Genomic DNA, 57,671 nt, shown 5'->3' with positions numbered 1-57,671 from the left:
GGGACGGCCGGTCTGGCGCCGACGATGGCGGCGCTCGCTGCGGGCACCGACGTCGCGCTGGCCAACAAGGAATCGCTCGTTTCCGCCGGCGAACTCATGACCGCCGCGGCGCGCACGTCGGGCGCCACCATCCTGCCGGTCGACAGCGAGCATAATGCGATCTTCCAATGCCTCGCGGGCGGGCGGATCGACCAGGTGCGGCGCATCATCCTGACCGCGAGCGGCGGGCCGTTCCGCACGATGAGCGTCGCCGACATGGCGGGCGTCACCCCCGCGCAGGCGGTCGCCCACCCCAATTGGTCGATGGGCGCCAAGATCAGCGTCGATTCGGCGACGATGATGAACAAGGGACTCGAACTGATTGAGGCGCACCACCTGTTCCCCGTCGGTCTCGACCGCATCGAAATTCTCGTTCACCCGCAATCGGTGATCCATAGTCTGGTCGAATATATCGACTGCTCGACGCTGGCACAGCTGGGTTCGCCCGACATGCGCATCCCGATCGCGTCGGCGCTCGCCTGGCCGCAGCGGATGGCAACACCGTGCGCGCCGCTCGACCTTGCTGCGATTTCAAGGCTCGATTTCGAGGCACCCGACGAGGCGCGTTTCCCCGCCACCGCGCTCTGCCGCGCCGCGATCGCTGCGGGCGGCGCGCGTCCGGCACAGCTCAACGCCGCGAACGAGGTGGCGGTCGCCGCTTTCCTCGCGGGCCGCCTATCCTTTCCCGCGATCGTCGACACGGTGCGCCGGGTGATCGATGCCGAGGCGCCCGCGGCGCCCGCATCGCTTCAGGACATATTCAGCGTCGATGCCGCATCCCGCGCGGCTGCGCTGCGCTTTGTGGAACAATATGAACATGCTTGAAAGCCCGGGTCTTGCCTTCACGCTGCTGGCCTTCTTGCTGGTTCTCGGCCCGCTCGTGTTCGTCCACGAATATGGCCATTACATCGTCGGGCGCTGGTGCGGGGTGAAGTCGGAAACCTTTTCGATCGGCTTCGGCCGCAAGATCGTCAGCTGGACCGACAAGCGCGGCACCGAGTGGAAGATCGGCTGGCTGCCGCTCGGCGGTTATGTCCAGTTCGCGGGTGATCGCGACGCGGTCAGCCAGCCCGACGCTGAATGGCAGCATTTGCCCGACGAGCAGAAATCGCACACTTTTCCCGCCCAGCCGGTCTGGAAACGTGCGCTGATCGTTGCGGCCGGTCCGGTGACCAACTTCCTGTTTGCGATCCTGATCCTCGCCGGTTTCGCCTGGATCGGCGGAACGCCGGTCACCCCGCCGGTCGCGGGCGGAATCGAGGCGGGGTCGGCAGCGGACGCGGCGGGACTGCGGCCCGGCGACCGCATCGTCGCGATCGATGGCCGCGAAATCAGGGTGTTCAGCGACATTCCGATGGCGGTCGCGCATCGTCCCGGGGAAACGATGCAGGTCCGCATCGCCAGCGGCGGCAGCGAACGTACCGTGGCGCTGACCCCGCGGCTGGTCAAAGAGAAGGACCCGTTCGGCAAGGAATATGAGCGCGCGATCATCGGCCTCGCGCCGCCCGCGGTACAGATGCAATCGGTCTCCTTGCTCGAGGCACCCGCGGTCGGCCTGCGCCAGACGTGGCAGATCGTGCGCCAGACGGGCGAGGTGCTCGGCCAGTTCCTGACCGGACGCCGGTCGATCAAGGACATGAACGGGCCGGTCAAGATTGCCGAGGTTTCGGGGCAGGCGGCGACGCTGGGACTGGCGTCGCTCATATTCTTCATTGCCCTCATTTCCATCAATCTGGGGTTCATCAATCTCTTGCCATTGCCCATGCTCGATGGTGGTCATTTGCTTTTCTACGCTTATGAAGCGATCCGGCGCCGCCCCGCGCCGCCGCAAGTGCAGGAATGGGCGTTCCGTTTCGGTTTCGGGGCGATCGTGACGCTGATGCTGGTCGTGACTTTCAACGATTTGGGCTCATTGGGGCTGTGGGACGGGATCGCGCGCTTGATTGGCTAGCGAGTCTGGGGCAGGGAGTGCGCGCGAGCCCGCCGTCCGGCGGGTCTGTCGCTTTCAGGTTATTTTTTCGGGATGAACAGCGTGGCGTCACACAAATTTCCGGGCCGGACCCATCTGTCGGTATTTCTGCTGGCCGGCACCATGCTCGCCGCGCCGGCGATCGCACAGGTCGCGCCGCCCGTCGTTCCCGCTCCGGCGACCGAAGCCCGGCCGGGCGCCGGCACGGTCCAGACGATCACCGTCGTCGGCAACCAGCGCCTCGAAGCGCAGACCATTTTGTCGTACCTGCGCCTGCGCGTCGGCCAACCTTATGATCGGGCGGTGCTCGACCAGGCGCTGAAGGATCTCGCTGCGACCGAATTGTTCCGCGACTACCAGATCACCGACAACAATGGTGCGCTGACGATCGAGGTCACCGAAAATCCGGTGATCAACCGCGTTATTCTGGAAGGCAACAAGCGTCTGAAGGAAGACAAGATCCGTCCCGAGATCAAACTCGCGCCGCGCCAGATCTTCACCCGCTCGAAAGTCCGCGCCGACGTCGCGCGCATCATCGAACTCTATAAACGGCAGGGCCGCTTTGCTGCCACCGTCGAGCCCAAGATGGTGTCGCTCGACCAGAACCGCGTCGATGTCGTGTTCGAAATCAACGAAGGGCCGAAGTCGAAGGTTCGCCAGATCAACATCATCGGCAACGAAAAGTTCAGCGACGGCGACCTGAAAAGCGAAATGGCGACCAAGGAGTCGAAGCTGACGACCATTCTGTCGTCGAACACCAGTTACGACCCCGATCGCCTCGCCTATGACCAGCAGAAGCTGCGCCTGTTCTACCTGCAGAACGGCTATGCCGATTTCCGCGTCATTTCGGCGGTTGCCGAACTGACCAGCAACAAGCAGGATTTCATCATCACCTATGTCGTCGAGGAAGGCGAGCGATACAAGTTCGGCGACGTCGAGGTGAAGAGCGAGTTGCGCGATTTCCAGCCCGAGTTGCTCAAGACCTTGCTGCCGATGAAGGCGGGCGACTGGTATGATGCCAAGCTTGTCGAGGACACGGTCGAAAGCCTCAGCGAAACTGCGGGCCTGTTCGGCTATGCCTTTGCCGACATCAACCCCGAATTCCGCCGCGATCCCGAAGCACGGACGATGCAGATCACTTTCAACGTCGCGGAAAGCCCGCGCACTTATGTGGAGCGCATCGACGTCAACGGCAACACGCTGACCCACGACAAGGTCGTGCGCCGTGAGTTTCGCCTGAACGAAGGCGACGCCTTCAACAGCTTTGGCGTCAAGCGCACCGAAAACCGTATCAACAGCCTGGGATTCTTCCAGGAAAACCTCCAGATCGAGCGCAAGGAGGGCAGCGCCCCCGATCGCATCATTCTGGAAACCAATGTTCAGGAGAAACCAACGGGCGAATTGTCGCTGTCGGCCGGTTTCTCGTCGATCGAAAATTTCCTGCTCCAGGCATCGATCCGCCAGCGCAACTTCCGCGGGCTCGGCCAGCAATTGCAGGCGTCGGTCAACTATTCGAGCTATTCGAAATCGGTCGAGCTCGGCTTTACCGAGCCCTATCTTTTCGACCGCAATATCTCGGTCGGCGGCAGCGTCTATCGCCGCGACCTCAACTCGTTCAACTTCATCAACAACAACCGCCAGACCACGTTCCAGCAGGTGACGACCGGGTTCCAGCTGAATGCGGGCGTTCCGCTGACCGAGTTCATGTCGTTCTTCGGGCGCTACAGCCTGAATTTCGATGACGTCACGCTCGATCGCAACATCTATTTCTTTGGCGACCAGTGCGACCCGCTCGTCGCCGGCCGCTATCTGTGCGACGCGCTCGGCAAGCGGACGACGTCGCTGATCGGCTATACGCTGGCCTATGACGACCGCGACAACCGTCTGCGCCCGACGCGCGGCCAGTCGGCTTCGCTCAGCCAGGATTTCGCGGGGCTTGGCGGCAGTGTCAAATATGTCCGCACGCGCGCCAATGCGTCGAAGCACTTCAACCTGGGCAGCCGGTTCATCCTGAATGTTTCTGCCGAGGGCGGCTATATCCACCCGCTCGGCAATGCGCCGACGCCGACCAGCGACAAGGTTCGCCTGACCGATCGCTTCTTCCTCGGCGAGCCGCAGATGCGCGGTTTCGACATTCGCGGTGTCGGTCCGCGCGTCATCCGCTACCAGGTCGACAGCACCGACCCCGCCAACCCCATCGTGGTTACCGAAACCGATGGCAACCGCGGCCAGATCGACGACGCGCTGGGCGGGCGCGCCTATTATCAGGGGCGGATCGAGGTTGATATACCGCTGGGAACCGGTGCGAAGGAACTGGGGCTGCGGCCGTCGGTATTCCTCGACGTCGGTTCGGTGTTTCGCGTGAAGCGCCCGACCTTGACGACGCTCGCGAACTTCCGCGATCCGTCCGACGGGCTGACCAAGTTCCTGTGCCGCAATTCGGCCACCGGTTCGACCCAGTTTGCGACCAATACACCCGACGCTTCGGGTGCGCCGACCGGTCAGTTCACGACCTGTCCGGAGAATTTTTCGGCGCTGCCACCCTTCGAGGAACGCTTCTTCGGCGACACCTGGAAACCGCGTGTGTCGATCGGCGCCGGGGTCAACTGGAACTCCCCCTTCGGTCCCTTCCGGATCGACTTCGCTTACGCCCTTCGCAAAGAAGAGGGCGATGATACCAAACGCTTCTCATTCAACGTAGGAACCCAATTCTGATGAAGAAAATTCTTATCGCTTCGGCACTGACCGTTGCCACGCTGTCGGCTTCGCCGATCATGGCCGTCCCCGCGGCTGCGCAGGCAAAGGCAGTCGCCGTCGCGGACGTGCGTGTTGCCGCCGCCCGCTCCAACGCGTTCACCGTCGCCTCGCAGCAGATCGAGACGACCTATAAGGAGCAGATCGACCAGCAGCAGTCGCGTGGCCAGACGCTGCAGGCCGAAATGAACGTCCTGATCGCCAAATATAACGAAGAAGCGCGCAAGACGCCGCAGAACCAGGCCGCGGTCCAGGCGGCTGCCAAGGCGGTGCAGGACAAGCAGCAGGCGGCGCAGGCCGAACTGGGCCGCATCGGCGCCCCGGTCGAACTGGCGATCGCTTATGTCGAGGACCAGATCAGCGTCCGGATGAACGAGGCGATCCGCGCCGCGATGACCGCGCGCAAGATCGATTTGCTGCTCAACCCCGATGCGGTGCTGGCGCGCGAGAACAATGTCGACATCACCGACGCGGTGGTCGCCGAACTCAATCGTATCCTGCCCAACGTGTCGATCGCCGTCCCCGCCGGCTACCAGCCGGGCCAGCTGGTCCAGCAGCGCAACCAGCAGCTGATCGACGCCGCCCGTGCCGGACAGCCGGGCGCGACGCCTGCTGCCCCGGCGCCCGCCGGTACGCCGCCGACGACGCGCTAAGCCGATGGCGGACGGGGAAAAGGCGGCCGGGGCGATGGGCGCGGTGGATATCCGCCGTATCCTGACGCTGCTGCCGCACCGTTATCCGATGCTGCTCGTCGACCGGGTGGAATCGATGGTGAAGGACACCTCGATCCACGCGGTCAAGGCAGTGACGATGAACGAGCCTTTTTTTCAGGGGCATTTCCCCGGCCGACCGATCATGCCCGGCGTCCTCATTGTCGAGGCGCTGGCGCAGGCGGGCGGCATCCTGGCCATCGAATCGCTGGGCCTCGGCGGCTCGGGCAAGCTCGTCTATTTCATGGGCATCGACGGGGTGAAGTTCCGCAAGCCCGTCGAACCCGGCTGCCTGCTCGACCTGCATGTCACCATTCTTCAGGCCAAGCGGAACATCTGCAAGTTCGAGGGCAAGGCAATGCTGGACGGCCAGCTGGCAACCGAATGCCAGTTCACCGCGATGATCGCCGACCCGCCGGCGGATTGAACCGAAGCCTCCCTTGCCGTCACCCCGGACTGGATCCGGTCGACGAGCGCGGGTGTTGCATTTTACCTCGTTCGCCGTTACGGGCCACCGCTTCGCGTCTTCGGACGCACCGACTCAGTCGCTGGTCGGAAACCAGCGGCACAGGAGCCAAGAGATGAAAAAAGACATTCACCCCGCGTACCACATGATCACGGTCAAGATGACCGATGGCACCGAATATCAGACGCGCTCGACCTGGGGCAAAGAGGGCGACGTGATGACGCTCGAAATCGACCCCACCGCGCACCCGGCATGGACCGGCGGCACCGGGCGTCTGCTCGACGCGGGTGGTCAGGTCGCAAAGTTCAACAAGCGTTTCGGCGGCCTGTCGCTCAAGCGTTAAGCCAATTATCCTCCCCGTGGCGAAGCCATGGGGCGGGGGAATGCAGGGTTGGATTGCCCCCGGCAATCCAAGTCCGGTCCGGGGGACTGGACGATCCAGCACTCTCGCGCAGCGAGTGGCGGCGGCGCCGGCAACGCTTGCGCCAAAGCCCTTCCGTCAGCGCTTCGCGCTGCCACCTCCCCATCGCTTCGCGACAGGGAGGATCGGGAACTATCCCAGAACCTTCGCAAGCGCGCTTTGCCAGCCGGCAAGGCGCGTTTTGCGTTTGTCGGCGCCCAGCCCGGGGGTGAAGCGCGTCGTGGTGCCGCGCATCGCTTTCGCCGCGCTTGCCAGATCGGGGTAGAGCCCCGCCCCGGTCGCGGCCAGCATCGCGGCGCCCAAAGCCGTGCTCTCCACGAAATCGGGCCGCTCGACGGTGATGTCCAGCATGTCGGCCAGGTCCTGCGCCATCCAGTCGTTCGCCGCCATGCCGCCGTCGATGCGCAGGTCGGCCCAATCGACGCCGTCGGCGGCGAATGCCGATTTCAGGTCGTGCGCCTGATACGCCTGCGCCTCGAGCGCGGCGCGCGCGACATGCGCCTTGGTGCTGGCAAAGCTGAGCCCCGATATCGCCGCCAGTGCATCGGGCCTCCAATGCGGCGCGCCGAGCCCGGTGAGGGCAGGGACCAGATAGACGCCGCCATTGTCGGCGACCGATCGCGCGAGCCCCTCGCTCTCTCCCGCATTGGCGAGCAGCCCCAGCCCGTCGCGCAGCCACTTGATCAGGCTGCCCGCGACGAACACCGATCCCTCCAATGCGTAGGAGCGCACGTTGCCCTCTTGCACCAGCACCGTCGCGAGCAGGCGATTGGCCGATTGCGGGCGCACCGTACCGCTCGCCGACAGGATGAAGGCGCCGGTGCCAAAGGTCGCCTTGGTTTGCCCGGGCGACAGGCACGCCTGCCCGATCGTCGCTGCCTGCTGATCGCCCGCCATGCCACAAATCGGGATCGCGCCGCCGAACAGCTCGGGATCGGTCGTGCCGACGCTGGTCGTGCAGCCGGTGATTTCGGGGAGAAGTGCCATGGGGACGCCCAGCAGGTCGCACAGCCCCGAGTCCCAACCGCCCGCGCCATTAATGTCCATCAGCAAGGTGCGCGACGCGTTGGTTGCATCGCTCACGTGCACCCCACCGGTCAGCCGATAGACCAGATAGGATTCGATCGTCCCGACCGCCAGCCGATCACCCGCCTCGCGCAGCTGCGGCCAGTGCTTGAGCGCCCAGCCGATCTTGCTGCCCGAAAAATAAGGGTCGAGCAGCAAACCGGTCGTCGCCTGCACCGCCGCTTCATGCCCCGCCTCTTTCAGCGCCGCGCAGTCGGCAGCGGTGCGCCGGTCCTGCCACACGATCGCGGGCGCCAGCGGTTCGCTGGTCGTGCGATCCCAAAACACAACGGTTTCGCGCTGGTTCGTAATCCCGATTGCCGCGACCCTGTCCGCTCCCCCGGCTTTCTTGATCATCGCGCGGGTGCAGGCGAGGGTGGCCTCCCAGATTTCTGCCGCATCATGCTCGACGAGCCCGGGCCCCGGATAATGCTGCTGAAATTCGCGCTGCGCGCTGCCCAGCGGCGTCCCGTCGGCGGCAAAGAGCATCGTGCGGGTCGAGGTCGTCCCTTCGTCGATGACGATGATCTTTTCCGACATTTATCCCTACCTTTTGTTGTTCTTATGCGTCGCCCCGGCCTGCGCGGGGGACGCGCATCGCGTGATGGCCTTGATGAAGAAAGAACGGGCCTTCGACAAGCGCCGCGCGAACGGACCAAGCAAGCGCGCAATTATCTTGCAATTTCGCGCAACCCATGCCATATGTTGTGCAGCGCAGCATGGCGGACCCATCCGCCGCAACCACCGGCAGCGTGATTTTCCCGCCCAATCTCAGGCGCGGGACGAGCCGGACCAGCGCTATTGTCCCCAGAGGCACCCTTTCACGCGGGTCGTTTCGAACCCGCGGCCGTGCGCCGTCCGTTCGACACGAATGGACGCTGTGCGCGTCGCTCTGAGTGAGTATTTTATGACGACTTTCAACGACTTTGGCCTGCACGCCGACATCAATCGCGCGCTCGCCGCCAAGGATTATACCGTCCCGACCCCGATCCAGATGCAGGCGATCCCGCCGCTGATGAAGGGCCGCGACCTGTGCGGCATCGCGCAGACCGGCACCGGCAAGACCGCCGGTTTCTCGCTGCCCTCGATCCATCACCTGCTGACCTATCCGCATCGCCCGACCCCGCGCGGTTGCCGGATGCTCGTCCTCGCGCCGACGCGCGAGCTCGCCGCGCAGATCGCGCAGAGCTGCCGCGATTATGGCCGTTTCACCAAGCTGTCGGTTTCGACCGTGTTCGGCGGTGTGCCGATCAACAAGCAGATCCGCGACCTTTCGGGCGGCGTCGACATCCTCGTCGCGACCCCGGGCCGTCTGCTCGACCTGATCGACCAGCGCGCGCTGCGCCTCGACGATGTCGAAATCTTCGTTTTGGACGAAGCCGACCAGATGATGGACATGGGCTTCATCCATTCGCTGCGCCGCGTTGCCAAGCTGCTCCCGTCGCGCCGCCAGAACCTGTTCTTCTCGGCGACGATGCCGAAGGAAATCGCGCATCTTGCCGAACAGTTCCTCAACGATCCCGTCACCGTGTCGGTCACCCCGCAGGCGACCACCGTGGAGAAAATCCGTCAGTTCGCGACCTTCGTCGAGCAGAAGGAAAAGCAGGCGCTGCTGCACTCGGTCGTTGCGACGCAGGATATCGATCGCGCGCTGATCTTCACCCGCACCAAGCATGGCGCTGACCGCGTCGTGCGCCATCTCGCGGGCGCGGGGATCAAGGCGATGGCGATCCATGGTAACAAGAGCCAGTCGCAGCGCACCCACGCGTTGCAGGCGTTTCGCTCGGGCGACATCAAGCTGCTCGTCGCGACCGACATTGCCGCGCGCGGTATCGACGTGTCGGGGGTTTCGCACGTCATCAACTTCGAGATCCCGAACGTCCCCGAACAATATGTCCACCGCATCGGCCGCACCGCGCGCGCCGGCGCCGAGGGCATGGCGATCAGCTTCATCGCCCCCGATGAGCGGCCGTATATGAAGGACATCGAGCGCGTCACGCGCAGCAAATCCGAACCGATGCCGCTGCCCGAGAATTTCAACGAGCTGGTGCGCAACCTGCCCAAGCCCGTTGCAGGCCCGCGCGACACCGGCAGCCAGGGCCGCGACCCGAACCGCCAGCGTCAGGATGCGCGCCGCCAGGCCAGCGGTGGCCAGCCGCGCGGCGATCGTGGTCCGCGCCGCGACGCTCCCGCCGGTGATGGCGCTGAAGGCCAGCGCAAGCGCCGCTTTCGCCCGCGGAGCAAGAGCGTTGGCGCCCACAAGGGTGCTGTGACGCGCGTCGGTTGATGCTAAATATCTCGTCATTGCGAGGCGCGTAGCGACGAAGCAATCCAGAGTGTGCGTAGGCCGCTCTGGATTGCTTCGCTCCGCTCGCAATGACGATTGGAACCCATTGACGCTGCATCGACACCGGCTACCGTCGCTCAACAAGAGCGAAGGGACGACGATGACGGACGCAGGGGCAACGACACCCATCGACACCCGCCAAAGCGAACGCAAGGTCATCCTCGCCTCCTCGCTCGGCACCGTGTTCGAATGGTATGATTTCTACCTTTATGGCCTGCTCGCGACGGTCATTTCGGCGCAGTTCTTCTCCGGCGTCAACGAAACCACCGGCTTCATCTTCGCGCTTGCGGCCTTTGCCGCGGGCTTTGCGGTGCGGCCGTTCGGCGCGATCGTCTTCGGGCGCATCGGCGATCTGGTCGGGCGCAAGAACACGTTCCTCGTCACGATGGGGCTGATGGGCGCGTCGACCTTTCTCGTCGGCGTCCTGCCCAACTACGCCTCGATCGGCGTCGCCGCGCCGGTCCTGCTTGTCATCCTGCGCTTGCTCCAAGGACTGGCGCTCGGCGGCGAATATGGCGGCGCCGCGACCTATGTGGCCGAACATGCGCCCGAGGGGAAACGCGGGCTGTTCACCAGCTTCATCCAGACGACCGCGACGCTCGGGCTGTTCGCGGCGCTCGGCGTCGTCATCATCATCCGCACCCTGATCGGGGAGACCGCCTTTGCCGACTGGGGCTGGCGCATCCCGTTCCTGATCTCGATCATCCTGCTCGGTGTCTCGTTGTGGATCCGCATGCAGCTCAACGAAAGCCCGGTCTTTCAAAAGATGAAGGACGAGGGCACGACCTCGAAGGCGCCGCTGACCGAAGCCTTCGGGCGCTGGGGAAACCTCAAATGGGTGATCGTCGCGCTGTTCGGCGCCGTCGCGGGGCAGGCGGTAGTTTGGTACACGGGCCAATTCTATGCGCTGTTTTTCCTTGAAAAGACGCTGAAGGTCGACGGCGCAACCGCGAACATATTGATCGCGATCGCGCTGATTCTCGGCACGCCCTTTTTCATTTTCTTCGGCTGGCTGAGCGACAAGATCGGCCGCAAGCCCATCATCCTTGCGGGGTGCGCGCTCGCCGCGCTCACCTATTTTCCCACCTTCCAGATGCTGACCAGCGCGGCGAATCCCGCAATGGCGAAGGCGCAGCAAAATGCCGCTGTGATCATGGCCGCAGACCCCGGCACCTGCGCTTTCCAGTTCGACCCGATCGGGCGCAACAAGTTCGAAAGCACCGGATGCGACATCGTCAAATCGGCGCTGGCAAAGGCGGGTGTCAGCTACACGGCCTTCACGCGCGAGCAGATAACCGGCGATCCGGCGCGGGTCCGGATCGGCTCGCGCGTGCTGGCCGCACCCGATCCGGCGCAACCTTCGGGAGACGAGCGCGCGGATGCCATCGCGGCGTTCCGTGAACAGCTTGCACAGGCGCTGTCCAATGCGGGCTACCCGGCCAAGGCCGATCCCGCGGCGATCAACAAGCCGCTGGTCGTCGCCATCCTCTTCTACCTCGTGCTGCTGGTGACGATGGTCTACGGCCCGATCGCCGCGCTGCTCGTCGAACTGTTCCCCAGCCGCATCCGTTATACCGCCATGTCGCTGCCCTATCATATCGGCAACGGCTGGTTCGGCGGCTTCCTGCCGACGACGGCGTTCGCGATGGTCGCGGCGACCGGCAACATCTATTACGGCCTGTGGTACCCCGTGGTCGTTGCCGTCGTCACGCTGGTGATCGGTCTGTTCTTCCTGCCCGAAACTTTTCGCCGGTCGATCCATCAATAGCGTGCATTGACGGATGGTGCGGGCGCGCTAGGGTCGCCGCGGCCTTGAGGGGGGCGTGATGACAAACCGGATCGACGACGAGGATTTCGAGCCGCTGCCGCCGCGGCGTCCGCTGCTCCGCCGCAAACGGGTGCTGATCCCGCTCGCCGCGCTGGTCGCCATCCTCGCCGCTTTCCTGCTGCTCCGCACCCCCGATACCGACCGCGACGCGATGATCGCCAAATATGGCGACGCGGACGCCGCTTTTGCAGCCGGACCGGGCGGCCAACGCGTCCATTACCGCGATCAGGGCAAGCCCGGTGCGCCGGCGATCATCCTGCTCCACGGTTCGAACAGCAGCCTGCATACCTGGGAACCGCTGGTGCGCCGATTGGGCGCCGATTACCGCATCGTCACGCTCGACCTGCCGGGGCATGGGCTTACCGGGGGGACGCCCGACAAAAATTACGGCGCCGGCGGCATGGCCGCGGCGGTCGATATCGTCGCGGCGAAACTCGGCATCGAACGCTTTGTCCTGGGTGGAAATTCGATGGGCGGCTGGGTTGCGTGGCGGTACGCGCTCGCGCACCCGGATCGCGTCGACGCGCTACTGTTGCTCGACGCGGCGGGGATGCCGCTGCGCCGCGGCGAAAAGGCGCCCGAATCGAATGTCGGCTTCCGCATCCTGAAATATCCATTTGGTCGCTGGCTGGCGACACAGATCACCCCGCGCGTGCTGGTCGAACAATCGCTGCGCGGTTCGGTCGAAAACCAGGCGATCGTCGAAGCGGCGATGGTCGACCGCTATTGGGAATTGCTGCGCTTTCCCGGCAATCGCGAAGCGACGGTGCTGCGCGCGCGCCAAGACCGCGAGCCGGCGATGGCGGACCGGGTGGGGGAAATCACCGCCCCGACACTGATCCTGTTCGGGACCGAGGACCGGCTGATTAACGCGAGCGCCGCGCAGACCTTTCATGAACGGATTGCGGAGTCGGAGGTCGTGTTGCTCGACGGCATCGGTCATTTGCCGATGGAGGAAGCGCCCGATGCGACCGCCGAGGCAATCGCAGGCTTTCTTACGCGGCGGCTTGCTGCGCCGGAGCTTCGTCCAGAAACACGCTGATCCGTTGCGCGATCGCGGCGGCGTGGGTGAAGGGGAACAGGTGCGACCCCGCGACCTCCTCCAGCACCGCGCCGTCGATCAGGCTGGCGAGCATCTGACCGTAACAGGGCGGCATGACACCATCTTCGCGCGCGACAAGCACCAGCGTCGGGAGGTTCTTCAAGGCCGGTAGCAGCGCGGCGCTCGACCAGCCGGCCATCGCCATGCTCTGATAGGCGATGCCCAGCGGTGTCGCGGTCTGAATCTTCAATCCGCTCGCCTGCATATCGTCGTCGAACATCGCGCCCCAGCCGATCCCCGGCGCATTCATGACCGGAGTCGTGGCCATCAAAACGACACGACGGACACGCTCCGGAAACTGGATCGCGATCTGCTGCGCCAGCGCGCCGCCCCAGCTGAATCCCGCGATGTCGATCATGTCGTGACCCAGCCGGTCGGCGATTTCCATCACCACCGCCGCCATGGTCGGTGCGCCATAGGGCAGGATTGCGTCGGGTGATCCGCCGACGCCCGGCATGTCGAGCGTCCAGACCTCGCGGCCGTGGATCTGCGCGAGCAGCGGTGCCGCCGCGGCCAGGTCGGCGCCGATCCCGTTGAGAAACAGCAGCGGTGTGCCGTTCGTATCGGCACGCCAGCGGCCGACGCGCAGCCGCAGTCCGTAAACATGTTCGCTGCTGATGACGGGGCGGCCGCTGATCCTGCTCATGCTGCGCGCTGTCGCATATCTTCGTGACGTGCGAAAGGCCGACGGTCGATCAGTCCGCTTGCGCCGCCGCGGCCTGCTCGTATCGCAGGCAATCGAAAATCTTGGCCCCGGCCAGGAACACGGCGCCGCTGCACGCCAGCATCAGCAGCTTGCCGCCGATCCCCGGATATTGATCCAGATAGGCGGCGCCGCGTGCCATCGCGCCGACCGCAAGTGCGTAAATGATCAGGCACGCTTCAAAGCGTGTCTTGATGACGAACAGGCGCCCGACTTTTTTCAACATCGCAGTTTATCCAGCAAGAGCCGTGCCACTGGCGCAAAAGCGGGATTCGCTTCGCAGCGCATATGGTAAACTGTAAGTTAATCCGACAGCCGAGGGAAGGGGCGGCGAAATTCCGGCTTGCGGGTCAGCGTGCCTCGGTCGCCAGCCGTTCGCGTAACCGTTGCAGTTCGCGCCCGGTCAGCGGCGGCAGTGAGGTTGCGGGCTTTCCCTTGCGCAGCCGTTCGCGGTCGCGCTCCGACGGCTCGACGCGGCGAACGCGCACGGGCGCATGTCCCTGCGTTTTCATGCCGAGCTGCTCGGCGGCGCCGCGCGACAGGTCGATCAGGCGGCCGCGCGCAAAGGGGCCGCGGTCGTTGACGCGCACGATGATCCGCCGCCCGCTGTCGAGCGCGGTCACCTCGACATAGGTCGGCAGCGGCAGGGTAGTGTGCGCGGCGGTGATCCAGCCGGGACGGAATTGTTCGCCATTGGCGGTGCGGTTGCCCGATTCGCTGCCGTACCAGCTGGCATAACCCACCGCGTCATAAGTGGGCGCGGCGGCGGGCACATAGGTCATCCCCCGGATCGTATAGGCGGGACCGATGCGCACCGGCGTATCGGAGACGGGGCGATAATTGCCCCCGGCGCAGGCGCCGAGGGCCAGGGCCAGCGCCGCGGGCCACAAGAGTCGCAGCGCATTGGTCCGCCGCATCGCGCCGCTATTCCAGCTCGCCCAGATCCATCGCGGCCAACAGCGCGCCGCGCGCGCGCCGCACGTCGCGCGCCAGACTGGCGGAGGTCAGGTCGGCAGGCGCGATCGCTTCGGGCCAGTGCGCCTCGACGACCGTAGCGATCCGATCGAGCTTCGCGGCGTCAGCCATGAAGCGGGGGTCGACTGTCGCAGGATCGGCAACGACGCGTAGCCGCAAACAGGCGGGGCCGCCACCGTTCGCCATCGACTGGCGGACGTTGACCGGCAGCAGGCGGCGGATCGGGCCGTTTCCCGCGACATGCGCCTCCAGCCAGTTCCACACGGCGGGCGTCGCCTGCGCCTCGGTCGGCAACACCAGCCCCATGCCGCCCTCGGGCAGGCTGACGAGCTGGGCATTGAACAGATAGGATTTGATTGCGTCGGGCAGGCTTACCGCGCTCGCCGGCACCTCGACGATCTCGACCGCGGGAAAGGCGGCACGGATTTCGGCGTGTGCCGCCTCGCGGTCCTCGAACGCGGTTTCATGGGTGAACAGCACATGCTCGTTCGCCACCGCGACGACATCATTGTGAAAGGCGCCGCCTTGAATCGCGGTGTCCGATTGGCGAACGAACAGCGTGCGGGCCGGATCGAGCCGATGGTGGCGGGCGATCGCCTTTGACGCATCGAGATGCTGGCGGGCGGGGAAACGGCCGCCGCCGACGCCATAGACGAAGATTTCGACACCGGCGCTGTCGTGCCCGCTGCACAGGCGCATGTGGTTTGCCGCGCCCTCGTCGCCAAACGGAGCAGGGATCGGCGCGTGGACCGCAAAGGCGGGGTTTGCGAAGGCCAGCCGCAACTGCGCCAGTGTGCCCGGCCATTCGTGGCTGCGATGCGGCATGGTGACCAGATTGGCGACGGTCAGGTGGCATTTGCCGTCGGCGCTGTCGGGGGCGGGCGAGACGGTTGCGGCATTGGCTGCCCACATCGACGAGGCGGACCAAGCCTGCGCGCGAAGGTGCCCCTCGGCGCTTTCTTCGGTGGTCCCGAGCGTGGCCAACCACGGCGCGTCGGGCCGGTCCAGCGGCATGAAAAAGCCCTGCGGCAGGCCGAGCGCCAGATTGTGGCGCATCTTGTCGATGCCCTGCAGCGCCGCGGCGCGCGGCTGCGACACGTCGCCTGCGTGCGACGCCGACGCGATATTGCCGCGGCTGAGTCCCGCATAATTGTGGCTGGGGCCGATGATCCCGTCAAAATTGATTTCGGTGAGCATGGTGTGGCTTTTCTGTCCTTTTCCTACGCCCTCCCCTTCAGGGGAGGGCAGCGAGACTTGTCAGCTCGCTGACTGGTCGCAGCGGGTGGGGTCCATCGGCCTTGCGCAACCTCGACAGCCCCTACCCCAACCCCTCCCCTGAGGGGGAGGGGCTGCATTACCGCCCGATCCAGCTGATCTGATCGCCCCTGCCGACGCCCAGAATGCGCGCCGCGTCGGCATCGATCGTGCCATCCGCGCCGACCCTGCCGAAACAACAACGGAATTCGGCGAGACGGCCCGTCGCAATCAGCGCGTCGTCGCCGCCCTCGCTGATGCTGGTAACCTCGAAATGCTTCGCGTCGCGGATGCTCGCCACCTGGTCGGTGCGCGCAGTCATCGTCGGGCCGCCGTCGAAGATGTCTACATAATTTTCGAAGGCGAAGCCCTCATTCTCCAGCATCCGCATCGCGGCGCGGCCGGTAGGGTGGGGGACGCCGATGACGCTGCGCGCATGTTCGCTGAGCATCGCGATATAGACCGGGTGCTTCGGCATCAGGTCGGCGATGAACTGGTTTCCGTGGACCGCGTTGAACTGGTCGGCCTCCTGAAAATTCATCCCGAAAAATTTGCCCGCGACACCGTCCCAGAAGGGCGAGCCGCCGGCTTCGTCGATCACCCCGCGCAGTTCCGCCAGGATGCGGTCGGCAAAGCGCGCTCGGTGGCGGGCGATGAACAGATAGCGCGAGCGCGCGAGCAACAGCCCCAGCCCGCCGGCGCGCGCCGCCGGGTGCAGGAACAGCCCGCCGACCTCGCTCGATCCATTAAGGTCGTTGCTCAGCATCAGCACCTGCGCGTGAAACGTCCGCCCCAGCTGTTCGCTGTGCTTGCTGTCGGTGCCGATGCGATAGGAATAAAATGGCCAGCGCTGGCCGACCTGTCCGAAAATCTGGCACGTTCCGCGCACCTCGCCACTGTCGAGGTCTTCGAGCACCATCAGATACAGGTCGTCGCCGGGATATTCGCGCTCCGAAGCGAACCCCGCCTCGGCGCGCTCCAGCTTGGCACGCAGCGCCTTTTTGTCGGGGGGCAGGTTGGTGAAACCGCCGCCGGTGAGCTTCGCCATTTCGTAAATGCTCTGCAAATCGCCCGGCTTGGCCGCCCGGATCACATAATTCACACTGTCCCCCGTTCCGCTATTCTCAACATGGTCAGCACCGACAGCTGCGCCCGTTCGGCGAGACTATCGACGATCAGAAATTCGTCCGCCGAATGGATCGCTCCGCCGCGCGGCCCCATCGTGTCGACGACCGGAATCCCGCACGCCGCGATGTTGTTGCCGTCGCAAACGCCGCCGGTCGCGTTCCAGCGGATCGGCGGCAGCCCGAGCGCCGCCCCGCAATCGCGGACCAGTTCGAACAATCGCGTCGCGGCGGGGTCGAGCGGCTTCGGCGGGCGGTTGAAACCGCCGTGAAGGTGGCAATGCACGTCATGTTCGCGCGACACTGAGGCAATCGCGGCGCGCAATGCCGCTTCGGCCGCGACCATCGCTTCAGGGGTTGCAGGCCGCATATTGACGCGCAGGATCGCCTGGTCGGGGACGACATTGTTCGGGCTGCCGCCGTCGATTTTTGCCGGATTGACCTTGAGCTCGGGCGACTTCAGTGCCGCCAGGCGCAGCGCGAGATCGGCTGCGGCGAGCAGCGCGTTGCGTCCATCGTCGGGATTGCGCCCCGCGTGCGCCGACAGGCCGTGGATCGTGATCGAGAAATTGCCGCTGCCCGGCCTCGCCCCCGCCAACGTCCCGTCGGGCAGCGCGGGTTCATAGGTCAGTGCGGCGGTCTTGCCCTTCGCCAGCTCGGCGATCAACGCCGCGGAGGCGTGGCTGCCGGTTTCCTCGTCGCTGTTGATCATCACGTCATAGCCGACGCGGCTGGCGAGCGGCGAGGCTTCGAGCGCGGTGAGCGCCGCCAGGATCACCGAAATGCCCGCCTTCATGTCAGCGGTGCCGGGGCCGTTGAGGACGCCGGGTTCGAGCCATTGCAGCGTCTGGAACGGGTGATCGGCGGCAAAAACTGTGTCCATATGCCCGGTGAGCAGCAATTGTACCGGCGCCTCCGGTCGCACGCGCAGGTGCAGATGATCGCCGCGCTGCGTCGTCCGGATGTTGCCCGTGGCATCGACGCTCTCGACCGGATCGGGCGCAACGAGGCGGATGTCGCCCGGCAGCGCGGCAAAGCCGTCGGCGAGCATCCCTGCGACGGTCTTGAGCCCCGCGAGGTTCCCGGTACCGCTGTTCACCGCTGCCCAGCGCTCGACCTGCGCCAGCATCGGCGCATCGGCAGCGCGTTCGAGCGTCGCGGTTTCGGTGGCCGAGATGGAAGTCATCGCACGGCTATAGCGAGCGGTGCGGCGCTTGCCACCCCTGCCGTAGCGGAATCATCGGTCCGTCATGACCCGCGGTTATGGCGCGGCAATCAGACCGCGAGAAGCAAGGTGTCGTCGCTTTGCGGCGGGGCGGCCTCGAACGAGGGGAGGGGGTCGAACTCCGCATCGATGATCGCCGGAGCCACCAGGCCGTCGAGCTTGAAATGCCCGAGCCGCCGCTCGTCGTCGGACCGCCAGTTCTTGTCGAGGTTGAGAGCGCTGACGAACAGGTCGCCGCGGCGTTCGAACATCTGGTGCGGCGCGAGCTTCATTTGCTGGCCGTTATACTGCGCGGTCACAACGCGCTTGCGCGCGATCGCTTCCATCAGGGTCAGCCGGGTTTCGCTCATGATCTGGCCTTGGAGAGGGGAGGAGAATTTTTGTTGTGCGTTGCAACATAATGCACATGCGAGGGGACACGGCAAGTCCCGAAAGGCAACTTAATCGCTGGAATCCTATGCGCTATATCGGCGGCATTGCCATATCGGGCCAATCGCGGCATAGGGCGGCGGCCCTTTCCTCCCCGGGTCCACTGGCGCAGCTGCGCCGACCAAAGGGTGCATAAATGACCGAATTTCTCGACCGTGCAGGCCTGTCCGTTGATTCGCGACTGGCGGAATTTATCGAGGAGCGCGCGCTGCCCGGTGCCGGGATCGATGCCACCAAATTCTGGGCCGACTTTGCCGCCTTGCTGGGCAAATTTGCTCCTGAAAATGCCACCCTGCTTGCAAAGCGCGAGGATTTACAGGCGCAGATCGATGGCTGGCACGAAGCGCGGGCGGGGCAGGCGCATGATCCGGAGGCCTATCAGGCGTTCCTCCGCGACATCGGCTATCTGGTTCCCGAACCCGCGCCGTTCCAAATTGGCACCCGGAATGTCGATCCCGAAATCGCGACGATGGCGGGACCGCAGCTGGTTGTCCCCGCGCTCAACGCGCGTTTTGCGCTCAATGCCGCGAATGCGCGCAGGGGCAGCCTTTATGACGCGCTCTACGGCACCGACGCGCTCGACGCGCCGCCCGCAAAGCCCGGCGGCTATGATGCGACGCGTGGCGCAGCGGTGATCGCGCGCGCCAAGGCGTTTCTGGACGAAGCCGTGCCGCTGGCGTCGGGCAGCTGGGCCGACTGGCAGGGCGGGCAGCTGGTGCTGGCCGATCCCGCGCAATGGGTCGGCAGCAAGCCCGGCGGCATCCTGCTCCGCCACCATGGCCTGCACATCGAACTGGTGATCGATTCGGCGAGCGCAATCGGCAAGAGCGACCCGGCTGGGATCGCCGATGTCGTGCTCGAAGCCGCGCTGACCACGATCATCGATCTGGAAGATAGCGTCGCCGCGGTCGACGGCGAGGACAAGGTGCTCGGTTACGCCAACTGGCTGGGCCTGATGCGCGGCGACCTCACCGAAAGCTTCGACAAGGGCGGCAAGACCGTCACACGCGCGATGGCGGCCGACCGTGAATGGACGTCGCCGTCCGGCGATCCGTTCTTGCTCCACGGGCGCAGCGTGATGTTCGTGCGCAACGTCGGGCATCTGATGACGACGCCGATGATCCGGCTGCCGAACGGTGCCGAGGCGCCCGAGGGGCTGTGCGATGCGGTGATCACCGCGCTATGCGCGCTCCACGACCTCAAAGGCCTTGGCACGCTGACCAACAGCCGCGCGGGCAGCATCTATATCGTCAAGCCGAAGCAGCACGGCCCCGAGGAGTGCGGCTTTACCGATCGATTGTTCGACGCGGTCGAGGATATGCTGGGCCTTGCGCGCCACACGATGAAGGTCGGGGTGATGGACGAGGAGCGCCGCACCAGCGCGAATCTCGCCGCGTGCATCCATGCGGTGAAGGACCGCATCGTATTCATCAACACCGGCTTCCTCGATCGCACCGGCGACGAGATCCACACGTCGATGCGCGCGGGGCCGATGATCCCGAAGGGCGAGATGAAGGCGAGCGACTGGATCGCGTCCTATGAAGACCGCAACGTCCGCATCGGGCTGGCCTGCGGGCTGTCGGGCAAGGCGCAGATCGGCAAGGGCATGTGGGCGATGCCCGACCTGATGCGCGCGATGCTGGAGGCCAAGATTGGCCATCCGAAATCGGGTGCGAACACCGCGTGGGTGCCGTCGCCAACTGCGGCGACGTTGCACGCGCTGCACTATCATCAGGTTGATGTTTTCGCGCGGCAAAAGGAAATCGCGGGGGAGGCGGTGCCGTCGCTCGACCGGCTGCTGAACATTCCCATCGCCACCGGGCGCAACTGGAGCGACGCCGAAATCACCCGCGAGCTCGACAATAATTGCCAGGGCATTTTGGGCTATGTCGTGCGCTGGATCGATCAGGGCGTCGGCTGTTCGAAGGTGCCCGACATCGACGACGTCGGCCTGATGGAAGACCGCGCGACGTTGCGGATCGCTAGCCAAGCGCTCGCAAACTGGTTGCTACACGGTGTGTGCTCGGCCGAACAGGTCGACGCGGCGCTGGCGCGGATGGCGGCGAAGGTGGACGCGCAGAATGCGGGCGATCCGCTGTACCAGAAACTGACCCCCGACGGCATCGCCTATCAGGCGGCGCGGGCGCTGATCTTTGACGGAGTGACCCAGCCGTCGGGTTATACCGAGCCGTTGCTGCACAAGTTCCGGCAGGCGAAGAAGGCAGAGTGAGGGGAAAGGCGGGAGCCGACCGGAAGTAGGCATAGCCGAACCTCCCCATCGACTTGCGATGGGGAGGGGGACCGCCGCGAAGCGGTCGTGGAGGGGCCGCGAGCGTCAGCGAGCGCTGCGCGCTCGACCCCTCCGTCAGCCCTGCGGGCTGCCACCTCCCCATCGCAAGTCGATGGGGAGGATTTTATGACAGCTTCCCACCCCGAAATGGACAAGCTCTTTTAAGCATTGCGAGATGTGCGTAGTCCTTCAAAGTCAATTCGATCCTTTAGGTGAGCGGCTATCGTGGCGAACCGAGCCTTTCGAAAGCGCCAGCAGAACGCGGGTAGTCCACAAATGAAGGCGTGTTCGCGCGCGTACCTCGCCGCAGGGGCGATGCTGCTGGTCAGTGCCAGTTTTGGCATATCACCCGTTGCCTCTGCTCACGACAAAGTCAGCACGGTCATGGAGGTTGGCGGCACCAAGCTGGCCGTGTCGCCGCAGGAACTGCGCGCGCTTTCGGCGCTTGGCAATCTGGCGCGCGGTACACAGTCGGCGCGGCAGGATCGCGCGCTGGCCGATGCTCGGCGGGTTGCGAACAGCCGTGATGCGCGTTTCGCGCTGGCGCTCTACGAACTGGAGATCGGCAATCGGCGCGGCGATGATGCGATGCGCGCCGCGGCGCTGGATATGCTGATCGCCAGCCCGTTGACGCGGCCCGAACGGCTGGCGGGGCATTTGGCGGTGCGCGGGCAGATTGCCTATCGCGCGGGCGATTTTGATACCGCGGCAGCGTTGTGGGGGCGGCTGGCCGAACTGACGCCAAACGATCCCGACGCGCTGGCGAATCTGGCGCAGGTCCGGCTGGCGCAAAAAGATACGGCGGGCGGGATGGACCTGCTCGCGCGCGCGATTGCGGCGCGGACGGCACTGGGGCAATCGGTGCCGGAGGACTGGTATCGGCAGCGACTGAGCATTGCGCAGCAGGGGCACCTGGTTGAGCCCGGGGTCGACGCCGCGCGGGCATTGGTCGCTGCTTGTCCGACGCCTGAAAACTGGCGCATCGCGCTGGTGGTGTATCGGCAGCTGGTCGCTGCAGAAGGGGCGCTGGAAGTCGACCTGTTCCGGCTGACACGCCACGTCGGAGTGCTGAGGCAGGCGGCGGAATATCAACGGATGGCACAGCTGCTCAAAGAAGCGGGCGAGCCGCGTGAAGCGAAGGCGGTGCTGGCGGAGGGGAAGCAGCGCGAGCTGCTCGACTCTACCACTTCGCCAACGCGCGAGATCATTGCCGAGGTCGAGCGAGCGATCGGGCGGCCCGGAATCGTGCGGCCGGAGCCGCCAAGCGCGGCGGGGGCAGCGGTCCGGTTGGGCTTCACGCGTCTGAATGCCGGACAGCGCAGCGAAGCGGAAGCGGCGTTTCGCGTCGCGGCGGACGATCAGGCGGGTGGGCCTTATGCCGATCTGGGCTTTTTCTGGCTGACGTGGTTGGGTCGGTAGAGAAGGGGCCGTCGCTTCGGCGCAGGCGGGGGCGACGATCGTCTCGCGCCGCCGTTTCCATACAATACGCCTTGCTCCGACCCGCTATAACGCGCCATCTTTGACGCGGGGAATGCAGGGGGTAGGGCGATGACGGCACCGTTTAATTTCGGGCAGCTCAAATTTCTGAAAGCATTGACCGAGGCGCTGTTCCACGGTGCCGAAATGGTTATCACCGCTGACCAGGTCGTCGCCAATGTCTGCGACCTGTTCGCCAAGGTTGGCGGGACCAAGCTCAAGGAAATCCGCCTGTCGCTCGATGCGACCGAACTGGTGCTGGCGCCGGTGTTCGTCGAACTCGACGTCGCGAGCCGCGCCGCGCGGCTGCGCAACCGGCTGCAGAACAGCCAGATCGATCTGTTCCAGGACATGGCGCGGCTGCGCGGGATTATCTACGCCTGCTATTATGGGCACTGGCTTCCGGGCGATCAGGACACGAACATCGGCAATCCGGTGCACCGGCAGATCGGGTTTACGTTGCCCAAGCAACGGGTCCGCGGCCATGGCGAGGTCGAGATCAAGCCCGTCATTGGCCGCGAGATCGACGCGGCGCATATTCTGAACGCGGCGACGCTGGGCGACGAATATGATGTCGTGGTGATCGGGTCGGGCGCGGGCGGGGCGGTGGCGGCGCATAATATCGCGGCGCAGGGTTATAAGGTGCTGATCGTCGAGGCGGGACCGTTTTTTCCGTCGCACAAGATCCATCATCACGAGCTCGACATGATCGCGAGCCTGTACAAGCATGGCGCATTGCAGACGTCGACCAACCGCGATTTTGTGGTGTTTCAGGGGCGCTGTGTCGGCGGATCGTCGACGATCAACAATGGCATCTGCCTGCGCGTCAACGAAGCGGGGAGGACGCATCCCGATGCGCAGGATGTGCTGGCGAAATGGGCGAGCGTTGGCGCGCCGATCGACGCCGCGGCCTTTCATGCGAGTTACGATGCGGTGCAGGCAAAGCTGGGCATCGCGCAGATCGAGCCGCGCAGCGGGCGCCACAACGGACCGCATCTGATCGAGGGTTGGAAGGCGTATGCCGCGGCGTCGGGCAAGCCGCGCGACGCGCGCGCGGTCACCGACTGGTTTGCCAAGAATTTTGGGCCGCCGAACACCCCCAACGCCTGCGCCTATTGCGGATATTGCAATTCGGGCTGCCCCTATGGGCGGCGGATGGGGGTGGCGCAGACCTATCTGCCCGACGCGTGCCGCGATTTTGGTGCGCGCATCCTGCCTGATACGAAGGCCGAGCGGATTGTGTGGCAGACCTCCTATGACGGGCGGCGCGAGGCCGAGGCGGTGGTATTGATCCTGCCCGGCGACGTGCGAAAATTGGTGCGCGCGCGGGTGGGCGTGGTCGTCGCGGGCGGTACGATCGCCTCGTCGAAACTGCTCGACCGCAGCGACATCGACGGCACCGGCTATCAGGTGTCGCTCAACGTCGCCTCGCCGGTTGTCGCGCTGATGCCCGAGGGAGCCGGCGGCAACGCGTGGGACGAGGACCAGATGACGAGCTATGTCGACGTCGGCGATTATCTGCTCGAAAGCCATTTCCAGCCGCCGATGTCGATGGCGTCGCTGATGCCCGGCTGGTTCGCCGACCATGCGAGCCGGATGAAGAATTTCGGGCGCGTCCATTCGGCGGGCATCCTGTCCCCCGCCGACCGGCGCGGACGGGTGACGGGCGACAAATTGCAATTCAGCCTGGATCCCGTCGACGATCTGCCGGTGCTGCGCGATGCGATGGCGACGCTGACCAAGGTTCATTTCGCCGCCGGGGCGATCGAATGTTATCCGGCGCTGGCCAAGGGGCAAAAGGTCACCCCCGATATGGATGTCGACGTCTTTTTCCGCGATGCGATCCGGGAACAGGACGACGTGACGCTGTCAAGCAGCCACCCGCATGGCGGTAACGCGATCAACGAAGACCCCGCGCACGGCATCGTCGACCTCGACTGCCGGGTGCATGGGACGACCAATGTGCTGGTCACCGACGCGAGCGTGTTTCCGAGCTGTATCCGGGTCAACGCGCAATGGACCACGATGGCGATGGCGCATTATGCGACGGGGCGGGGGAATCCGTTTGGTTAAGAGCGCCGTCATTGCGAGGAGCCGAAGGCGACGCGGCAATCCAGAGTAGGCTTAAACCGCTCTGGATTGCTTCGCTTTGCTCGCAATGACGATGGCATTTGTCTATGGGCGCCGCCATGACCTTCACCGTTGCCGCCCTCTACCGCTTTGCCCCGTTGGACGATCCCGCCGCCTTGCGTCAGCCCCTGCTCGAACTTTGCTCAGCCGAGGACGTGAAGGGCACACTGCTCCTAGCGTCGGAAGGTGTAAACGGCACGGTTGCGGGCAGCGCCGAGGGTATCGCCTCGGTGATCGGTCATATCCGCGCACTGCCGGGCTGCGCCGACCTCGACGTTAAATATTCGACGGCCGCCGAAATGCCGTTCCGGCGGTTGAAGGTGCGGCTGAAGAAGGAAATCGTGACGCTCAAGGTCGCGGGGCTCGACCCGGCGCGCGACGCGGCGCCCTATGTCGATCCCGCCGACTGGAATGCGCTGGTCGACGATCCCGATACGGTGCTGATCGACACGCGCAACGGGTTCGAGGTCGGTTATGGCAGCTTCGACGGCGCCGTTGATCCCGCAACCAAAAGTTTTGGCGAATTTCCCGACTGGTGGCGCGTCAATGCAGACCGTTTTGCAGGCAAGCGCATTGCGATGTTCTGTACCGGCGGCATCCGCTGCGAAAAATCCACCGCGTTTCTGCGCCATGAGGGGGTCGAGAACGTCGTGCATCTGAAGGGCGGCATTCTTGCCTATCTGGAGCAGATTCCCGCGGAAGAGAGCCGCTGGCACGGCAGCTGCTTCGTCTTCGACGAGCGGGTGAGCGTGGGGCACGGGCTCGTCGAGGTAGGGGAGAAGGGTGGTGTGTCAGGTGTTTAGCCGCGCTGCCCCATATTCGTACCAGCCGAACGGCCGCGGGGTTTTGGGGATATAGGCGGCGGCCTGCCGGTCGACGGCAAAGCCTGCCTGCTCATAAGCGCCCGAAATCGGGCGGGTCAGGTGGCAATTGCCGCCGATGCGTTTCCACACCGGCTCGATCCGCCGCTGCCATTTCGCCACCCCGGCATCGGGCGCGGCGCCATGTTCGAGGAACAGCGCGGTGCCGCCGGGTTTCAGCACGCGGCGGATTTCGGCGAGCACCGCGGCCTGATCGGCGACCGAGCAGAGGGTGAAGGTGGTGACGACCGTGTCGAAACGACCGCTGGCGAACGGCATCGCTTCGCCCACGCCGCCCTGAATGTCCGCATCCATCCCGCGCGCCTGCGCCGCGGCGCGGCTCATCGCCAGCAATTCGGGCGACGGGTCGAGGCCGGTGAAGCTGGTCACGCGCGCCGGATCGTAAAATTCCATGTTGATGCCACCGCCGCAGCCCAATTCGAGCACGTCGCCGCGGGCATTCGGCACAACCTTGCTGCGCACCTTCATGATCTGCCCCTGCGAACAGGCGCATTTGATCAGCCGCGGTACCCCATGACGTTCCCACCAGCTTGCCATTTGCCCTACTCCCCCTTGGCGCGGAAGGTGTCCCTTGCTAGCGCGGTTGGCAACACCCATCTGTGCGGGTCCGCACAGGATCAGAAAGACCGTCATGCCGACCACTCACCACACCAAGATGCTCATCCTCGGCTCCGGCCCCGCCGGCCTGTCCGCCGCCATCTATGCCGCGCGCGCCGGGATGCAGCCGATCGTCGTGCAGGGGCTGCAACCAGGCGGTCAGCTGACGATCACCACCGATGTCGAGAACTACCCCGGCTTTGCCGAGGTGGTGCAGGGGCCGTGGTTGATGGAACAGATGACGGCGCAGGCGACGCATGTCGGCACCAGCATGATCTGGGACACCATCGTCGACGTCGACCTGTCGCAGCGCCCGTTCAAGATCACCGGCGATGGCGGCGATGTCTATATGGCCGAAACCCTCGTGATCGCGACCGGCGCGCAGGCGAAATGGCTGGGCGTGCCGGGCGAGCAGGAGCTGGGCGGCAAGGGCGTGTCGGCGTGCGCGACGTGCGACGGGTTCTTCTATCGCGGCAAGAAGGTCGTGGTGATCGGCGGCGGCAACACCGCGGTCGAGGAGGCACTGTACCTGACCAACCACAGCGATGACGTGACCCTGATCCACCGCCGCGACCATCTGCGCGCCGAAAAAATCCTGCAGGACCGGTTGTTTGCCAATCCGAAGATCAAGGTCTTGTGGAACAAGCGGGTCGACCGTTTTGTCGCGGGTGAAGGCGTGTCGGGGCTGGTCGGCGTCGACCTGATCGACACCGTCACTGGCGAGGCAAGCCACGAACCGACGGATGGCGGTTTCGTCGCGATCGGCCACAGCCCCTCGACCGAGCTGTTCAAGGGCAAGCTGCCGTTGGACGCCGACGGCTATCTGGCGGTGACGCCGGGGACATCGCTCACGTCGATCCCGGGGGTATTCGCCGCGGGCGATGTGACCGACAAGGTGTATCGCCAGGCGGTGACTGCGGCGGGCATGGGCTGCATGGCAGCGCTGGATGCCGAACGGTTTTTGGCCGAGGCGGAATATAAGGCGTTGGTCGAGGCGTAGGTCGTCGCGCGGCAGTGACCGCTAACGACCGATTGCGGGCAATCAATATGCAGCTATGCTTTGAACCATGACTTATTCCGACGAACAATCGACAAGGTGGGACCGAATAACCGGGTTCCTCCTTTGCTTTGGATCTTGGCCTGCTCTTACGGCAGTCAGTATGCCCTTCATGGTTGAGAAATGCTTCTGGGAGCAGGGTTGCGACACTTCCCAAGCCCCGCGTTTTTTAGCTGCCATCGCGCTAGCGTTGGTGGTTGCCTCTGCGATAGGATGGGCTGGCTACTGGATCATGACTCGCGTTTTCTACCGGGCTGAGCGCTAGTCGGCTTTCCACCCCAAAGCCGACATCAACCCGCAAAGTATCAGTGTAGGTGCGTCAGCAATCCCAGCACGCGCGCAGCCAACCACTCTCCATCATCGCCCGCAAAGCTGTGCGATGCGCTGTCCAGCCGTTCGACCGGCACCGCGGCCGGATGGCAATTCTCCACAAACGCCTGCGCCGTCCGGTCGCCGGTGGCGAGCAGGATCGTCGCCGGGCAGAGCAGCTTGGCGAGCGCGGCGTCGAGGCGGGCGGACAGGCTATCGGGTGCGGTGGCAGTTTTGCGGCGGAGCGCGGATAGCCCGCGCACCAGCTTTTTGACGTCGATCTCGCCCTTAAGCAGCCGGAGCAGGCTTTTCGGATCGGTCAGTCGCGACAGGTAGCGTGCGCGGATCGCCGCCGCGGGGGGCAGGGCGGGTTCGTCGGTTTCGTCGTTTTCATAGGTCCACGGATTGGCGAGGATCAGGCCGTCCAGCGCGAGCGGCTGGTGGAGCAGCAGCGCGCTGGCGGCGTCGCAATTGCCGAAGGCGATGATGTGAGTGAGGTGCGTCGCAGCGCCGCGAAAGGCGGCGATTGCGGCGGCAATGTCGGGGGCGCTGCTGGTGTAGCCACCGTTTTCGCCTTCGCTGTCGCCGATGCCGCGGCGGTCGAAGCGGAACACGGGATGGCCCGCGGCGGCGATGCGCTGCGCGAGCATCGCCATGCCGCGATGCGCGCCGCTGCGGATTTCATTGCCGCCCGAAACGATGAGCAGGCCGGCGGTTCCGGGCGCGTCGTCGAGCGTTGCGGCGAGCGCGGCGCCCTCGCAGGGAAAGGTCAGCTGATGCCGCATGTCGTGCTCCATGCGGCGATGTCGGCGGCGATTGCCTTGGCCATGGCGGCGTCCTCGCCGGGTTCGGCGCGCAGCCAGAGCGGGGTTCCGGCGATGGCGTCGGCGCCGCTGCCGAGGGTGACGGTACGGAGCGGGGCGACGGTCTGGACTTCGGCGCCACCGAGCTGAGCGATCATGGCGGGGGAGAGCTTGTTGCCCGCGAGGAGCAGCGGTGCGGTGGCGGCTTCGGCTTGGAGGCTGTCGAGCGACGAGGTCAGTCCCGCCTCGCGATCGGCAGCGACGCGGGCGCGCATCAGGGTGCGGAGCAGTGAGGCGCCGCCGACGGGGGCGAGGCGCCACCAGGCGGCGGCGTTGGCCTGGTGGTCGATCAGCGCGCCGCCCCGCAGTGCGGCGATGATCAGCGGGCCGTCGATGGGCGCTGCGACGTCCGCGAGCGCGCTCTGCCAGCTGGCGAGATCGACCTGTTCGAGCGGAATGAGGCTTTCGTTCTGGCCGGGGAGGTCGGGAAGCAATGTGGTGAAGCCGTCCGCCGCCAGCGCGCGCATGGCGAGGACGAGGGTGCGGCGGCTACGGTTGGCTTCGTCGAACAGCGGCGGCACGAACAGGATCGTGGCGCGCGGGGTGCCGGTGGGGGCGATGCGCAGATGATGTTCGCTCATGCGCGCATACAGGGTCAGTCGGTCACTTTGCGCAGCGAAAAGGCCAGCAAATTGCCATAGGTTTCAAAGATTTCACCATCGATCTCGTCATCGTCGATGAGGATGCCGAGGCGGTCCTCCATCTCGGTCAGCACCGTCGCGACCGCCATCGAATCAAATTCGGGCAGCGCGCCGAACAGGCCGCTGTCTTCGGTCAGCGCCGCGGCGCGGTCTTCGCCGAGGCCGAGGACATCGGCGAGCAGCGCGCGCAGGGTGGCATCGACGGTATCGGGTTCGGTCAATTTTCTTTCCTCAACAGGGAACGGGCAAAGGCTTTGAGTGCCGGTCCCCATGCCGCGGGGCGCGACGGATTGAAAGCCTCGATCCGCCACAGCGGGTCGTGGCGGTTCATCCAGTCGCGTTTATAGGCATCGTTGCCGGTGCCGAAATCGACGCGCTTCACCTTGTCGATCTCGATCACATGGCGGAACAGCGCCGCCGACAACAAGGTGCCGGGTGAGGCCTTCAAACTGTCCTCGACATGCGCGAGCTTGTGGATGAAGGCGGTGCCGTCCTCGACCGTCCAATACTGTGCTGCGACGGGAACGCCCTCGATCCGCGCGATCCCCATTCGCAACGAGCCGCGGCCGCCCTCGGCCTCGGCAAAAGCGCGAAGCAGCGCGGGGTGCCCTTCGTCGGGTTTCCAACTGGCGGCGTAGATTTGTTCATAGGCGGCCCAGCTGCCGTCATCGAATTCGGTGAGCAGCTGGATATCGACGACGCCCTTTTTCGCCTTGCGCTGGACGGTGCTGCGCAGCGCGCCGGGGCGGGTGGCCCACCAGGCGTCATGGTCCATATCGCCGAGGTCGAGCCAGTGGCGGTCGCCCGCGGGGGTGGCTTTGATCCACCAGCCCGCGGTGCGCAGCGCGGCGGCGAGGGCGTCGGGTTCGCTGACCGGATAGAGGGTCAGGCGCGCGGCGGAGCGGCGGAGATTGCGAAAGAGCGCGCTCAAGGCAGCGCTGTGGTCGCCATCGCCGGAATAGAGCGGGCGGATCGCAAAGCTGTACCAGTTGGTGAGCCCTGCGACGTCGCCCGGCTTGTCGATCCGCAGCGGCAGCCACGCGGTGACGGCGCCCGCGCGGCCATGCGCGTCGATCCGGCCTTGTCCGGCAAAGCCATAAGATTCGAGCAGGTCGAACCATGCGGCGCGGTCGAAGGGCGAGGCGAAGCCGTCCGCGCGCGCTGCGGTGGGCAACCGCTCATCATTAGCGTGATGTTCACCGTTCCCTTGCATGGTGTCGACCTCTATCATTGCACTCCTAACAGCCGATGACCAAAGCCGAAAACCCATCATCCAGGCCGATCGACCATCTCGCCCTGCGCGGCGCGCCGGAGGCGGGTGCGCTGCTGATCGGCGATGGGGTGATGACGTTTGCCGAATTGGATGCCGGGGTGGGGCGGCTGGCCGCGTGGCTGCTCTATCAGGCTGGGGCTCAGGGCGAGCGGGTCGCGAGCTGGAGCTCGAAGACGCGGCTGGCCTGCTTGATGCCGCTGGCCGCGGCGCGTGCGGGGCTGATCCATGTGCCGGTCAATCCACTGCTCAAGGGGCCGCAAGTCGCGCATATTCTAGCCGATAGCGGCGCGAAGCTGCTGATCACCAATGGCGCGCGGGGGGAGATGCTGGGCGACGCGCGGCCGGATGATTGCACGGTGCAAGATTTGACGGTCGCCGAGGCGGTGATCGTTTCGGACGGCGAGGGGTTGGCGCCGTCGGTAGTCGATCCCGACGATCTGGCAGCGATCCTTTATACAAGCGGATCGACCGGGCGGCCCAAGGGGGTGATGCTGAGCCATGCCAATCTGTGGCTGGGGGCAGAGAGTGTTGCGTCTTATCTGACGTTGACGCCGGAAGACCGGGTGCTGGCGGTGCTGCCGCTGAGCTTCGATTACGGACAGAACCAGCTGCTTTCGAGCTGGTATGCGGGCGCCGCGGTCGCGCCGCTCGATTATCTGACCCCGCGCGACGTGGTGAAGGCAGTGGCGCGGCACCATGCGACGACGCTTGCGGGCGTACCGCCCTTGTGGGTGCAGCTGGTCGAGAGCGAGTGGCCCGCTGACGCGGCGGGGCATTTGCGGCGGCTGACCAACAGCGGCGGGGCGCTGACGCCGTCGCTGATCGATGCGATGTCCGCGACCTTTCCGAACGCCGACATCTATCCCATGTACGGGCTGACCGAGGCGTTTCGCTCGACCTATCTCGAACCGAAACTCGTCGTCAACCATCCGACCTCGATGGGGCGCGCGATTCCGCATGCCGAGATTTTGGTGTGCCGCGCCGACGGCACGATCACCGCCGACGAGGAGCCGGGCGAGCTGGTGCACTGCGGGCCGCTGGTCGCGCAGGGCTATTGGCAGGATGACGAGCGGACGGCCGAGCGGTTCAAACCGGCGCCGCGGGTCTCGCGCTATGGCGGAATGGCGGTGTGGTCGGGCGATACGGTGCGCCGCGACGCCAATGGCCTGCTCTATTTTGTCGGGCGCGATGATGCGATGATCAAGACCGCGGGCAACCGTGTCAGCCCGACCGAGGTCGAGGATGCCGCGGTGGCGTCGGGGCTGATTTATGAAGCGGTCGCGTTCGGCGTACCCGATGCGCGGTTGGGCGCGGCGATCATACTGATCGTGCGCGGCAAGGGCGGGGTGACCGACGAAGCGGGGCTGAGCGCCTGGCTGCGCCAGAACCTGCCCAATTTCATGCAGCCGCAGGCGATCGAATGGCGCGAGGCGCTACCGCGCAATCCCAACGGCAAGCTCGACCGGGTGGCGATCGCCGCCGACTGGGTACAGAAGGTGGCGGCATGAAGCCGCACGGTCCGATCCCGCCAGGTTATGCCGCCGACGAAGACGGCATGCTGCTGATCGGCGGCGACCGTGCCGATACGCTCGCCGACATGGCGGGCGATACGCCGCTGTTCGTTTACGACAGCGCGATGCTGGCCGCGCGGGTGGCCGAATGGCGCGCCGCAATGCCCGCGGAGGTCCAGCTGCATTTTGCGATGAAAGCGAACCCCTATGCGCCGCTGCTCGCCTTTATGGCGCTGCTGGTCGACGGGTTCGATGTCGCGTCGGGCGGCGAGCTCAAGGCCGCGCTGGCAAGCGGGATGCCCGCGGGTGACATCAGCTTCGCCGGTCCGGGCAAGCGCGACCGCGAACTGGAGGCGGCGATCGTCGCGGGCGCGACGCTGAATCTGGAATCGGCGGGCGAGGCGGAGCGCGCGCTGTCGATTGCCGGGTGCCTTGGCTTGACGCCCAGTCTGGCGGTGCGGGTCAATCCAGACTTCGACCTCAAGGGCTCGGGGATGAAGATGGGTGGCGGTGCCAAGCCGTTCGGGGTCGATGCTGGCGAGGTTCCGGTGCTGGTGCAGCGGCTGATCGCGGCGGGCGCCGACTGGCAGGGTTTCCATATTTTTGCGGGATCGCAGGCACTTGATGCCAGTGCGATCGCCGATACCCAAGCACAGACCGTCGCGCTCGCAGCGCGGCTGGCGGACGAGATCGGCGCCACGCCGCCGCTGGTCAATCTGGGCGGCGGCATGGGTGTTCCGTACTTCCCCGGCGACACCGCGGTTGCTGCCGCGGCGGTTGGTGCGGCACTGGGCGATACGCTGGCGGCGCGGCCCGCGGTGCTCGCGGAGAGTCGCTTTGCGATGGAGCTGGGGCGCTGGCTGGTGGCCGAGGCGGGGGTCTATCTGACCCGTGTCGTCGATCGCAAGACCAGCCATGGCGAGACGTTTCTGGTCACCGACGGCGGCTTGCACCACCAGCTCGCGGCGAGCGGCAATTTCGGGACCGTGATCCGCCGCAACTATCCGATTGCGGTCGCGACCGCCTTTGACCGCGAGCCGGTGGAGACCGTTTCGGTGGTCGGCTGCCTCTGCACGCCGCTCGACCGGCTAGGCGACCAGGTCGCATTGCCACGCGCCGACGTTGGCGACCTGATTGCGATCTTTCAGGCGGGCGCCTATGGCGCCAGCGCGAGCCCGGCGGCGTTTTTGGGGCAGGGGCCGGCGCGCGAAATGCTGGTCTGACCGCGTAACTCTGTTCCGTATCGGGACAATTTGCGGCGGCTGCGGGGCAAACTTATCGCAAGACTAACCGTATGTTCACCCTTTTCGCGCAAGGACGGACGCTGACGCAAGGGCTGTCGTCGCGGGGATTTGGCCCCGGCAACCGTCAGCGGCACGAAAGGTTGATTGATTATGGCTTCGTCCCCCTCGCTTCGCGCAGCCCGGGCTGCGCTGGTTTCCGGTATCGCGGCAACCGCGCTTTCGGGATGTGCGACCGGTGGCGGCGCCGCGCCGCAACTGCCCAGCGCGACCTTCGTCCAGAACCAGGAAGGGCCGGGCGAGGAATATATCATCGGCCCGCTCGACGAGCTTCAGATCTTCGTGTGGCGCAATCCGGAACTGGGTGGCAAGGTGCAGGTTCGGCCCGACGGGCGCATCACCACCCCGCTGATCACCGACATGCCCGCGGTGGGCAAGACGCCGACGATGTTGCAGCAGGACATCAAGCTGCAGCTGAGCCAATATATCACCGACCCGATCGTCAGCGTGATCGTCACCACCTTTAACAGCACGTTTTCGCAGCAGGTCCGCGTTGTTGGCGCGACCGAAAAGCCGGCGTCGATCCCGTTCCGCGCCAACATGACCGTGCTCGACGCAATGATTGCAGTCGGTGGCCTGGGCGAATATGCGGCTGGCAACAGGGCGCGACTCGTCCGTTTCGACAAGGGCAGCGGCAAGCAGCAGGAATTCGGCCTGCGGCTGAACGACCTCATCAAGCGGGGCGATATCCGGGCCAATGTACGGTTGCAGCCCGGCGATGTCATCATCATCCCCGAAAGCATGTTCTGACCTGACCGACCGCCAACCGACCTATGCCCAAGGATTGATCGCAACCGATGAACAGCCTGTACGACGAATTCCGGGTGGCGCTGCACAGCGTCTGGACGCGCCGGTGGCTCGTGCTGGCGGTGGCGTGGGGAATTTGTATCCTCGGATGGCTGGCGATCGCGTCGATCCCGAACCGATATGATTCGCGCGCCCGGCTGTTGGTCGAGATCAACGATATCCTGCCTGACGATGCGCAGGGCGGCAACTTTGGTGGGCGGCAGCGGATCGACCAGATCCGCGAGACGCTGACCAGCGCGCGCAACCTGGAAAAGGTTGCGGCGACCACGGGCCTGCTCCCCGCAGGTGCGGGCGAGCGCGAGAAGGCAGGCGCGGTCGCGATGCTGCAAAAGAATATCAAGGTGATCCCGCAGCAGGACAATATCTTTGAAATCACCTCGAGCGTGGCGGTCGGCAGCCTGTCAGATGCCGACAATGCCAAGCTGGCATCGGGGGTGCTCGACAGCCTGATTACCGTGTTTCGCGACGACCAGTTGCGCGGCGGCCGGATGAATGCGCGTGAGGGGTTGAAATTCCTCGACGCCCAGATCGCCGATCGCGAAAAGGCGCTGCGCGAAGTCGAAGCGCGTCGCGCCGCATTCGAGGCGCAGAATATCGGTCTGATCCCCGGCGGTGCCGGTTCGCCGGCGCAGCGTGTGGAAGCCGCCCGCGCCGAACTGGGGCAGATCGATTCGCAATTGGTGGCGGCGCAGGCCCAGCTTGCGGCGGCCAACGGCCAGCTTGCGGCAACGCCCGCGACGATCAGCGTGCCGGGCATGGGCGGCGTCGGCGGCGGTGTCGCGCGCCAGCAGCTTGCAGGGGCGCAGAGCGAATTATCGGCGATGCGCGCCCGCGGCCTGACCGACGCGCACCCCGACGTTGTGGCGCTGAAAAGCCAGATTGCCTCGCTGAAAGCCATCGCCGACGGCGAAGGCAATGGCGGCGGCGGAGGCGGCAATGCGCAAAACCCCGCCTATGCTTCGCTCGCCGCGATGCGCGCCGAGCGTCAAGCCACCGTCAGCGCGCTGAATGCGCGCAAGGCGCAGCTGGCCGGCGATATCGCCCGGATTACCAGCCAGCAGATTCAGAATCCGGGGATCGCGGCCGAATATGACCGGATCAACGGCGAATATACTGCGTTCAAGGCGCAATATGACAAGCTGCTTGCGCAGCGCGAGCAGGTTCGCCTGCGCGGCGACGTGCAGACCGAAACCGACGCGATCAAGGTCGAACTGCTTGATCCGCCGACAAAACCGACCAGCCCTGCAGCACCGAACCGGCCGTTGTTTCTGACCCTGGTTCTGCTGGCCGGCATCGGCGGCGGCATCGGGGTGGCCTTTGGCCTCGGTCAGGTGCGGACGAGTTACGCTACGGCGGCAAAACTCGAACGCGCCAGCGGCCTGCCGGTCATCGGATCGATTACCGAGGTCGTGACGCCCGAACGCCATGTCGAACGACGCAAGCGGCTGGTGTGGCTGGCGAGCGGTGGCGGAGCACTCGTCGGGCTTTATGCTCTGTTGCTGGTCGCCGAATTCATCCAGCGCGGCATGGTGGCGTGACGGGGGACGATGACATGAACGACCAACGCAAAGTCAAGCGTCCGCCCTCGCTCCTCGAACGCGCGGCCGATATGTTCGGGCTCGATCCGGCGGCCAATGCGCCGACGATCGACGTTTCGAACCTGCCGCCCGAAGCGCCGAAAAAGGCGAAGAAGGCCAAGGCCGAGCCGGTCGCTGAAGTCCTGCCGCCCCAAAGCGTCGATCCGGTCGGCGACGCGGCGCCCGCGGTCGAAACGGCGCCGACGCCCAAGCCTTCGCCACGCAAGGAGATCGCGAAGGCGGCGCCCGCGGTTGTGCCGACGCGGCAGGGATCGATCGACCGCGAGCGGCTTGCGTCGCACGGCATGATCGTACCCGGAACGCCGGTCACCGGTATTTCCGAAGAATATCGCATCGTGAAGCGCGAGCTGATCCGCAATTTCGGTGGTGTCGGTAATCGCCCGGTCCTGCCGCGCGGGCACCGTGTGCTGATTGCATCGGCAAACCCCGGCGAGGGCAAGACCTTTTCCGCGGTCAATCTGGCGCTCAGCCTGGCGGTCGAGGCCGACCATGACGTGCTGCTGATCGACGCCGACATTGCCAAGCCGAGCGTGCTGGAGGCGCTGGGTCTGGATGACGGCCCGGGCTTGATGGACGCGCTGGCCGATCCGCATCTGCCGGTTGGCGATTGCCTGATCCAGACGGATATTCCGGGACTTAAGGTCATGCCCGCAGGCACCGGCCATATGCACGACACCGAATTGCTCGCGTCGGCGCGTACCGAAGCACTGCTCGGGCAGCTCGAGGCGGGGGCGCCGGGGCGCATCCTGATCATCGATTCGCCGCCCGTCCTGGCCGCATCGCCCGCCGCGGTGCTGGCGGGGCACGTCGGCCAGACGATCATGGTCGTGCGTGCCGACGAAACGCTCGAATCCTCGCTGCGCGACGCGATCGGCCTGATGGGCGCGTGCCCGCATATCCAGCTCCTGCTCAACGGCGTCAAATTTTCGCCGGGCGGTCGCCGCTTCGGCACCTATTACGGACAAGGAGGCGCTTGATGCGCACCATCCTCACCATACGGGGCACAGCCACGCTGACCGCGCTGCTGCTCGCGGGCACCGCCACCGGCGCCCAGGCACAATTTTCCGGTGATGCCGGTGCGGACGACGCGACGGCCACTGCGCCGGTGGCGGAATCCGGCCGCTCGGCGAAACGGGCCGAGGCGCGTCGCGGCAAGCGACAGGTCGATGTGGTGCCGTATCTGGAAGTCGGACAGGTGCTGACCGCCGATCTGAAAAACGGTGGCGACGTCCTCACCTATACGACCGTAGCCGCCGGACTGGACGCCGCGATTGTGACGACGCGCGCTGAACTGGCGGCGACGGTGCGATACGAACATCGCTTCGGTTGGAACGGTGGCCAGAGCGATTCGGACACGATCAGCGGACTGGCGCGGGGTCGTATCGAGCTGGCGCGCGGCCTCAATCTGGAAGGCGGAGCACTCGCGACACGTACCCGCGCCGACGGACAGGGCGCCGACAGCGGTCTGTTCATCGGCAATGCGAGCAACGTCGCCAATCTCTATTCGGTCTATGCCGGGCCGACGCTGACGCGCCGTATCGGCGGGCTCGACGTCGGGGCAGGCTACCGGTTCGGCTATACCAAGGTCGATGTCGATACGCCGGCCATATTGGCGCCGGGCAGCCAGCCGCAGGATATTTTCGACAGTTCGACCAACCATGTCGCCTGGGCCAGCGTTGGCGCGCGGCCCGGTGCGCTGCCATTCGGCTGGCAGCTGTCGGGCGGGTACGAGCGCGAGGATGCGAGCCAGCTCGACCAGCGGTTCGAGGGAAAATACGCCCGCGCCGATGTGACCATGCCAATCGGCCCTACTGTCGCGTTGCTCGGCGGCGTCGGTTACGAGGATATCGAGATTGGCCAGCGCGATCCGGTTCTCGACGCCAACGGCATCCCGGTACGCGACGCCAATGGTCGTTTCGTTACCGACAAATCGAGCCCGCGCCAGCTGTCGTTCGATACGGACGGGTTGATCTGGGACGCCGGGGTGATGTGGCAACCGAGCCGCCGCACCTCGCTCACCGCGCGTGTCGGGCGCCGTTATGGCGACACCATCTATACCGGCAGCTTTGCCTATCGTGCCGACCATGCGACGACTCTGCAGATCGGGGTGTATGACGGCCTGTCGAGCCTGGGACGCGGGGTGTCGGGCGGGCTCGCGGCGCTGCCGACCCAGTTCGACCCGACGCGCAACCCGATCGGCGGTAACATCAACCCCTGCGTTTTCGGGCAGCAGGGCGGGGGATGTCTGACCAACCAACTCGGCAACGCGACCTCGGCGCAATATCGCAGCCGCGGCGTCCAGGCGACGATGGCGTCGCGCTACGGACGCTGGAGCTACGGCGTCGGCATCGGCTATGACCAGCGAAAGCTGCTGGCACCACTGCTGTCGCCGATCGGCAGCCTGAACGGCATCACCGATGAAAGCTATTATCTGTTTCTGAGCGCCGGACGCCAGCTCGACGCCGATTCCGATCTCAGCCTCGCCGGTTATGTCAATTATTTCGACAATGGCGCACCGGGGGCGAGCGATGTGCAGTCGGCCGGGCTGTCGGCCGCCTATTCGCGCCGCTTCTGGCGCGGGCTGACGGGCACCGCCGCCGCCAGCCTGAACGCCTTTGACCAGGATGGCTTCAACAGCCAGCTTATCGGTTCAGCTTTGGTGGGACTGCGTTACAACTTCTGATCCCGAACAGGAATTTTACGATGTACGATCAGTTCTATGGCTTCACCGGACGTCCGTTCCAGCTGACGCCCGATCCGCATTTCTATTTCGAGAGCGGCACGCACCGCAAGGCGATGTCCTATCTCGGCTACGGGCTGGCGCAGGGCGAGGGCTTTATCGTCATCACCGGCGACGTCGGTGCGGGCAAGACGACGCTGGTCGGCCATCTGATGAACACGATCGACGCCAACCGCCTGACCGCGGTCAAGCTGGTGTCGACGCAGGTCGAAGGCGACGACCTCCTCCGCCTGGTTGCCGAACAATTCGGGATCGAATGGGAAGGCGAAAGCAAGGCCGAACTGCTGCGGTCGATGGAACAATATCTGCGCGAACAGGCGCGCGCCGGCAAGCGCACGTTGCTGATCGTCGACGAGGGGCAGAATCTGGCGATCTCGGCGCTCGAAGAGCTCAGGATGCTGTCGAATTTCCAGCTCGGCGGTCATTCGCTGCTGCAAATCTTCCTGCTCGGCCAGCCCGAATTTCGCCAGACCTTGTTCCATTCGCCGACGCTGGAGCAACTGCGCCAGCGCGTGATCGCGACGCACCACCTCGACCCGATGGAGCCCGAGGAGGTCGAACCCTATATTCTGCACCGGCTTGGCAAGGTCGGCTGGACCGGCAACCCCAGTTTCAGCCCCGACGCCTTCGAGGAAATCTATGACTATAGCGAGGGCGTGCCGCGCAAATTGAACGTGCTCGTCAGCCGCCTGCTGCTGTACGGCGCGGTCGAACAGATGACCCGGATCACCGCGCAGAATGTGCGGTCGGTGGTCGCCGAGATCGAGGCCGACCGCGGCATCGACGCATCGACGCTGGCCCCGTTGCCAGTCGAGGAGGTCGTCGCGGCGGCCGCGAGTGCGGTTGCTCCCACACCTGCGCCCTTTGCCGCACCCACGCCCGCCAATGAAACAGCGGCGGAATGGCCCCAGCGCGTTGCCGACGACCGCCCGCCCTTTGCAGCGCCGCCACCGGCCGAAGCCGAGGTGCTGGAACTGGCCGTCGATGCGGCGCCCGCTGCGCCGGCGATCGATCCCGAACAGCTGGCGGCGCTCGAAGCGCAGATCGCTTCGCTGGAGGCGCGGCTGGTCGAACAGGATGCCGCGCTGCGCCGCGTGCTCGACCTGCTGATCGAATGGGTCGAGCGCGATCCCGAAAATGCGCCGAACCCGGCGACGTCGAAGACCTGGGCGGCCTGACAGCGATCGCGAAATCGGCTATCCGGTCGATGAAGGTGAGAAATGATGCAAAACGGCCTGTCGGTCGATGTCGAGGACTGGTTCCAGGTCGGCGCCTTTGAGCGCACGATCGACCGTGCCGACTGGCCGACGCTCGAGTGCCGGGTCGAGGCGAATTGCGACGCGGTGCTGCAGATTTTCGCCGATGCGGGGGCGAAGGGGACGTTCTTCACGCTCGGCTGGGTCGCTGAACGCTATCCGGCGCTGATCAAACGGATTGTCGGCGCGGGGCATGAACTCGCGAGCCATGGGTATGACCACAAGCGCGTGTTCAACATGACTGCGCACGAATTTGCCACGGACATCAAACAGACGCAGGCGATCCTCGAAGATCTGGGCGGGGTCGCGGTGCGCGGTTATCGCGCGCCGAGTTTTTCGGTCGATACGCGCACGCCCTGGGCGCATGCCGTGCTCGCCGAGCAGGGCTATGCCTATTCGAGCAGCGTCGCGCCGGTGGTCCATGACCATTATGGTTGGCCGCAAAGCCCGCGCCATGCGTGGCGGCCGCTGCCCGATAGCGACCTGGTCGAATGGCCGGTGACGACGGCGCGCTTTGCCGGACGGACGCTCGCGGCGGGCGGCGGCGGCTTTATGCGGATGCTGCCCTATGGCTTCACCCGCTGGGCGATCGCGCGGATGAACGCCGAGGGGCATCCGGCGATCCTCTATTTCCACCCATGGGAAATCGACCCCGGCCAGCCGCGCGTCGCCGATGCGCCGGTCAAATCGAAAATCCGTCATTACAGCGGCTTGTCGGCCATGGCTGGCAAACTGAAGAAACTGCTCGCCGATTTCGAATGGACGCGCGCCGATGCGTTGCTCGCGGCGCAGCAGGACCGCGCGCAGCCGTGGCGCGCGGCGGCGTGAATGCGCCGAGCTTTCCGGTGAAGGATGGCTTTTCCGGCGCGCCGCTGTCCGACGCGGCGGCGTGGGATGCCTATGTCGCGGCGCATCCGCAGGCGACGCCCTTTCACAGTCGCGCGTGGTGCGAGGCCATCACCGCGGCGACCGGGCATGTCTGCCATCTGGTCACCGCGCGCGACGCGGGCGGAGCGCTGACCGGGTTGTTGCCGCTCCACCATGTCCGCTCGCCGCTGTTCGGGCAGGCGCTGGTCGGCAGCGGTTTTGCGGTCGATGGCGGGATATTGGCGGACAATCCGGCGGTCGCGGCGACGTTGGCCGAGGGTGCGGCGGCGATGGCGCAATCGCTGGGGGTACCATCGGTCGAACTGCGCGGCGGTTCGCAGCCGGATGGCGAAGGCTGGCGGCGCGAGGAAGGCGTTTACGCCGGTTTTGCGCGCGACCTTGCCAGCGACGACGATGCCGAATTGCTCGCGATCCCGCGCAAGCAGCGCGCCGAAGTCCGCAAGGTGCTGGAGAGCGGCTTGACCGTGACCAGCGGGCGCGATGCGCGCGAGCGGCAAGATCATTATCATGTCTATGCGACCAGTGTCCGCAATCTCGGGACGCCGGTGTTCCCCAAGGCGTTGTTCGATGCGGTGCTCGATGCGTTCGGCGACGACGCCGATATTTTGACCGTGCGGCAGGACGGGCGCGCGGTTGCGAGCGTGCTCAGCCTGTATTGGCGCGGCACGGTGATGCCCTATTGGGGCGGCGGCACTGCCGATGCACGGCGGCTGCGCGCCAACGAACTGATGTATTTCGCGCTGATGCGCCATGCGCGGGCGAAGGGCTGTACGCGGTTCGATTTCGGGCGTTCGAAGGTCGGGACCGGACCCTTTAGCTACAAAAAGAACTGGGGTTTCGAGCCGCAGCCGCTGGTCTATGCGCGCTGGCTGGCGCCGGGCGAGGCGCCGCGCGATACCAATCCGAACAGCGCCAAATATCGGTTGCAGGTCGATCTGTGGAAGAAACTGCCGCTGTGGGCGGCGAACCGGATCGGGCCGCTGATTGCGCGCGGATTGGGGTAGCGCGGTTGTTATCAGACCCAGCGTCATTGCGAGCGAAGCGAAGCAATCCAGAGTGGCGTAAACCGCTCTGGATTGCTTCGCTTCGCTCGCAATGACGGAGAGCGGTGATGCCCGAAATCCTGTTCCTCGTGCACCGCGCGCCCTGGCCTCCCGATCGCGGCGACCGGATCCGCAGCTGGCATATGTTCGAGGCGTTGGCGAAGCTGGCGCCGGTGCATGTTGCGGCACTCGCCGATAATGAACAGGATGCCGCGATAGCGCGTGACAAAATGTCGCGGTTTTACAAGAGTTTGACGATCGAAGTGCGCAACGTGTCGCGCCCGGTGGCACTGGCGCAGGCGGTGCTCCGCGGCGAGCCGGTGTCGAACCGACTGTTCAAACATGCTGCGCTCGCGCGTCATGTCGATGCGTTGATCCGCGGTGGGAGCATCACCCATATCGTCGGCTTTTCGGGCCAGATGGCACAATATCTTCCTGCCAATTTTGACGGACCGGTATTGATGGATTTTGTCGACGTCGATTCGGCCAAATTCGCGACCTATGCCGAGCAGGACAAGCGCCAGCCGTTGCACTGGGTGCATCAGCGCGAGGCGCAGGTGCTCGGCGCTTATGAGGCTGGCGTGGCACGGCGCGTCGATGTGAGCCTGTTCGTCAGCGAGGCCGAGGCGGCGCTGTTCCGCCAGCGTAGCGGGCTGGGCGCCGACAAGGTGCGTGCGGTCGAGAATGGCATCGACACCGACCGGTTCGACCCCGCGCTGACATTCGACACGGTCGATGGCGGTGAGGGGCCGCTGGCGGTGTTCACCGGCCAGATGGACTATCGCCCCAATATCGACGCCGTACGCTGGTTTGCCGCCGATATATTGCCGCTGATCCAGCGGCAGGACCCGGCAGCGCGCTTCGCGATCGTCGGGCGCGCGCCGACCGACGAGGTACGCGCGCTTGCCAAGCTGCCCGGCGTGATCGTGACCGGCGAGGTTCGCGATGTGCGGCCGTGGCTCGCCGCCGCCGATGCGGTGGTGGCGCCGCTGCTGCTGGCGCGCGGGGTGCAGAATAAATTGCTCGAGGCGATGGCGATGGCGCGGCCGGTCGTCGCCAGTGCCGCCGCTGCCGAAGGAATTGATGCGGTGGCGGGTGAACATCTGCTGGTCGCCGACGATGCCGCGGGTATGGCCGCTGCCATCGGGTCGCTGTTCTCCGATCGCGAGGCCGCGGCCAAGATGGGACGGGCGGCGCGCGCGCGGATGATCGCGCGTTATGGCTGGGACGCCCGGCTGGCGCCGCTCGGTGAGTTGCTGGGGTTGCCCGCATGACGATGTGGCAACGCCATCTGGGCGCGCTCGCGCTGCTGTCGGCGGCGATCCTGGCAATCTTCTGGCGCGATGCCGCCGATATGGCGGGCATCTGGTGGCATAGCTCGACCTTTACCCATTGCCTGCTGATGGTGCCGATGATCGGCTGGCTGGTGTCGCAGCGCCTCGACCTGCTGCGCCCGCTGACCCCCAGCTTTTGGTGGCCCGCGCTAGTATGGATGGCGGGGGCGGGACTGGTGTGGCTGGTCGGCGAGGCGGCGGGCGTCGGATTGTTCCGCCAGCTCGGGCTGGTGCTGATGCTGCAAGGCGCGGTCGGCGCGGCGCTGGGCGAGAAGCTGGTGCGCGGGCTGCTGTTCCCGCTCGGCTATGCGCTGTTGCTGGTGCCGTTCGGCGAGGAACTGGTGCCGCTGCTCCAGACCTTTACCGCGCATATCAGCGTCATCCTGCTCCACCTGTCGGGCATTTCCGCCGAGATGGAGGGGGTGTTCATCACGACGCCCGCCGGGTTCTTCGAGGTCGCCGAGGAATGTTCGGGGGTCAATTTCCTGATCGCGATGCTCGCCTATGCGGTGTTTGCGGCGCATCTGTGTTTCAAAAGCTGGACGCGGCGGATCGCCTTTGTGGTCGCGGCGCTGGCGACGACGATCCTCGCCAATGCGCTGCGCGCCTATGGCACGATGGTCGCCGCCGAAATCTGGGGGATCGAGGCGGCGGGCGGCATCGACCATATTTTCTATGGCTGGATCTTTTTCGGGCTGGTGATCGCGATCGTGATGCTGGTGGCGTGGCGCTGGTTCGACCGGCCCGCTAACGATGTTGCGGTCGATGTGGGCGGGCTTGGTAGCCCGTCGCGTTTTGTTGGCCCGGCCAAGGCGGTGTTGGCTGCGGCGCTGGCGATCCCGTTGATCTTTGTTGGCTGGGTATGGCTGGTCGGCGGACGTAGCGCGCCGTTGCCCGAGACGATGGCGGTCGAGGCGCCGCGCGGATGGAGCGAAGCGCGCGCCGAGGGCATGGCGTGGACGCCGCGCTTCGACGGCGCCGACCAGCGGCTGCTGCGCCATTTTGTCGATGCCGACGGGCGGCGGGTGACGGTGGCGATCGGTGGTTATGAACGCCAGGCCGAGGGCCGCGAGGTCGTCGCGTTCGGGCAGGGGGCGGTCGACCCCGACAGCCGATGGGCGTGGAGCGCGTCGCTGCCCACCGTCGAGGGCGCCAAGACCGAACGGTTGCTGCACCCGGGACCAGTGCTGCGCGATGCGGCGACCTGGTATGTCGTCGATGGCGCGGTGACCGGCGATCCGCGGCGGGCGAAGCTGGCGGGGCTGAGAGCGCGCCTGCTGGGCGGTGATCCGCGTGCGCTGTCGCTGATCGTGTCGAGCGAGGAGCGGCAGGGCGGGCGCGATGCGATAGAGGATTTTGTTTCCGCGTCGGGCGGAGCCAAGGCAATGGCTGACCGCGCCTTGAAAACCCGCTAGGGACCGCGCCATGTGTGGGATTGCGGGCATCTATCATCTGGAAACGGCGAAGCCCGTCGATCCGGCGCGGCTGCGCGCGATGCTGCAACCTATGCAGCATCGCGGCCCCGACGGAGCGGGCGAGTGGACCGCGGCGGGCGTCGGGCTGGGCCATCTGCGCCTGTCGATCATCGACATCGAGGGCAGCCCGCAGCCCATGGCGAGCGACGATGAGGCGGTGACGCTCACCTACAATGGCGAAATCTATAATTTCCGCGAGCTGCGCGCCGAGCTGGAGGATCGCGGCCACCGCTTCCGCACCAGCGGCGACACCGAGGTGATCATCGCGGCGTGGCGGCAATGGGGGCCGGACTGCCTGTCGCGGCTGAACGGCATGTTCGCCTTTGCGATCCACGATCATCAGCGCGGTTGTCTGTTTCTGGCGCGCGACCGCTTGGGGGTGAAACCGCTGCATTATGCGCGGCTGTCGGATGGGTCGGTGGCGTTTGCGTCCGAGCTGAAAGGGCTGCTGCGCAATCCGTTGCTGCGGCAGGAAGCCAATCTGACCGCGATCGAGGATTTCCTCGCCTTTGGCTATGTCCCCGACGACAATTGCATCGTCGCGGGGGTCGAGAAGCTGCCCGCGGGCCACTTCCTGTTGCTCGAACGCGGCAAGCCGGTTCCTGCGCCGACGCGCTGGTGGGGGCCCGATTTTTCGAAGCGCATCAGGGCTTCGGAAGGCGAGGCGGCCGAGCATCTGGTCCACCTGATGCGCGCGGCGGTGACCGACCGCATGGTCGCCGACGTGCCGCTCGGCGCCTTTCTGTCGGGTGGGGTCGACAGCAGCGCTGTCGTCGCGTTGATGGCGGAGGCGAGTTCCAAGGCGGTCAAGACCTGCACGATCGGGTTCGATCAGGCGGCGCTCGACGAGACGGCCTACGCCCAGCAAATTTCCGAGCGGTTCGCGACCGATCATCGCACGCGCACCGTGTCATCGGGCGACTTCGGGCTGGTCGATACGATCGCCGATCATTTCGACGAACCCTTTGCCGACGCCAGCGCGCTGCCGACGTACCGAGTGTGCGAACTGGCGCGCGAGGAGGTGACGGTAGCGCTATCGGGCGACGGCGCCGACGAGGCGTTTGCTGGGTACCGTCGGCTGGTGTTCCAGCATCAGGAAGAAAAGCTGCGCGGGCTGATCCCCGGCTTCCTGCGCCGCGGGGTGCTGGGGCCGCTGGCGAAGGTCTGGCCGCCGATGGACTGGGCGCCGCGCCCGCTGCGCGCCCGCGCGACGCTCGCCAGCCTGTCGAAGAGCGGGGCGGAGGGCTATGCCGAAGCGGTCGGGGTCACCGGCGTGGGGCAGCGGTCGCGCCTGTTCAACGATGCGGCGCATCACGCGCTGGGCGATCATGTCGCCGAGGCGCGCTATTGGAAAGCGATGTCTGAGGCACCGGCGCGCGAGCCGCTCGACCGCGCACAATATGCCGATCTGATGATCTGGCTGCCCGGCGACATCCTGAACAAGACCGACCGCATGAGCATGGCGGTCAGCCTGGAGGCGCGCGAGCCATTGCTCGATTACCGGCTGATCGAATTTGCCGCGAGCCTGCCCGCGTCGATGCGGGTCAAGGGATCAACCGGCAAGGCGATCATGAAGCAGGCGATGGAACGCTATCTGCCGCACGACATCCTGTACCGTCCGAAGATGGGGTTTGTGACCCCGGTGTCGCAGTGGTTCCGCGGGGCGTTGGTCGAGCAGGCGAGGGGACTGGCGACGTCGTCGACACTGGCGCGGTCGGGCTGGTTCGACATGGCCGAGATCGAACGGATCGTCGCTGCGCACCAGTCGGGGCGGCGCGACCATGGGCGGTTGATCTGGCAGTTTTTCATGCTGGAGAAGTCGCTGGCGAAATTGTTCGGGATTTGAGGATCATCCGTCGCCCCCGCGCAGGCGGGGGCCGCTGTAGGTTTACGCCGCGAAGCAGGAATAGACCGCTTGCGGCCTCCGCCTGCGCGGGGGCGACGGTCATTTCAGCCACCCCATTTTAACTCCTTCCTGCTAACCTCCACCCGATGACGGTGCATCCCGCCTTTCCCGCCAACGCCGCCACCGCCGAACCGCTGACGGTGCGCGTGGTCGATCCGCTGGCGCTGTCGGACGAGCTGGCGGCGGCTTGGGACCGGCTGGCGGCGGAGGCGAGCGAGCCGAACCCCTTTGCCGAACGCTGGTGCCTGCAATCGGCGCTGCACCTGCTCGATCCGGAGCGGCACGCGCGGCTGGTGATGGTGCGCGACGGCAGCGACGGGCCGGTGATCGGGATCATGCCGATCGCGCTGGCGACGCATTATGGTCGCCTGCCGCTGCGCCATGTCACCGGTTGGGCGCATCCCAATCATTTCCATGGCGCGCCCCTGGTTCGCGTGGGGTTTGAGCGGCTGTTCTGGTCGATCCTGCTCGGCTGGTGCGATGCGGCACCGTGGGCGCGAACCTTGCTGCGCGTGCCGCGGCTGACCGAGGACGGGCCGCTGAATCGCGCTTTGGTCGATGTCGCGCGGGTGCGCGGGGGTGAGGCCGAGCTGGTGCACCGCGAGGAACGCGCGCTGCTCGACAGCGACCTGTCGCCTGCGGAGTATTGGGATGCCGCGGTGCGTGCCAAGAAGCGCAAGGAACTCAGGCGGCAGGCGAACCGGCTCGCCGAACAGGGTGCGGTGCGCTTTCGGCGCTGGCAGGCGGGCGAAGCGATCGAGCCGTGGATCGATACGTTTCTCGATCTTGAGGCGCGCGGCTGGAAGGGTCGTGCCGGATCGGCGCTCGCCAGCCACAGTGACACGCAGGCGTGGTTCCGCGCGATTCTGACCGGCGCTGCTGCGGCGGGACGGCTCGACATGCGTGCGCTCGATCTGGATGAACAGCCGCTCGCCATGCTGGTCAACTTCCTGGCGCCGCCGGGCGGCTTTTCGTTCAAGACCGCGTTCGACGAGGATTATGCCCGTTTTTCGCCGGGCGTGCTGTTGCAGCAAGCCAATCTTGACTTGCTGGAGGATCCGACGATCGCCTGGGTCGACAGTTGCGCCGCGCCGGACCATCCGATGATCGACAGCGTCTGGCGCGAGCGACGGGCGCTGGTGTGGGTCAATGCCGCGCTGTCGTCGCCCGGCGACCGGCTTCGCTTTGCCATGCTGACCCGCGCCGAACGCCTCTGGCGCCGTCGCAAGGGTGACGCCGCCTCCAAAACTGGAATAGAAGAACTGCCATGACCGCGCATCGTCCCATCGCCCGCAGCGTTTTTCCGCCCGCCACCTTGGCGCGCATGGCGGAACTGTACCCGCTGCACGCGGGGTTGTTGCACCACGACCTGCCCGATCATCCGCTGCTGACGATCGATGCGCTGGCGCAGCTTGGCGAGGCTCTCCCCGCGAGCGAGGTCGAATATAATCCGGGCAATGTTCCGATCGGGATCCGCCCCGAAGATATTCCCTCGAACGGCCTGTCGATAGGCGAGACGATCCGCACGATCGACAGCAACGGCAGCTGGGCGGTGCTCAAGAATATCGAGAATGTCCCCGCCTATCGCGCGTTGCTGATGGACCTGCTCGGCGAACTCGAACCGGTGGTGGTGCCGCGCACCGGGGCGATGGTGACGCCACAGGGGTTCATCTTCATTTCGTCGCCGGGTTCGATCACGCCGTATCATTTCGACCCCGAGCACAATATCCTGCTGCAATTGCGCGGGACCAAGGTGATGAACGTCTGGCCGTCGGGCGACGAGCGTTTTGCGGCACAGTATGAGCACGAGCGCTACCACACCGGCGGCCACCGCAATTTGCCGTGGGATGATCGGTTCGAAGGCGCGCAGCAAAAGGTCGCGCTGGCGCCGGGCGATGCCGTGCTGATGCCCGTGATGGCGCCGCATTATGTCGCCAACGGCGACGCGCCGTCGATCTCGCTGTCAATCACCTGGCGCAGCGAATGGAGCTATCGCGAGTCCGAAGCGCATGTCGCCAACGCTATGCTCCGTCGCTTCGGTCTGAACCCCGCAACGCCGCCGCGCTGGCCCAGCTATGCGCGCGGCAAGACACTGGCATGGCGCGCGGCGCGCAAGCTTGGCCTGGTTGAATGACAGATCGCTTTCCATCGCGGCCAATTGCCGCTATGGGCGCGCATCATTTCAAAGCGAAACCCATTGAGGACTGATGGCGAAAGAAGAACTTCTGGAAATGCGCGGCCAGGTGGTCGAACTGCTGCCCAACGCGATGTTTCGCGTCAAACTGGAAAATGACCACGAAATTCTGGGCCACACGGCCGGAAAGATGCGCAAGAACCGCATCCGCGTGCTGGTCGGTGACGAGGTGCTCGTCGAACTTACCCCCTATGACCTGACCAAGGGTCGGATCACCTATCGCTTCATGCCGGGTCGTGGCGGCCCCGGACCGCAATAATGCCGTCCGGCGCGGCGAATGGGCCGCGCGCATGAAACTGGTTCTTGCCTCGACATCGCCGCGCCGCCGGGAGTTGCTGGCGCGCATCGGCGTGACTCCGGCGCGTATAGCTTCGCCTGACATCGACGAAACGCCCCTGCCGCGCGAATTGCCGCGCGACTATGTGGCCCGGCTTGCCAGGGGCAAGGCACTGGCGGTCGAACGCGGCGCGGACGAGGCGGTGCTGGCCGGCGACACCACCGTCGCCGTCGGACGGCGCATCCTGGAAAAGCCGGTCGACGAGGCCGACCTGCGCCGGATGCTGGCGCTGCTGTCAGGACGGCGCCACCATGTGTGGTCGGGCGTGTGCGTCGTCGGTGTCGACAACAAGCCGCGCCTCCGCGTGGCCGACACCATCGTCGCGTTCAAGGTGCTCAGCGCAGCCGAGATCGACTGGTATGTCGAATGTGGCGAGGGCATGGGCAAGGCGGGCGGCTATGCCATTCAGGGCCGGGCCGAGTCTTTTGTCCGTTTTCTGTCGGGCAGCCATTCGAACGTCGTCGGCTTGCCGCTGTTTGAAACGCGAACGCTGCTGACCAGCGCCGGAATCCCCCTTGGCTGAATGGCTGTACGAAGCCGGGATCGGCGAGGCACGCGCCGCGCTGGTCGATGGCGACACCATATTGGAAGCGCGGATCGAACGCGAAGGGGAGGGGCCGCGCGTCGGCGCGATTGTTGCGGCGCGGTTGGTCGAGGCAGGCAAATCGCCAAAAGTAGCGCTCGACTGGCCCGGAGCGCCCACCGCCTCGCTGACGGGATTGCCGCCCGCGATATCGACGGGTGCGGCGCTGACGGTCGAAATCACCCGCATGGCGCTGCGTGAGCGCGGACGTGACAAACCCGCCCGCGCGCGGGTCGCCGAGACGGGGGCAGCGATTGGCGACGGCCCCGACCTGCGCGCGCGCATCGTCGCCAGCGGACTGCCGGTGATCGAGCTGCGCCCGACCGGTCCCGACCGGCTGGAGCAGGCGGGCTGGTCCGAACTGATCGACCAGGTTCGCAGGGGTCACTGGCCGTTCGCGGGTGGCGCCTTGTGGGTCGATGCGACGCCGGCGATGCTGCTGATCGATATCGATGGCGATGGAGATGCGCTGGAACTCGCAAAAGCCGGGGCGGTCGCCGCGGCGGCCCTGATCCGCCGCTGCGACATCGGCGGGTCGATCGGGATCGATTTCCCGTCACTGCCCGATCGCGCCGCACGCCACGCGGTCGATGCCGCCGTCGACGCCATGCTGCCGCCGCCTTTCGAGCGCACCGCGGTCAACGGCTTTGGCTTCATGCAGATCGTCCGACGCCGCGACCGCCCATCGCTGATCGAACAGATATGCCTCGACCCGATGGCGACCGATGCCACCTTGCTGTTCCGCCAAGCCGAGCGTGCGGTAGGGACGGGGCGGCTGACGCTAACGGCAAGGCCAGGATTGACCGCGTATATTGCGGCGCGCCCGGAATGGATTGCCGCGTTGCAAAGCCGCACCGGCCGACCGGTTGCGCTCGTCGCCGATGCGGCGGTAAAAGGCGCTGGCCATGCCCAATAAACCAGCGACATGCCCGTTATGCGGTGAACCGCGGCAGCCGCAGTTCAAGCCGTTTTGCAGTCGTGGATGCCGGGACCGTGATCTGCTTGCGTGGTTCGGCGAGGGCTATCGCGTCCCGGCCGACCAGCCGCCCGACGGTACCGCCGACGACGATCGTTTCGACGAAGGCTGATCCGGCAAAACAGCATTACAAAGGCTCTGGACAGGACAGAAAGCCGTGCCTATAGCCGCCGCTCGCCAGCGCGGCCAAGGGCCGCAGCGGCCCTGCCCGGGTAGCTCAGTTGGTAGAGCATGCGACTGAAAATCGCAGTGTCGGCGGTTCGATCCCGTCCCCGGGCACCATTCATCGGAAGAACAGGTAAGCATCCGACGCCGCCGGCGTCCGTTTTATGTTGCAGTGCAAACTGTTGCTTTTCGGTCACTATTTTTCAGAAAATCGGCATCGTGTCATCGCGCTGCGTTGACGGAGCGCGCCGCGATATTACAGCGGACCGATCCGGTGAGGCATCTCCCACCTTGGCCAAAGGCCGCGCCTGCACCGATTTGGAGAGAGAAGACATCATGACTTTGCGCAACCTTTTGCTGGGCGCCACCATGCTGTGCGCCGGTGCCACCCCTGCCTATGCTTTCGCTCAGGACGCCGCGCCGGCGGCCAACGACACCGATTATGGCAACGAGATTATCGTCACGGCGAGCAAGCGCTCGCAGACGTTGCAGGACACGCCGGTTGCCGTATCGGTGACGTCGGCGGCGCAGCTTGAGGAATCGCAGATCCGCGACCTCATCGACCTGCAGACCGCGGTACCCAGCCTGCGCGTGTCGCAGCTGCAATCGAGCGCCAACACCAACTTCATCATCCGCGGGTTCGGCAACGGCGCCAACAACGCCGGCATCGAACCGTCGGTCGGCGTGTTCATCGACGGCGTCTATCGCTCGCGCTCGGCGGCGCAGATCGGCGACCTTCCGAACGTCGAACGCATCGAAGTGCTGCGCGGGCCGCAATCGACGCTGTTCGGGAAAAATGCGTCGGCGGGCGTCATCAGCATCGTCACGCAGAAACCGCAGTATGACTTCGGTGGCTCGGCCGAAGTCACCTATGGCAATTTCAACGCGCTCACCGTCAAGGGCGACGTCACCGGCCCGATCAGCGACACGGTCGCCTTCTCGATCGGCGGTGCCTATAACCGCCGCGACGGTTACGCGAAGGATCTGAAACTCGACACCGACGTCAACGACCGCAACCGCTGGGGCGTGCGCGGCCAGTTGCTGTTCGAACCGACCGACGCGCTGTCGATCCGCCTGATCGGCGATTACGACAAGATCGACGAAAATTGCTGCATCGCCGGCAATGTCATCGCCGGACCGACGGTCGCGATCACCAACGCGCTGGCAGGTGGTCCCAGCGTCGATGCCAACAATCCCTTCTCGTACCGCGTTTACAACAATTTCCTGTCGTCGAACGAGATCGAAAATTACGGGGGGTCGGCGCAGATCGATTATGATCTGGGGGCGCTGGCGCTGACCTCGATCACTGCCTACCGTGAAGTGCGTGCGCTGACCAATCAGGATTCGGACTTCACCGGTGCCGACCTGATCGGCGAGAACAGCCAGAATCTGGGGATCGATACCTTTACCCAGGAACTGCGCCTGACCTCGGATTTCGACGGCCCGCTGAATTTTCTGGTCGGCGGCTATTATTTCAATGAAAAGATCAACCAGAAGAATGACATACGGTTCGGAACGCAGTTCCGTCCCTATGGCGACCAGCTGATTCGTGCGGCGAGCGGCAACGCGCTGAATGTCGCGCTGCTGGAACAGACCTTTGGCGCGCTCGAAGGTGCTCCGACGCGCTATATCGGCACGTTCTTCCGCGCGGGCGACGGTCTGGACGAAGCCTATACGCTCAAGAACGACGCCTTCTCGATTTTTGGCACGGTCGATTTCGAAGTGACCGACCGGCTGACGCTGTCGCTTGGTGGTAACTATACGAAGGACCGCAAGCGGTTTGCGACCGATGTGGTCAGCACCGATGTGTTTTCGGGCATCAACCTCGACGCGCCGCAATATGCGCCGTTCCGTAACCAGCTGCTGCTCGGCGGTGCGTTGCAACAGGCAGGCGTCAATCCGAACGATCCGGCAGCGGTCGGCGCATTTGCGACCAACCCCGCCACCGCGCCGATCTTTCAGCAGTTCGTCGCTTTTGCCAACGCGAACCAGAACAATCCCGCGGCGAACCCGCTCAACGGGCTGAAGGCGTTCCAGTTCCTGCCGCCGTTCCTGAACGTCCCCAATTCGGTGGAAAAGGCGAGGACGAACGACGGCGATTTCGCGTACAGCGTGCGCGCCGCCTATGAGTTGACCGACACGGTCAATATCTATGCGACCTATGCCACCGGCTTCAAGGCCAGCTCGGTCAACCTGTCGCGCGACAGCCGACCGCTGGCGTCGGACCTTCCCGCGATCACCGCGGCCGGTTTGCGGACCACCAACCTTGCGGCGGGTTCGCGCTTTGCGGCGCCCGAGGAATCGACGGTTTACGAATTCGGCCTGAAGGGCCAGTGGGATGTTGCGGCGGTGAACGTCGCGGTGTTCAAACAGTCGATCAAGGGGTTCCAGTCCAACGTCTTTACCGGAACCGGTTTCGCGCTCGCCAATGCCGGCAAGCAATCGACCTTTGGTATCGAGTTCGACGGATCGGTACGGCCGGTGCGCGGGCTTAACCTGACGCTGGCGGCGACCTATCTCGACGCCAAATATGACAGCTTCGTCAATTCGGCGTTTGGCGACATTTCGGGCACCACCCCGGCGGGCATCCCCGAACTGTCGATGACGATGGGCGCCACCTATACGCACGAATTTGCGGGCGGGACCAAGGCGATCGCGCATGTCGACTACAGCTATGAAAGCCCGGTCCAGATCGTCGAAGGTCTGGCCGGTTTCCCCGCCGGCGTCGCGGAAGGCTTGCAGCGCGAGGTCAACAGCCTCAACGCGTCGTTCACGATCCGCCTGACCAACGGGCTCGACGTCGGGGTGTGGGGTCGCAACCTGACCAACGCGCAGTATCTGACGACGATTTTCCCGGCCGTTGCGCAGGCAGGCAGTGTGTCGGGCTATCCCAGCCAGCCGCGTACCTATGGCGGCACCGTTCGCTTCAAATTCTGACCGTTGGGGCCGGGGCGAAAAACGCTTCGGCCCCCGGCCAGCGAATATAAAAAACCCCGGCCTCTCGATGGAGAGGCCGGGGTTTCTTTTTGGCGTTACCGTGGAGCGTTTAGAATTTCACGCCCGCCGCGATGCCGTAGCGACGCGGTTCGAGCGTGAAGATGTTGGTGTAATTCCCCGACGACTGGTCGGTGATATACAGGCCGGTCACGCTGGCCGAGTTGAAGATGTTCTGGATATATCCTTTGACATACCATTTGTCGTCGGGCCCGTTCAGCTGCATCTGGGCGTTGACCTGGGCATAGCCCTTGATCCGGTTCACATTGCCGTTGAAGATGCTGCCATAGCTTTCACCGGTGTAGGCGAGGTCGAGCCGGGGAACGAGGGTCATGCCGCCGCCGCCGAGCGGAGCGGTATATTGGACGCCCGCGCTGAACTTGTAATTCGGCGCCTGCGGCAGTTCGTTGCCCTTGATATTGACCGGAACCCCGGCGGAGAAATAGTCGATTCCGCCAAAGGCTGCTCCCACCGTGCTGGCCGTTGCTTCCATCACCGAACAGATGCTGAAGGCACCCGTTGACGCGATGCCGCCGTCCGACGGGAACGCCGTCGTCGGTTGCAGGTTCGCGCCGGCGGCGACCCCCGGGATCAGGCCGCCGTTGATCAGCGACTGAACCTGATTGACATAGGCATTGACCGCCGCCGCGCTACCGGTACGCGATGCCACCGCGCAGTTTGCCGCGTTGGTGATGTCCTTGATGATCACCGCATCGGCACGCCCGCCACCGAAGTCGCGCGGGTTGCTGGTGAACTTGTCTTCCGACACCTTGCTGTGCAGGTAGCTGAAGCCCAGGTTGATAACCACCGCCGGGTCGGGGCGGACCAATGCTTCGGCCTCGAAGCCATAGATATTGGCACTGACATTGTCGTTGACCGCGGTACGGGCGACAATCTTGCTGAGCTGAAGATCCTTATATTTATAATAGAAGGCCGTCAGGTTCAGCTGGAGCGCACCGTTGCCAAAGCTGTTCTTCGATCCGATTTCGAACGCGTCGACCTGCTCGGGCCGGAAGGATTCGGGCACTGCGAAAATCGGTTGCAGCGGCGGGTTGATACCGCCCGATTTATAACCGCGCGAATAGGAAGCGTAGAGCAGATTGTCGTCGGTCACCTTGAAGTCGAGCACCAGGCGACCGGTCAGCTTGTTGAACTTGACCTGCCGCTCCTGGATGATCTGGTTGCCGGGCGTGCCCGGGTCGGCGTCGAATGAGCCGACGAACGGCGAGTCAAAGACACTGCCGGTGCCGCCGTGCGGTGCCAGGAAGCTGGCAAGCGTCGAACGCGCCCGGACGGCCTTTTTGTCGTTGTTGTAGCGCAAACCGGCGGTCAGTTTCAGCCGGTCGCTGAATTCGACATAGGCTTCGCCGAACAGGCCGTAAGATTTGATCTTCAAATCGTCGGTGTTGTTGCGGAAGAACGGCGTCGCGAGGAACGACGGCGGCAGCGCACCGCCTACTGCCGTAAAGGCGCCCAGCACCCCGGTCAGATAATCGATCGGGAAGGCGTTCACATAATAGCTGTTCTCGGTCAGATGATAGTCGGCGTAGATACCGCCGACGAGGAAGTTGAACGGTCCGTCGAGATCGCTCGACAGGATCGCCTCGGCTGACCAGCTGCTGTTATACTGGTTCGACCGGTCGAATTGCAGCGACTGGTCGCTACAGATTTTCTTGCCGCCATAGGCGCCGAAGCCGCTTTCCTCGGCCAGCGACGTACACAGCTGGCCGGTCGGGCCGTTCGGAATGATCGCCGCCGCAACGGGCGCGAAATAAGGAATAAGCGCCGCACCGAGCGCGCCGCCGGCAGCGGCCTGCAAGGTGGCAAGGCCGCCCGCATACAGCGCACGGTTGCCGACATTGCTGTTGTAATCCTGCGACGCGTCGAGTTTGACCTTTTGATACTGGCCCGACACCTGCAACGACACCGGCCCGAAATTATGGTCGATCTGGCCCTGCAACGTCAGTTCGCTGGTGAAATAGCTGGGCGTATAGGCCGTGTTTACCACCCGCGGATCGGACGGGATCGTCGTGTTGGCATAGACATCGGGACCGTAAAGGCTGCCGAGCGCAAAGGCGGTGGGGATCCCCCGGATCGCCAGGAATTCGCGCGAGGTCAGCGCGGCCGTGAAGGTCGCGTTGCCGTTGAAGGGAGCATTGTCGCGGCGCGTGTTCAGGCAGCCGAGGATGCCGGTCGGGTCGCGCTGGCAAAGCTGTTTCTGGATACGGGTGCGCTGGTCCTTTTCACGGAAATAGGATGCCATCAGGTCGATGGTGGTGTCGTCGCTCGGCTCCCAGCGCAGCGAACCGCGCACCGAATAAAGGTCGCGATCGTCGATCCGCGTGTTGAGGAAGGCGTTGCGCGTATAGCCGTCGCGGTTCAGATAGATGCCGGCGAGGCGAAATGCCATATTGTCGCCGATGGGAATGTTGACCATCCCCTTGCCCTTGATCGAGTTGTAATTGCCATATTCGCCTTCGGCCGCGGCCTGGAAGGTTCCGAGCCGGGGCTTTGCGGTGATGACGTTTACCACGCCCGAGGTGGCGTTGCGGCCGAACAAGGTGCCCTGCGGGCCGCGCAGCACTTCGACGCGTTCCAGGTCGTAAAATTCGGTTTCGAACAAGCGGGTCGAAAACAGCGGGTCGCCGTTGAGGTGAATCGCGGTCGCGCTGTCGCAGGTCGTGCCGACGCAAAGGTCGCCGATACCGCGGATCGTGAAGCTCGCGCCGGTGAAGTTGGTTTTGGTAAAGGTGACATTGGGCAAGGTCAGTTGCAGGTCGGACGGGGTCTTGATCTGCTGCGCTTCGAGTGCTTCGGACGAAAAGGCGCTGACCGCAATCGGCACGTCCTGCAGACGTTCCGACTGGCGCTGCGCCGTCACGACGATTTCGCCGCCGAAAGCGTCGCGTTCCGTTTCCGCAGAACTCTGCGCCGCTGCCGGTGTCGCGACCGCCATCGCAAGGATCGATGTTCCGATCAGTGCCTTGAACTTCATGTAAAACCTCCCTTTTTCGATCCCGCGGATGCGGGGTCGCCCAAACTCAATTTGTGGTAAGGGGAGGGGACAGGACCAGACATGGCAAAGGCTGCCGGGCCGCAACGGCCCGACGCCCGGGTGTATCCCACTTGCCAGCTGTGCTGGTCATCTTCCTCTCCCACCGGCGTCGGGGAAAAACGCCGGCCTCTCCGGATCACGACCCGCTTCGGCGGGTTCTGTAATGCAACCCAAAGGTGCGCTTAGTTGACGCGAGCGTCAAGCCACTTGTTCGTTCCGGAAAGCAATGGAAATGCGCGCGATCGGAAAAGTGCAAAAAGCCAAGTTTCCGCAACGTAAACTTGCGCACATTGCAAATTTGTTTTTACGCCATGCTTGTTTAAAGACGCATGGGCACCGAAATGTGCGGCAAGAATGCAACAGTGAAAGCGCGGCAATGAGCAATTGTAGTGACGAATTGGGCGCCGACGGCAAGGTCGCCGTCCCCGACCATGTGGCGGATGCCGTCCGCACCCTGATCGAATGGGCCGGCGACGATCCGGCGCGCGAGGGGCTGCTCGATACCCCGAAGCGCGTTGCGCGCGCGTGGAAGGAATATTGCAGCGGTTATGCCGAGGATCCGGCGATCCATCTGGCGCGCACCTTTGAGGAGGTGGGCGGCTATGACGAGCTGGTGCTGCTGAAAGACATCCCGTTCCAGTCGCACTGCGAACATCATATGGCGCCGATCACCGGCAAGGCGTCGATCGCCTATATGCCGCGCGACCGGGTCGTCGGCATTTCGAAGCTGGCCCGCGTGCTGAACGGTTATGCGCGGCGGTTGCAGGTGCAGGAACGGCTGACCGCCGAGGTGGCGCGCTGTATCTGGGACAATCTGCATCCGCACGGCGTCGCGGTGGTGATTGACGCGCAGCACGGGTGCATGACGGGCCGCGGCGTCCGCACGCCCGGCGTCGGCATGGTGACCAGCCGCCTGCTCGGCTGTTTCCTCGACGACCAGCGCAGCCGCAAGGAAGTGCTGAGCCTGATGGGCTACTGAACGCGGCTGCCGGCAGCCTGGCGTTGCCGGGCGCGTTTGAAGCCGTCGCGCGCGGTGCAGCGCGCCAGCCACGCCGCCGTCGCTTCGCCCAGCACATCGTCGGCGCCGAGCGTCGTCGCCAGAAAGGCGGCATAGCCGATCACGATGTCGGCGATTGTGAAGCGGCCGGCGACCAGCCATTCGCGCCCGTCGGCCAGCGCCGCTTCGATGCTTTTGGCGCGACCCCCAAAAAATGCCTTATAGTCGGCGACGGCCTGTGCGAGCCGCCGTTCCTCGGGCTCGACCCGCGTGTAGCGGATCATGATCGCGAGCGGAAAGGTCAGCGTCGCGTCGCTGCGGTGCAGCCAGTTGCGGTAATCCCAATAATCTGCCTCGTCGCGGCGGACCTCCAGCGGGGTTGCTTCGGCGATGCGCTCACAGATCGCCGCCGATTCGGTCATCAGCCGCCCGCGCTCGACCCAGGCCGGGACCGTCATCAGCGGATTGATCGCGCGATAATCGGGCTCGAACGCGCGCGGCGGGAATTTCAGTACGCGCAGGTCGACATCGATACCCGTCTCCTCGACCGCCCACAGGCAGCGCAGCGAGCGGGCATCGGGGC

At 65.2% G+C, this 57,671-nt stretch carries 49 protein-coding genes and 1 tRNA gene (2 of these 50 cut by a window edge); 35 read left to right on the top strand and 15 right to left on the bottom strand.

Going from position 1 to position 57,671, the window contains the following annotated elements; genetic code table 11:
* The 6 genes from IR187_RS04810 to rpmE form a co-directional block, all read left to right on the top strand.
* Positions 1–864, top strand: partial view of a 1-deoxy-D-xylulose-5-phosphate reductoisomerase gene (locus IR187_RS04810; RefSeq protein WP_194953568.1) — the 3' portion only. The gene continues 303 nt to the left of window position 1, outside the view; the window shows 864 of its 1,167 coding nt (coding positions 304–1,167); its start codon lies off the left edge, out of view; the stop codon is at positions 862–864.
* Entirely contained in the window at positions 857–1,990 is a 1,134-nt protein-coding gene (gene rseP / locus IR187_RS04805; RefSeq protein WP_194953592.1) for an RIP metalloprotease RseP, read from the top strand. Before IR187_RS04810 ends, rseP begins: the two co-directional genes overlap by 8 nt.
* Positions 1,991–2,062: 72 nt before the next feature.
* Positions 2,063–4,723, top strand: coding sequence for an outer membrane protein assembly factor BamA (gene bamA, locus IR187_RS04800; RefSeq protein ID WP_194953567.1), 2,661 nt, complete (start codon positions 2,063–2,065; stop codon positions 4,721–4,723).
* Positions 4,723–5,415 (top strand): OmpH family outer membrane protein, encoded by a 693-nt coding sequence (locus IR187_RS04795; RefSeq protein ID WP_194953566.1) that lies wholly within the window; start codon positions 4,723–4,725, stop codon positions 5,413–5,415. The genes bamA and IR187_RS04795 overlap by 1 nt, the downstream gene beginning before the upstream one ends.
* A gap of 4 nt (positions 5,416–5,419) precedes the next feature.
* On the top strand, positions 5,420–5,899 hold the full coding sequence (gene fabZ, locus IR187_RS04790; protein ID WP_194953565.1) for a 3-hydroxyacyl-ACP dehydratase FabZ: 480 nt from the start codon (positions 5,420–5,422) through the stop codon (positions 5,897–5,899).
* Between the two features lie 154 nt (positions 5,900–6,053).
* Positions 6,054–6,281 (top strand): 50S ribosomal protein L31, encoded by a 228-nt coding sequence (gene rpmE, locus IR187_RS04785; RefSeq protein WP_194953564.1) that lies wholly within the window; start codon positions 6,054–6,056, stop codon positions 6,279–6,281.
* Positions 6,282–6,491: 210 nt separating this feature from the next.
* Here the strand turns inward: rpmE and IR187_RS04780 are convergent, their stop codons facing one another.
* Positions 6,492–7,964, bottom strand: a complete 1,473-nt coding sequence (locus tag IR187_RS04780) for a glycerol kinase (RefSeq protein ID WP_194953563.1) — start codon at positions 7,962–7,964, stop codon at positions 6,492–6,494.
* Between the two features lie 367 nt (positions 7,965–8,331).
* Here IR187_RS04780 and IR187_RS04775 point away from each other — a divergent pair, with 367 nt between their 5' ends.
* From IR187_RS04775 to IR187_RS04765, 3 genes are all read left to right on the top strand, one after another.
* Complete coding sequence (locus tag IR187_RS04775; protein ID WP_194953562.1) at positions 8,332–9,711, top strand: DEAD/DEAH box helicase; 1,380 nt, start codon at positions 8,332–8,334, stop codon at positions 9,709–9,711.
* A 160-nt stretch (positions 9,712–9,871) separates the two neighbouring features.
* On the top strand, positions 9,872–11,539 hold the full coding sequence (locus IR187_RS04770) for an MFS transporter (protein ID WP_194953591.1): 1,668 nt from the start codon (positions 9,872–9,874) through the stop codon (positions 11,537–11,539).
* A gap of 58 nt (positions 11,540–11,597) precedes the next feature.
* Positions 11,598–12,641 (top strand): alpha/beta fold hydrolase, encoded by a 1,044-nt coding sequence (locus IR187_RS04765; RefSeq protein ID WP_194953561.1) that lies wholly within the window; start codon positions 11,598–11,600, stop codon positions 12,639–12,641.
* Here IR187_RS04765 and IR187_RS04760 read toward each other — a convergent pair.
* The 7 genes from IR187_RS04760 to IR187_RS04730 form a co-directional block, all read right to left on the bottom strand.
* Positions 12,595–13,347, bottom strand: a complete 753-nt coding sequence (locus IR187_RS04760) for an alpha/beta fold hydrolase (protein WP_194953560.1) — start codon at positions 13,345–13,347, stop codon at positions 12,595–12,597. The genes IR187_RS04765 and IR187_RS04760 overlap by 47 nt on opposite strands.
* Before the next feature lie 49 nt (positions 13,348–13,396).
* Positions 13,397–13,630 carry a hypothetical protein gene (locus tag IR187_RS04755; RefSeq protein ID WP_194953559.1) on the bottom strand — a complete coding sequence of 78 codons (234 nt, stop codon included), beginning with the start codon at positions 13,628–13,630 and terminating at the stop codon, positions 13,397–13,399.
* A gap of 124 nt (positions 13,631–13,754) precedes the next feature.
* Positions 13,755–14,321: a septal ring lytic transglycosylase RlpA family protein gene (locus IR187_RS04750; protein ID WP_194953558.1), complete on the bottom strand. Its 567-nt coding sequence runs from the start codon at positions 14,319–14,321 to the stop codon at positions 13,755–13,757.
* A gap of 7 nt (positions 14,322–14,328) precedes the next feature.
* Positions 14,329–15,576 (bottom strand): N-succinylarginine dihydrolase, encoded by a 1,248-nt coding sequence (locus IR187_RS04745; RefSeq protein WP_194953557.1) that lies wholly within the window; start codon positions 15,574–15,576, stop codon positions 14,329–14,331.
* 157 nt (positions 15,577–15,733) lie between these two features.
* Positions 15,734–16,735, bottom strand: coding sequence for an arginine N-succinyltransferase (locus IR187_RS04740; RefSeq protein WP_194953556.1), 1,002 nt, complete (start codon positions 16,733–16,735; stop codon positions 15,734–15,736).
* Positions 16,732–17,943, bottom strand: a complete 1,212-nt coding sequence (locus IR187_RS04735) for a hydrolase (RefSeq protein WP_194953555.1) — start codon at positions 17,941–17,943, stop codon at positions 16,732–16,734. Before IR187_RS04735 ends, IR187_RS04740 begins: the two co-directional genes overlap by 4 nt.
* Positions 17,944–18,032: 89 nt before the next feature.
* On the bottom strand, positions 18,033–18,332 hold the full coding sequence (locus IR187_RS04730) for a WYL domain-containing protein (RefSeq protein WP_194953554.1): 300 nt from the start codon (positions 18,330–18,332) through the stop codon (positions 18,033–18,035).
* A 215-nt stretch (positions 18,333–18,547) separates the two neighbouring features.
* Between IR187_RS04730 and IR187_RS04725 the strand changes: the two genes are divergently transcribed.
* The 4 genes from IR187_RS04725 to trhO all read left to right on the top strand — a co-directional run bounded on the left by IR187_RS04725 (position 18,548) and on the right by trhO (position 25,110).
* Positions 18,548–20,641 carry a malate synthase G gene (locus tag IR187_RS04725; protein WP_194953553.1) on the top strand — a complete coding sequence of 698 codons (2,094 nt, stop codon included), beginning with the start codon at positions 18,548–18,550 and terminating at the stop codon, positions 20,639–20,641.
* A 336-nt stretch (positions 20,642–20,977) separates the two neighbouring features.
* Positions 20,978–22,120, top strand: a complete 1,143-nt coding sequence (locus IR187_RS04720) for a tetratricopeptide repeat protein (protein WP_194953552.1) — start codon at positions 20,978–20,980, stop codon at positions 22,118–22,120.
* A gap of 129 nt (positions 22,121–22,249) precedes the next feature.
* Entirely contained in the window at positions 22,250–24,250 is a 2,001-nt protein-coding gene (locus tag IR187_RS04715) for a GMC family oxidoreductase N-terminal domain-containing protein (protein ID WP_194953551.1), read from the top strand.
* 116 nt (positions 24,251–24,366) lie between these two features.
* Positions 24,367–25,110 carry an oxygen-dependent tRNA uridine(34) hydroxylase TrhO gene (gene trhO / locus IR187_RS04710; protein ID WP_194953550.1) on the top strand — a complete coding sequence of 248 codons (744 nt, stop codon included), beginning with the start codon at positions 24,367–24,369 and terminating at the stop codon, positions 25,108–25,110.
* Here trhO and IR187_RS04705 read toward each other — a convergent pair.
* Positions 25,099–25,725: a class I SAM-dependent methyltransferase gene (locus IR187_RS04705; protein ID WP_194953549.1), complete on the bottom strand. Its 627-nt coding sequence runs from the start codon at positions 25,723–25,725 to the stop codon at positions 25,099–25,101. The two genes, trhO and IR187_RS04705, sit on opposite strands and share 12 nt — an antisense overlap.
* Positions 25,726–25,819: 94 nt before the next feature.
* Here IR187_RS04705 and trxB point away from each other — a divergent pair, with 94 nt between their 5' ends.
* Positions 25,820–26,785 carry a thioredoxin-disulfide reductase gene (trxB, locus tag IR187_RS04700; RefSeq protein ID WP_194953548.1) on the top strand — a complete coding sequence of 322 codons (966 nt, stop codon included), beginning with the start codon at positions 25,820–25,822 and terminating at the stop codon, positions 26,783–26,785.
* A 362-nt stretch (positions 26,786–27,147) separates the two neighbouring features.
* On the opposite strand, the gene IR187_RS04695 is transcribed toward trxB, so the two are convergent.
* The 4 genes from IR187_RS04695 to IR187_RS04680 are packed head-to-tail and all read right to left on the bottom strand — an operon-like array spanning position 27,148 to position 29,829.
* The gene (locus tag IR187_RS04695; protein WP_194953547.1) at positions 27,148–27,936 is read right to left on the bottom strand and encodes a hydrolase 1, exosortase A system-associated; all 789 of its coding nucleotides are present in this window, start codon (positions 27,934–27,936) and stop codon (positions 27,148–27,150) included.
* Positions 27,921–28,595: an alpha/beta hydrolase family protein gene (locus IR187_RS04690; protein WP_194953546.1), complete on the bottom strand. Its 675-nt coding sequence runs from the start codon at positions 28,593–28,595 to the stop codon at positions 27,921–27,923. The genes IR187_RS04695 and IR187_RS04690 overlap by 16 nt, the downstream gene beginning before the upstream one ends.
* Before the next feature lie 14 nt (positions 28,596–28,609).
* Positions 28,610–28,876, bottom strand: a complete 267-nt coding sequence (locus IR187_RS04685; RefSeq protein WP_194953545.1) for an acyl carrier protein — start codon at positions 28,874–28,876, stop codon at positions 28,610–28,612.
* A complete protein-coding gene (locus IR187_RS04680; RefSeq protein WP_228765543.1) occupies positions 28,873–29,829 on the bottom strand; it encodes a GNAT family N-acetyltransferase in 957 nt (318 codons plus the stop codon). The genes IR187_RS04685 and IR187_RS04680 overlap by 4 nt, the downstream gene beginning before the upstream one ends.
* Before the next feature lie 74 nt (positions 29,830–29,903).
* On the opposite strand from IR187_RS04680, the gene IR187_RS04675 reads away from it, so the two are divergent.
* The 20 genes from IR187_RS04675 to IR187_RS04580 all read left to right on the top strand — a co-directional run bounded on the left by IR187_RS04675 (position 29,904) and on the right by IR187_RS04580 (position 52,979).
* Positions 29,904–31,436, top strand: coding sequence for an acyl-CoA ligase (AMP-forming), exosortase A system-associated (locus IR187_RS04675; RefSeq protein WP_194953543.1), 1,533 nt, complete (start codon positions 29,904–29,906; stop codon positions 31,434–31,436).
* On the top strand, positions 31,433–32,662 hold the full coding sequence (locus IR187_RS04670; protein WP_194953542.1) for a pyridoxal-dependent decarboxylase, exosortase A system-associated: 1,230 nt from the start codon (positions 31,433–31,435) through the stop codon (positions 32,660–32,662). Before IR187_RS04675 ends, IR187_RS04670 begins: the two co-directional genes overlap by 4 nt.
* Before the next feature lie 171 nt (positions 32,663–32,833).
* Complete coding sequence (locus tag IR187_RS04665) at positions 32,834–33,490, top strand: XrtA/PEP-CTERM system exopolysaccharide export protein (protein WP_194953541.1); 657 nt, start codon at positions 32,834–32,836, stop codon at positions 33,488–33,490.
* A 47-nt stretch (positions 33,491–33,537) separates the two neighbouring features.
* Positions 33,538–35,085 carry an XrtA system polysaccharide chain length determinant gene (locus IR187_RS04660; protein WP_194953540.1) on the top strand — a complete coding sequence of 516 codons (1,548 nt, stop codon included), beginning with the start codon at positions 33,538–33,540 and terminating at the stop codon, positions 35,083–35,085.
* A gap of 14 nt (positions 35,086–35,099) precedes the next feature.
* On the top strand, positions 35,100–36,122 hold the full coding sequence (locus IR187_RS04655; RefSeq protein ID WP_194953539.1) for a P-loop NTPase: 1,023 nt from the start codon (positions 35,100–35,102) through the stop codon (positions 36,120–36,122).
* A complete protein-coding gene (locus tag IR187_RS04650; RefSeq protein WP_194953538.1) occupies positions 36,122–37,828 on the top strand; it encodes a hypothetical protein in 1,707 nt (568 codons plus the stop codon). The genes IR187_RS04655 and IR187_RS04650 overlap by 1 nt, the downstream gene beginning before the upstream one ends.
* 20 nt (positions 37,829–37,848) lie before the next feature.
* The gene (locus IR187_RS04645) at positions 37,849–39,063 is read left to right on the top strand and encodes an XrtA/PEP-CTERM system-associated ATPase (RefSeq protein WP_194953537.1); all 1,215 of its coding nucleotides are present in this window, start codon (positions 37,849–37,851) and stop codon (positions 39,061–39,063) included.
* A gap of 42 nt (positions 39,064–39,105) precedes the next feature.
* Positions 39,106–39,969 carry an XrtA system polysaccharide deacetylase gene (locus tag IR187_RS04640; RefSeq protein ID WP_194953536.1) on the top strand — a complete coding sequence of 288 codons (864 nt, stop codon included), beginning with the start codon at positions 39,106–39,108 and terminating at the stop codon, positions 39,967–39,969.
* Complete coding sequence (locus IR187_RS04635) at positions 39,951–41,033, top strand: FemAB family XrtA/PEP-CTERM system-associated protein (RefSeq protein ID WP_407699069.1); 1,083 nt, start codon at positions 39,951–39,953, stop codon at positions 41,031–41,033. Before IR187_RS04640 ends, IR187_RS04635 begins: the two co-directional genes overlap by 19 nt.
* Before the next feature lie 107 nt (positions 41,034–41,140).
* Positions 41,141–42,346, top strand: a complete 1,206-nt coding sequence (locus IR187_RS04630) for a TIGR03087 family PEP-CTERM/XrtA system glycosyltransferase (protein WP_194953534.1) — start codon at positions 41,141–41,143, stop codon at positions 42,344–42,346.
* The gene (gene xrtA, locus IR187_RS04625) at positions 42,343–43,821 is read left to right on the top strand and encodes an exosortase A (protein ID WP_194953533.1); all 1,479 of its coding nucleotides are present in this window, start codon (positions 42,343–42,345) and stop codon (positions 43,819–43,821) included. Before IR187_RS04630 ends, xrtA begins: the two co-directional genes overlap by 4 nt.
* Positions 43,822–43,831: 10 nt before the next feature.
* Positions 43,832–45,727 (top strand): XrtA/PEP-CTERM system amidotransferase, encoded by a 1,896-nt coding sequence (locus IR187_RS04620; RefSeq protein ID WP_194953532.1) that lies wholly within the window; start codon positions 43,832–43,834, stop codon positions 45,725–45,727.
* 146 nt (positions 45,728–45,873) lie between these two features.
* Complete coding sequence (locus IR187_RS04615) at positions 45,874–47,058, top strand: GNAT family N-acetyltransferase (RefSeq protein ID WP_194953531.1); 1,185 nt, start codon at positions 45,874–45,876, stop codon at positions 47,056–47,058.
* Positions 47,055–47,921, top strand: a complete 867-nt coding sequence (locus IR187_RS04610) for a cupin-like domain-containing protein (protein ID WP_194953530.1) — start codon at positions 47,055–47,057, stop codon at positions 47,919–47,921. Before IR187_RS04615 ends, IR187_RS04610 begins: the two co-directional genes overlap by 4 nt.
* Positions 47,922–47,994: 73 nt before the next feature.
* Positions 47,995–48,240: a translation initiation factor IF-1 gene (gene infA, locus IR187_RS04605; RefSeq protein ID WP_194953529.1), complete on the top strand. Its 246-nt coding sequence runs from the start codon at positions 47,995–47,997 to the stop codon at positions 48,238–48,240.
* Positions 48,241–48,271: 31 nt separating this feature from the next.
* Entirely contained in the window at positions 48,272–48,841 is a 570-nt protein-coding gene (locus IR187_RS04600) for a Maf family protein (protein WP_194953528.1), read from the top strand.
* On the top strand, positions 48,834–49,817 hold the full coding sequence (locus IR187_RS04595; RefSeq protein ID WP_194953527.1) for an Rne/Rng family ribonuclease: 984 nt from the start codon (positions 48,834–48,836) through the stop codon (positions 49,815–49,817). The genes IR187_RS04600 and IR187_RS04595 overlap by 8 nt, the downstream gene beginning before the upstream one ends.
* Positions 49,807–49,989 (top strand): DNA gyrase inhibitor YacG, encoded by a 183-nt coding sequence (locus IR187_RS04590; protein ID WP_194953526.1) that lies wholly within the window; start codon positions 49,807–49,809, stop codon positions 49,987–49,989. The genes IR187_RS04595 and IR187_RS04590 overlap by 11 nt, the downstream gene beginning before the upstream one ends.
* Before the next feature lie 94 nt (positions 49,990–50,083).
* A tRNA-Phe gene (locus tag IR187_RS04585) sits at positions 50,084–50,159 on the top strand.
* 219 nt (positions 50,160–50,378) lie between these two features.
* Positions 50,379–52,979: a TonB-dependent receptor gene (locus IR187_RS04580; RefSeq protein ID WP_194953525.1), complete on the top strand. Its 2,601-nt coding sequence runs from the start codon at positions 50,379–50,381 to the stop codon at positions 52,977–52,979.
* A 109-nt stretch (positions 52,980–53,088) separates the two neighbouring features.
* Here the strand turns inward: IR187_RS04580 and IR187_RS04575 are convergent, their stop codons facing one another.
* Positions 53,089–56,031, bottom strand: coding sequence for a TonB-dependent receptor (locus IR187_RS04575; RefSeq protein WP_194953524.1), 2,943 nt, complete (start codon positions 56,029–56,031; stop codon positions 53,089–53,091).
* A gap of 436 nt (positions 56,032–56,467) precedes the next feature.
* On the opposite strand from IR187_RS04575, the gene folE reads away from it, so the two are divergent.
* Positions 56,468–57,070, top strand: coding sequence for a GTP cyclohydrolase I FolE (gene folE, locus IR187_RS04570; RefSeq protein WP_194953523.1), 603 nt, complete (start codon positions 56,468–56,470; stop codon positions 57,068–57,070).
* Here the strand turns inward: folE and IR187_RS04565 are convergent.
* On the bottom strand, positions 57,064–57,671 hold the 3' portion of the coding sequence (locus IR187_RS04565; protein ID WP_194953522.1) for a glutathione S-transferase family protein. 25 nt of this gene lie beyond the right edge of the window; 608 of the gene's 633 nt are visible here — the last part of the coding sequence; the start codon falls outside the window, past its right edge; its stop codon occupies positions 57,064–57,066. The genes folE and IR187_RS04565 overlap by 7 nt on opposite strands.

This window comes from Sphingopyxis solisilvae, from assembly GCF_015475875.1.
Taxonomy (GTDB): Bacteria; Pseudomonadota; Alphaproteobacteria; order Sphingomonadales; family Sphingomonadaceae; genus Sphingopyxis; species Sphingopyxis solisilvae.
The sequence above is the reverse complement of the archived record's forward strand: the minus strand, read 5'-3'. Positions and strand labels throughout refer to the sequence as shown.

What these genes read in the sequence shown, in the direction of transcription:
- rseP (WP_194953592.1), top strand. Translation starts at nt 857, where the DNA reads ATGCTTGAAAGCCCGGGTCTTGCCTTCACGCTGCTGGCCTTCTTGCTG.
- bamA (WP_194953567.1), top strand. Translation starts at nt 2,063, where the DNA reads ATGAACAGCGTGGCGTCACACAAATTTCCGGGCCGGACCCATCTGTCG.
- IR187_RS04795 (WP_194953566.1), top strand. Translation starts at nt 4,723, where the DNA reads ATGAAGAAAATTCTTATCGCTTCGGCACTGACCGTTGCCACGCTGTCG.
- fabZ (WP_194953565.1), top strand. Translation starts at nt 5,420, where the DNA reads ATGGCGGACGGGGAAAAGGCGGCCGGGGCGATGGGCGCGGTGGATATC.
- rpmE (WP_194953564.1), top strand. Translation starts at nt 6,054, where the DNA reads ATGAAAAAAGACATTCACCCCGCGTACCACATGATCACGGTCAAGATG.
- IR187_RS04780 (WP_194953563.1), bottom strand. Translation starts at nt 7,964, where the DNA reads ATGTCGGAAAAGATCATCGTCATCGACGAAGGGACGACCTCGACCCGC.
- IR187_RS04775 (WP_194953562.1), top strand. Translation starts at nt 8,332, where the DNA reads ATGACGACTTTCAACGACTTTGGCCTGCACGCCGACATCAATCGCGCG.
- IR187_RS04770 (WP_194953591.1), top strand. Translation starts at nt 9,872, where the DNA reads ATGACGGACGCAGGGGCAACGACACCCATCGACACCCGCCAAAGCGAA.
- IR187_RS04765 (WP_194953561.1), top strand. Translation starts at nt 11,598, where the DNA reads ATGACAAACCGGATCGACGACGAGGATTTCGAGCCGCTGCCGCCGCGG.
- IR187_RS04760 (WP_194953560.1), bottom strand. Translation starts at nt 13,347, where the DNA reads ATGAGCAGGATCAGCGGCCGCCCCGTCATCAGCAGCGAACATGTTTAC.
- IR187_RS04755 (WP_194953559.1), bottom strand. Translation starts at nt 13,630, where the DNA reads ATGTTGAAAAAAGTCGGGCGCCTGTTCGTCATCAAGACACGCTTTGAA.
- IR187_RS04750 (WP_194953558.1), bottom strand. Translation starts at nt 14,321, where the DNA reads ATGCGGCGGACCAATGCGCTGCGACTCTTGTGGCCCGCGGCGCTGGCC.
- IR187_RS04745 (WP_194953557.1), bottom strand. Translation starts at nt 15,576, where the DNA reads ATGCTCACCGAAATCAATTTTGACGGGATCATCGGCCCCAGCCACAAT.
- IR187_RS04735 (WP_194953555.1), bottom strand. Translation starts at nt 17,943, where the DNA reads ATGACTTCCATCTCGGCCACCGAAACCGCGACGCTCGAACGCGCTGCC.
- IR187_RS04730 (WP_194953554.1), bottom strand. Translation starts at nt 18,332, where the DNA reads ATGAGCGAAACCCGGCTGACCCTGATGGAAGCGATCGCGCGCAAGCGC.
- IR187_RS04725 (WP_194953553.1), top strand. Translation starts at nt 18,548, where the DNA reads ATGACCGAATTTCTCGACCGTGCAGGCCTGTCCGTTGATTCGCGACTG.
- IR187_RS04720 (WP_194953552.1), top strand. Translation starts at nt 20,978, where the DNA reads ATGAAGGCGTGTTCGCGCGCGTACCTCGCCGCAGGGGCGATGCTGCTG.
- IR187_RS04715 (WP_194953551.1), top strand. Translation starts at nt 22,250, where the DNA reads ATGACGGCACCGTTTAATTTCGGGCAGCTCAAATTTCTGAAAGCATTG.
- trhO (WP_194953550.1), top strand. Translation starts at nt 24,367, where the DNA reads ATGACCTTCACCGTTGCCGCCCTCTACCGCTTTGCCCCGTTGGACGAT.
- IR187_RS04705 (WP_194953549.1), bottom strand. Translation starts at nt 25,725, where the DNA reads ATGGCAAGCTGGTGGGAACGTCATGGGGTACCGCGGCTGATCAAATGC.
- trxB (WP_194953548.1), top strand. Translation starts at nt 25,820, where the DNA reads ATGCCGACCACTCACCACACCAAGATGCTCATCCTCGGCTCCGGCCCC.
- IR187_RS04695 (WP_194953547.1), bottom strand. Translation starts at nt 27,936, where the DNA reads ATGCGGCATCAGCTGACCTTTCCCTGCGAGGGCGCCGCGCTCGCCGCA.
- IR187_RS04690 (WP_194953546.1), bottom strand. Translation starts at nt 28,595, where the DNA reads ATGAGCGAACATCATCTGCGCATCGCCCCCACCGGCACCCCGCGCGCC.
- IR187_RS04675 (WP_194953543.1), top strand. Translation starts at nt 29,904, where the DNA reads ATGACCAAAGCCGAAAACCCATCATCCAGGCCGATCGACCATCTCGCC.
- IR187_RS04670 (WP_194953542.1), top strand. Translation starts at nt 31,433, where the DNA reads ATGAAGCCGCACGGTCCGATCCCGCCAGGTTATGCCGCCGACGAAGAC.
- IR187_RS04665 (WP_194953541.1), top strand. Translation starts at nt 32,834, where the DNA reads ATGGCTTCGTCCCCCTCGCTTCGCGCAGCCCGGGCTGCGCTGGTTTCC.
- IR187_RS04660 (WP_194953540.1), top strand. Translation starts at nt 33,538, where the DNA reads ATGAACAGCCTGTACGACGAATTCCGGGTGGCGCTGCACAGCGTCTGG.
- IR187_RS04655 (WP_194953539.1), top strand. Translation starts at nt 35,100, where the DNA reads ATGAACGACCAACGCAAAGTCAAGCGTCCGCCCTCGCTCCTCGAACGC.
- IR187_RS04650 (WP_194953538.1), top strand. Translation starts at nt 36,122, where the DNA reads ATGCGCACCATCCTCACCATACGGGGCACAGCCACGCTGACCGCGCTG.
- IR187_RS04645 (WP_194953537.1), top strand. Translation starts at nt 37,849, where the DNA reads ATGTACGATCAGTTCTATGGCTTCACCGGACGTCCGTTCCAGCTGACG.
- IR187_RS04640 (WP_194953536.1), top strand. Translation starts at nt 39,106, where the DNA reads ATGATGCAAAACGGCCTGTCGGTCGATGTCGAGGACTGGTTCCAGGTC.
- IR187_RS04630 (WP_194953534.1), top strand. Translation starts at nt 41,141, where the DNA reads ATGCCCGAAATCCTGTTCCTCGTGCACCGCGCGCCCTGGCCTCCCGAT.
- xrtA (WP_194953533.1), top strand. Translation starts at nt 42,343, where the DNA reads ATGACGATGTGGCAACGCCATCTGGGCGCGCTCGCGCTGCTGTCGGCG.
- IR187_RS04620 (WP_194953532.1), top strand. Translation starts at nt 43,832, where the DNA reads ATGTGTGGGATTGCGGGCATCTATCATCTGGAAACGGCGAAGCCCGTC.
- IR187_RS04615 (WP_194953531.1), top strand. Translation starts at nt 45,874, where the DNA reads ATGACGGTGCATCCCGCCTTTCCCGCCAACGCCGCCACCGCCGAACCG.
- IR187_RS04610 (WP_194953530.1), top strand. Translation starts at nt 47,055, where the DNA reads ATGACCGCGCATCGTCCCATCGCCCGCAGCGTTTTTCCGCCCGCCACC.
- infA (WP_194953529.1), top strand. Translation starts at nt 47,995, where the DNA reads ATGGCGAAAGAAGAACTTCTGGAAATGCGCGGCCAGGTGGTCGAACTG.
- IR187_RS04600 (WP_194953528.1), top strand. Translation starts at nt 48,272, where the DNA reads ATGAAACTGGTTCTTGCCTCGACATCGCCGCGCCGCCGGGAGTTGCTG.
- IR187_RS04590 (WP_194953526.1), top strand. Translation starts at nt 49,807, where the DNA reads ATGCCCAATAAACCAGCGACATGCCCGTTATGCGGTGAACCGCGGCAG.
- IR187_RS04580 (WP_194953525.1), top strand. Translation starts at nt 50,379, where the DNA reads ATGACTTTGCGCAACCTTTTGCTGGGCGCCACCATGCTGTGCGCCGGT.
- IR187_RS04575 (WP_194953524.1), bottom strand. Translation starts at nt 56,031, where the DNA reads ATGAAGTTCAAGGCACTGATCGGAACATCGATCCTTGCGATGGCGGTC.
- folE (WP_194953523.1), top strand. Translation starts at nt 56,468, where the DNA reads ATGAGCAATTGTAGTGACGAATTGGGCGCCGACGGCAAGGTCGCCGTC.